The 47975-nt window shown below is 64.1% G+C and carries 40 protein-coding genes, 2 tRNA genes and 4 pseudogenes; 35 read left to right on the forward strand and 11 right to left on the reverse strand.

Annotated elements, in window-relative coordinates:
- Positions 1 to 11: 11 nt before the first annotated feature.
- Entirely contained in the window at positions 12 to 437 is a 426-nt protein-coding gene (locus tag GJ634_RS16825; protein ID WP_394350860.1) for a PGF-CTERM sorting domain-containing protein, read from the forward strand.
- On the opposite strand, the pseudogene GJ634_RS01245 reads toward GJ634_RS16825, so the two are convergent.
- A pseudogene (locus GJ634_RS01245) lies at positions 430 to 498 on the reverse strand (IS6 family transposase); the annotation flags it as partial. The gene GJ634_RS16825 and the pseudogene GJ634_RS01245 overlap by 8 nt on opposite strands.
- Positions 499 to 856: 358 nt before the next feature.
- Here GJ634_RS01245 and GJ634_RS01250 point away from each other — a divergent pair.
- The 7 genes and pseudogenes from GJ634_RS01250 to GJ634_RS01280 all read left to right on the forward strand — a co-directional run bounded on the left by GJ634_RS01250 (position 857) and on the right by GJ634_RS01280 (position 9734).
- A complete protein-coding gene (locus tag GJ634_RS01250) occupies positions 857 to 1804 on the forward strand; it encodes a hypothetical protein (protein WP_231736896.1) in 948 nt (315 codons plus the stop codon).
- Positions 1801 to 2466 (forward strand): ABC transporter ATP-binding protein, encoded by a 666-nt coding sequence (locus tag GJ634_RS01255; protein ID WP_157500088.1) that lies wholly within the window; start codon positions 1801 to 1803, stop codon positions 2464 to 2466. The genes GJ634_RS01250 and GJ634_RS01255 overlap by 4 nt, the downstream gene beginning before the upstream one ends.
- Positions 2467 to 2495: 29 nt before the next feature.
- Positions 2496 to 3608, forward strand: a complete 1113-nt coding sequence (locus tag GJ634_RS01260) for an ABC transporter permease (RefSeq protein WP_157500154.1) — start codon at positions 2496 to 2498, stop codon at positions 3606 to 3608.
- A gap of 789 nt (positions 3609 to 4397) precedes the next feature.
- Entirely contained in the window at positions 4398 to 5936 is a 1539-nt protein-coding gene (locus GJ634_RS01265) for a hypothetical protein (RefSeq protein WP_157500090.1), read from the forward strand.
- Positions 5937 to 6472: 536 nt separating this feature from the next.
- Positions 6473 to 7722 (forward strand): annotated as a pseudogene (locus tag GJ634_RS01270) (RNA-guided endonuclease InsQ/TnpB family protein).
- Positions 7723 to 8045: 323 nt separating this feature from the next.
- Positions 8046 to 8582, forward strand: coding sequence for a hypothetical protein (locus GJ634_RS01275; RefSeq protein WP_157500092.1), 537 nt, complete (start codon positions 8046 to 8048; stop codon positions 8580 to 8582).
- A 57-nt stretch (positions 8583 to 8639) separates the two neighbouring features.
- Positions 8640 to 9734: a tubulin/FtsZ family protein gene (locus GJ634_RS01280; RefSeq protein ID WP_157500094.1), complete on the forward strand. Its 1095-nt coding sequence runs from the start codon at positions 8640 to 8642 to the stop codon at positions 9732 to 9734.
- A 74-nt stretch (positions 9735 to 9808) separates the two neighbouring features.
- On the opposite strand, the gene GJ634_RS01285 is transcribed toward GJ634_RS01280, so the two are convergent.
- The gene (locus GJ634_RS01285) at positions 9809 to 10522 is read right to left on the reverse strand and encodes a hypothetical protein (protein ID WP_157500096.1); all 714 of its coding nucleotides are present in this window, start codon (positions 10520 to 10522) and stop codon (positions 9809 to 9811) included.
- Positions 10523 to 10962: 440 nt separating this feature from the next.
- Here GJ634_RS01285 and GJ634_RS01290 point away from each other — a divergent pair.
- Positions 10963 to 11598 (forward strand): annotated as a pseudogene (locus tag GJ634_RS01290) (IS6 family transposase).
- 873 nt (positions 11599 to 12471) lie between these two features.
- Entirely contained in the window at positions 12472 to 13233 is a 762-nt protein-coding gene (locus GJ634_RS01300; protein WP_157500098.1) for a TrmB family transcriptional regulator, read from the forward strand.
- 47 nt (positions 13234 to 13280) lie between these two features.
- Here the strand turns inward: GJ634_RS01300 and GJ634_RS16545 are convergent, their stop codons facing one another.
- Both GJ634_RS16545 and GJ634_RS01305 read right to left on the reverse strand, forming a co-directional pair.
- Positions 13281 to 13451, reverse strand: a complete 171-nt coding sequence (locus GJ634_RS16545) for an HVO_0758 family zinc finger protein (RefSeq protein WP_331713938.1) — start codon at positions 13449 to 13451, stop codon at positions 13281 to 13283.
- 111 nt (positions 13452 to 13562) lie between these two features.
- Positions 13563 to 14186, reverse strand: coding sequence for a TetR/AcrR family transcriptional regulator (locus tag GJ634_RS01305; protein WP_157500100.1), 624 nt, complete (start codon positions 14184 to 14186; stop codon positions 13563 to 13565).
- Positions 14187 to 14501: 315 nt separating this feature from the next.
- On the opposite strand from GJ634_RS01305, the gene GJ634_RS15800 reads away from it, so the two are divergent.
- The 5 genes from GJ634_RS15800 (at position 14502) to GJ634_RS01330 (ending at position 22739) form a co-directional block, all read left to right on the forward strand.
- Complete coding sequence (locus tag GJ634_RS15800) at positions 14502 to 16154, forward strand: COG1361 S-layer family protein (RefSeq protein ID WP_231736897.1); 1653 nt, start codon at positions 14502 to 14504, stop codon at positions 16152 to 16154.
- The gene (locus tag GJ634_RS01315; protein WP_157500102.1) at positions 16132 to 18600 is read left to right on the forward strand and encodes an RND family transporter; all 2469 of its coding nucleotides are present in this window, start codon (positions 16132 to 16134) and stop codon (positions 18598 to 18600) included. Before GJ634_RS15800 ends, GJ634_RS01315 begins: the two co-directional genes overlap by 23 nt.
- A 688-nt stretch (positions 18601 to 19288) precedes the next feature.
- Positions 19289 to 21247, forward strand: coding sequence for a BGTF surface domain-containing protein (locus tag GJ634_RS01320; RefSeq protein ID WP_157500104.1), 1959 nt, complete (start codon positions 19289 to 19291; stop codon positions 21245 to 21247).
- A 310-nt stretch (positions 21248 to 21557) separates the two neighbouring features.
- Complete coding sequence (artA, locus tag GJ634_RS01325; RefSeq protein ID WP_157500106.1) at positions 21558 to 22460, forward strand: archaeosortase A; 903 nt, start codon at positions 21558 to 21560, stop codon at positions 22458 to 22460.
- A 45-nt stretch (positions 22461 to 22505) separates the two neighbouring features.
- Entirely contained in the window at positions 22506 to 22739 is a 234-nt protein-coding gene (locus GJ634_RS01330; RefSeq protein ID WP_157500108.1) for a hypothetical protein, read from the forward strand.
- A 63-nt stretch (positions 22740 to 22802) separates the two neighbouring features.
- On the opposite strand, the gene GJ634_RS01335 is transcribed toward GJ634_RS01330, so the two are convergent.
- The gene (locus GJ634_RS01335; RefSeq protein ID WP_157500110.1) at positions 22803 to 23246 is read right to left on the reverse strand and encodes a group I intron-associated PD-(D/E)XK endonuclease; all 444 of its coding nucleotides are present in this window, start codon (positions 23244 to 23246) and stop codon (positions 22803 to 22805) included.
- A gap of 437 nt (positions 23247 to 23683) precedes the next feature.
- Positions 23684 to 23756: transfer RNA gene (locus GJ634_RS01340), tRNA-Asp, on the reverse strand.
- A gap of 178 nt (positions 23757 to 23934) precedes the next feature.
- Between GJ634_RS01340 and GJ634_RS01345 the strand changes: the two genes are divergently transcribed.
- The 9 genes from GJ634_RS01345 to GJ634_RS01385 all read left to right on the forward strand — a co-directional run bounded on the left by GJ634_RS01345 (position 23935) and on the right by GJ634_RS01385 (position 35073).
- A complete protein-coding gene (locus GJ634_RS01345; protein ID WP_157500112.1) occupies positions 23935 to 24162 on the forward strand; it encodes a DNA-directed RNA polymerase subunit H in 228 nt (75 codons plus the stop codon).
- Entirely contained in the window at positions 24163 to 25725 is a 1563-nt protein-coding gene (locus tag GJ634_RS01350; protein WP_157500114.1) for a DNA-directed RNA polymerase subunit B'', read from the forward strand.
- A gap of 1 nt (position 25726) precedes the next feature.
- The gene (gene rpoB, locus GJ634_RS01355; protein WP_157500116.1) at positions 25727 to 27553 is read left to right on the forward strand and encodes a DNA-directed RNA polymerase subunit B; all 1827 of its coding nucleotides are present in this window, start codon (positions 25727 to 25729) and stop codon (positions 27551 to 27553) included.
- A complete protein-coding gene (locus tag GJ634_RS01360) occupies positions 27550 to 30462 on the forward strand; it encodes a DNA-directed RNA polymerase subunit A' (RefSeq protein ID WP_157500118.1) in 2913 nt (970 codons plus the stop codon). Before rpoB ends, GJ634_RS01360 begins: the two co-directional genes overlap by 4 nt.
- Complete coding sequence (rpoA2, locus tag GJ634_RS01365) at positions 30455 to 31642, forward strand: DNA-directed RNA polymerase subunit A'' (protein ID WP_157500120.1); 1188 nt, start codon at positions 30455 to 30457, stop codon at positions 31640 to 31642. Before GJ634_RS01360 ends, rpoA2 begins: the two co-directional genes overlap by 8 nt.
- Positions 31642 to 32067 carry a NusA-like transcription termination signal-binding factor gene (locus GJ634_RS01370; protein WP_157500122.1) on the forward strand — a complete coding sequence of 142 codons (426 nt, stop codon included), beginning with the start codon at positions 31642 to 31644 and terminating at the stop codon, positions 32065 to 32067. The genes rpoA2 and GJ634_RS01370 overlap by 1 nt, the downstream gene beginning before the upstream one ends.
- 452 nt (positions 32068 to 32519) lie before the next feature.
- On the forward strand, positions 32520 to 32948 hold the full coding sequence (locus GJ634_RS01375) for a 30S ribosomal protein S12 (protein ID WP_157500124.1): 429 nt from the start codon (positions 32520 to 32522) through the stop codon (positions 32946 to 32948).
- 2 nt (positions 32949 to 32950) lie between these two features.
- Positions 32951 to 33565 carry a 30S ribosomal protein S7 gene (locus tag GJ634_RS01380; RefSeq protein ID WP_157500126.1) on the forward strand — a complete coding sequence of 205 codons (615 nt, stop codon included), beginning with the start codon at positions 32951 to 32953 and terminating at the stop codon, positions 33563 to 33565.
- Between the two features lie 95 nt (positions 33566 to 33660).
- Positions 33661 to 35073 (forward strand): sorbosone dehydrogenase family protein, encoded by a 1413-nt coding sequence (locus GJ634_RS01385; RefSeq protein ID WP_157500128.1) that lies wholly within the window; start codon positions 33661 to 33663, stop codon positions 35071 to 35073.
- Here the strand turns inward: GJ634_RS01385 and GJ634_RS01390 are convergent.
- Positions 35070 to 35834, reverse strand: coding sequence for a DUF5781 family protein (locus tag GJ634_RS01390; RefSeq protein ID WP_157500130.1), 765 nt, complete (start codon positions 35832 to 35834; stop codon positions 35070 to 35072). The genes GJ634_RS01385 and GJ634_RS01390 overlap by 4 nt on opposite strands.
- A gap of 165 nt (positions 35835 to 35999) precedes the next feature.
- On the opposite strand from GJ634_RS01390, the gene GJ634_RS01395 reads away from it, so the two are divergent.
- The 6 genes and pseudogenes from GJ634_RS01395 to GJ634_RS01420 all read left to right on the forward strand — a co-directional run bounded on the left by GJ634_RS01395 (position 36000) and on the right by GJ634_RS01420 (position 41857).
- The gene (locus tag GJ634_RS01395; RefSeq protein ID WP_157500132.1) at positions 36000 to 38189 is read left to right on the forward strand and encodes an elongation factor EF-2; all 2190 of its coding nucleotides are present in this window, start codon (positions 36000 to 36002) and stop codon (positions 38187 to 38189) included.
- A 290-nt stretch (positions 38190 to 38479) separates the two neighbouring features.
- On the forward strand, positions 38480 to 39001 hold the full coding sequence (locus tag GJ634_RS01400; protein WP_157500134.1) for an amino acid-binding protein: 522 nt from the start codon (positions 38480 to 38482) through the stop codon (positions 38999 to 39001).
- Positions 38998 to 39938, forward strand: a pseudogene (locus GJ634_RS01405) (homoserine dehydrogenase). Before GJ634_RS01400 ends, GJ634_RS01405 begins: the two are co-directional and overlap by 4 nt.
- A gap of 142 nt (positions 39939 to 40080) precedes the next feature.
- Positions 40081 to 41346 (forward strand): translation elongation factor EF-1 subunit alpha, encoded by a 1266-nt coding sequence (gene tuf, locus GJ634_RS01410; protein ID WP_157500136.1) that lies wholly within the window; start codon positions 40081 to 40083, stop codon positions 41344 to 41346.
- Between the two features lie 3 nt (positions 41347 to 41349).
- Positions 41350 to 41658 carry a 30S ribosomal protein S10 gene (rpsJ, locus tag GJ634_RS01415; RefSeq protein ID WP_059055443.1) on the forward strand — a complete coding sequence of 103 codons (309 nt, stop codon included), beginning with the start codon at positions 41350 to 41352 and terminating at the stop codon, positions 41656 to 41658.
- 127 nt (positions 41659 to 41785) lie between these two features.
- Positions 41786 to 41857, forward strand: a tRNA-Ala gene (locus GJ634_RS01420).
- Positions 41858 to 42268: 411 nt separating this feature from the next.
- Here the strand turns inward: GJ634_RS01420 and GJ634_RS01425 are convergent.
- The gene (locus GJ634_RS01425; protein ID WP_157500138.1) at positions 42269 to 42790 is read right to left on the reverse strand and encodes a hypothetical protein; all 522 of its coding nucleotides are present in this window, start codon (positions 42788 to 42790) and stop codon (positions 42269 to 42271) included.
- Positions 42791 to 42884: 94 nt separating this feature from the next.
- Entirely contained in the window at positions 42885 to 43025 is a 141-nt protein-coding gene (locus tag GJ634_RS15255; RefSeq protein ID WP_197425355.1) for a hypothetical protein, read from the reverse strand.
- 58 nt (positions 43026 to 43083) lie between these two features.
- Here GJ634_RS15255 and GJ634_RS01430 point away from each other — a divergent pair, with 58 nt between their 5' ends.
- Positions 43084 to 44367, forward strand: a complete 1284-nt coding sequence (locus GJ634_RS01430) for an RNA-guided endonuclease TnpB family protein (protein ID WP_157500140.1) — start codon at positions 43084 to 43086, stop codon at positions 44365 to 44367.
- 14 nt (positions 44368 to 44381) lie between these two features.
- Here GJ634_RS01430 and GJ634_RS01435 read toward each other — a convergent pair whose 3' ends face one another.
- Both GJ634_RS01435 and GJ634_RS01440 read right to left on the reverse strand, forming a co-directional pair.
- Positions 44382 to 45368 (reverse strand): hypothetical protein, encoded by a 987-nt coding sequence (locus tag GJ634_RS01435; RefSeq protein ID WP_157500142.1) that lies wholly within the window; start codon positions 45366 to 45368, stop codon positions 44382 to 44384.
- The gene (locus tag GJ634_RS01440; protein ID WP_157500144.1) at positions 45365 to 45658 is read right to left on the reverse strand and encodes a winged helix-turn-helix domain-containing protein; all 294 of its coding nucleotides are present in this window, start codon (positions 45656 to 45658) and stop codon (positions 45365 to 45367) included. The genes GJ634_RS01435 and GJ634_RS01440 overlap by 4 nt, the downstream gene beginning before the upstream one ends.
- A 116-nt stretch (positions 45659 to 45774) precedes the next feature.
- On the opposite strand from GJ634_RS01440, the gene GJ634_RS01445 reads away from it, so the two are divergent.
- The 4 genes from GJ634_RS01445 to GJ634_RS01460 all read left to right on the forward strand — a co-directional run.
- The gene (locus GJ634_RS01445; RefSeq protein WP_157500146.1) at positions 45775 to 45942 is read left to right on the forward strand and encodes a hypothetical protein; all 168 of its coding nucleotides are present in this window, start codon (positions 45775 to 45777) and stop codon (positions 45940 to 45942) included.
- A 4-nt stretch (positions 45943 to 45946) separates the two neighbouring features.
- Complete coding sequence (locus GJ634_RS16335; RefSeq protein WP_157500148.1) at positions 45947 to 46243, forward strand: DNA cytosine methyltransferase; 297 nt, start codon at positions 45947 to 45949, stop codon at positions 46241 to 46243.
- Positions 46195 to 47010 (forward strand): DNA cytosine methyltransferase, encoded by an 816-nt coding sequence (locus GJ634_RS01455; protein ID WP_157500150.1) that lies wholly within the window; start codon positions 46195 to 46197, stop codon positions 47008 to 47010. The genes GJ634_RS16335 and GJ634_RS01455 overlap by 49 nt, the downstream gene beginning before the upstream one ends.
- Before the next feature lie 59 nt (positions 47011 to 47069).
- On the forward strand, positions 47070 to 47975 hold a 906-nt coding region (locus GJ634_RS01460), incomplete at its 3' end, for a matrixin family metalloprotease (RefSeq protein ID WP_157500152.1).

Raw genomic sequence — 47975 nt, forward strand, 5'->3', positions numbered from 1 at the left:
CCGGTAGCGGCATCCCCGGCTTCGGCATGGGCATCGCGCTCATCGCCGTGCTCGGCGCCGCCCTGCTGGCACTCCGCCAGAACATAACGAATCACGACCTGACGCCCGTAACGCGGTCACTAACGACGTACGCGATTTCTTTCTTTTGCGCGCTACGCCCTGTAGCGACGGCTCTATCGACACGACCGCTGGGCCGTATTCGCCACGCATACCGACAGCTCCACAGTCCCGCTGTCTCGGCACCAACACGCCCAGTGTCGCCCATTCCGTCTCACCTCGTGACGTCCACTGTTCCGCACGTCGACCCCGCCCTGTCCACGGCGAGCGAGACGCTCGTAAACATATCACTCGAACTGGCGGCGAGCAACCGCCGGGAGCTGCCACGTGGATCCCGGACTACTCGACGACACCCTCCTTTCGGGGTAGTGTTTAGATAAGCTGATTCCATGCGAAGGCGAACGCTTGTAACCAATTTTCAGCGGCACTCGCTTCGACGTGCCTTTCGGGTGGCAAAAAGCTAACCCGTTACCACGCATATAGCCAGATACGACCGCCCAACTCATGTCCCACCACACCGCACCGTCGACGACCTGCAGCACCCACCCGGTTGCGCTCCACTCAACGGGACCCAAATGAGCGTAGTCACCCGCCTTGTAGCGACGATCGTGGCTGTGTTCGTCGTGCTCTCGCTGGTGACCACCGCACCCGTCGCCGCCCAAACGGCGGATGAGACTGCTCCGTCACCATCGGCGAAATCGACGTCGAGCCAGCCAACCCCACGACCGACTCCCGAACTATCCTCACGCCCACGATTACGAACTCCGAGACGGCGACCGGGAACGCGAAACTCACCGAGGTGAGCATTCGGAGCGGCGGCGTCCTCAACACCGCGGACAACCTCGGCCGGCTCGGCGCCGGAGATTCGGTCGACGTCCCGCTCGCTCATACCTTCGACACGCCCGGCGAGCGCCGCATCACCGTCTCCGCGCGTGGCACCAATCCCGACGGCAGCGTCTTCGTCGTCCAGAAAGCCGTCTATCTCACCGTCGACGACCGCTCGACGGACGTCGACCTCTCCGCGCGCGCCCAGTCCGTGAACGGCTCGACGGGCGTCGCCGCGACGCTCACGCAGTACGGCACTGTCCCCGTGGAATCCGGCGAAATTCAGCTTCGCTCACAGGGTGAAACCGTCGACCGCGCCCCCGTCTCGAACGTCGCCGGCAGCCAGTCCCAGACCGTCACCTTCGACGGTGACACCATCCCCGCAGGCGAACTCACCGTCCGCGCCCAGTACACGCTCACGGACGAATACCGCACGCGAACCACGACGACGACGCTCCAGTACAACCCCCAGCGGGCTGCCGACATGGCGCTGACCGCCATCGAAACTACCGCGCGAGGAACGACGTACACGATCAGCGGTGATGCGTCGAACCTCGGCGGCGCCGACGCCGACGCCGTGCTCATCGACGTCGCCACGGCCGACGGTCTCTCCGCGAACGGCGGCTACTTCGTCGGCACCGTCGAAACCAGCGAGTTCGCCACCTTCGACCTCACCGTCACCGCCGACAGCCCCGTCGAAACCATCCCGGTTCAGGTCAACTACTCGGCCGACGGCGAGCAGTTCTCCGAAACCGTCACCGTCGACGTAAGTGACACGAATGCGGGCGTACCTGTCGACCGCGACCCCCGCCCACAGTCCGGCGGCTCGCCATTCGGCGGCCTCCCGGTGACCGCGCTCGCAGTCGGGGTCCTCGTCCTCGTCGGCGTTGGAATCGTTGCCTACCGCTGGCGTCGCTCATGAGCATCATCGAACTCGACGACGTGGTGAAACGCTACGAGAGCGGTGCCGAAACCGTCGAAGCGCTAAAAGGCGTGGATTTCCACTCCGACCGCGGCGAGATGGTGACGATCGTCGGCCCCTCCGGCTCCGGCAAGAGCACCATGCTCAACATGATCGGCCTGCTCGACTCCCCTACCGAGGGGACCGTCTCTCTCGACGGCCGGAACGTGACCGACCTCACGGAGGACGAACGCACCGAAGAACGCCGCTCCAAGCTCGGCTTCGTCTTCCAGTCATTTCACCTCTTACCGATGCTTACGGCCGTCGAGAACGTCGAACTCCCGTCGATGTGGGACACCACGGTCGACCGCCACGACCGCGCCATCGACCTGCTGGAGCGGGTCGGCCTCGGTGACCGCCTCCAACACACCCCCAAACAGCTGTCGGGCGGCCAGCAACAGCGCGTCGCCATCGCTCGCGCACTCATCAACAAACCCGATATCCTGCTGGCAGACGAGCCAACCGGGAATCTCGACCAGGCGACTGGCGGCACGATCCTCGAGGAGATGCAGCGGCTCAAAGACGAGGAGAACATCGCCGTCGTCTCAATCACCCACGACCAACAGCTCGAACAGTTCTCCGACCGCGTCGTCCGCCTCGTCGACGGGGTGGTGCGCTCGTGAGCATCCTCGCCCGATTCCCTAGCGTGTTGATGGCGTGGCGGAACCTCGGCCGCAACCGCGTCCGCACGGCGCTGGCGGCGCTCGGCATCGTCATCGGCGTGATGTCGATCGCGTCGCTCGGCATGGCCGGCGTCGCAATCAACCAGCAGGCAACCGCACAGCTCGGCAGCATCGCCAACGAGGTGACGATTACGCCCGGCGAAGACAACCCCGACGACGGCGTCACACAGGAACAACTCGAGGAGATCGAGGCGCTCGTCACGGACGCAGCCGTCGTCGAACAGAAAACCAACAGTACGGACGTCTCCGCGCGCGGTGAAGACGTCCGCGTCAGCGTTACCGGCGTCACCGAAGCCAACGAGCTCTACACCGTCTCGGCCGGTGAGGCACCATCGCGACTGCAGTCGGGAGCATTACTCTCGAATTCGACGGCCCAGGAGCTCGGGCTTGAGCTCGGCGACCCGGTCGAGTACGACGGCCAACTCTACCGCATCCGGGGCTTACTCGAGTCCGAGAACAGCTTCGGGCCGAGCGGCGGTGGGGAGCTAGTGTTGCCGCTATCAGCGCTTTCGGAGCAAGACCACTACGATTCGGTGACTATCATCACCGCAGACGGCGACGACACGGCGGCAATCGCCGACCGGATCGACGCCGCGTTCAACAGCTACGGCCGCACCGAGGACGTTCAACTGAGCATCTTCACCAGCGCCGACATCCAGAGCGGCATCAGCGGATTCATGAACACGCTCGAGCTGGCGCTGCTCGGCATCGGGTCGATCTCGCTGGTCGTTGCCAGCGTCGCCATCCTGAACGTGATGCTGATGAGTACCATCGAGCGCCGCGGGGAGATCGGAGTGCTGCGGGCGGTCGGCATCCGTCGCGGCGAGGTGCTGCGCATGATTCTCACGGAGGCAGCGTTCCTCGGGACGCTTGGTGGGTTCGTCGGGGCGCTTGCCTCATTCGCGATCGGCTTTCTCATGTTTGGCGCGCTCACCGGCGACCCGACGGGTGTGCTGGCCTGGCCCAGCGCCCGCTATCTCGTCTACGGGTTTGCGTTTGCGGTCGGCGCGAGCGTCCTGAGCGGGCTGTACCCCGCGTGGAAGGCCGCAAACGAATCCCCCGTTGACGCCCTGCGTGGATGATTTCGCGGCCGTACGCCACGTCGGCCCCACGATGGGTTTGCACGCCGAAGGCGACACCATCGAACCTGGGGTCGTTTCGGCGACGATACCGCGTTCATCTGCTACTCTCGGGCTAGCGCCTGCCTGACGGAACCGTCGAACCCAAACACTTAGGACGCGAGCGCCGCTACGGTCTGTTGCCCCGCCACCCCGATGACGGACCGTGTGCACTCCGACTAGCCTGTCGCACTCACGCGGCCTCCGGGTTGGCGGTGGCTCCCGTCACCAGGCTGATGGGTGTTCGCCCTCCATCCCCAGCAGGCGCCGCCTGGTGTGCCCCCACGCTGCGGGCGACCACCCATCGCTACGCGCCGGGTTCGCCGTGGCCCTTCGAACCGGTGTCTGCTGACTGAGGCCACGGCTGTCGCTGGCCAGACCCGACGGTGCGTCCGAGTGCGTCTCGCAGACAACTCGACGTTTTCCGCTCCGTCCGGCCAGCGACCACCCGCTTCGCATACTCGGCAGCGACACGCTTCGCGACGTCGCCGACGAAGCCGATGCTGTCGCTGGTCGCATCGATGTATTGGCAGCCTGCGGACTGCCGCCACTGGCGAGCGGTACTCTCACGGCTAGCTCTGTGGTGATTGCTGCGTGCCTAGGGCCGTCACCAACAAAACATAGTTTCAAGATGCAGTATTCCCAACGACACCGCTAATGAACGGTCCGCGTCGCTTCGGCGTGCTCTTCGTCAGTCTGCTCTGCGTCGCTGCCGTCGCCGTCCCCGCCGTCAGCGCGGCCAGCTCGGAGCCGATGGCCGTCGCTGAACCCGCCACCGACGACACACACAACTACAGCCAGCAGACAGCCAGCCCGAACATCTCAGTCACGGTCGGGGGGACAGTCCTCCCTGCCGGCGAGACGATCACGACGACGAATGACCCGGCGCTGACCCTGACTATCACCGCTGACGAACCGATCGAGATTATCTCCGTCCGTGTCGACGGCGAAACCCGCCGTTCGTACGTCCCCAATTCGACCACGTTCGCCGAGACGACGACGCTCGACCTCGATGCCGGTACCCACGACCTCGCCATCGTCGTCCGCACGGCCGATAGAACGACCACGTATGCCGCGACAGTGACTGAGGATTCGGGGGCACCACTGATGACGTTCGAATCCCCGATTTCAGCCGGGTTCGTCGGGCCGAATGGGACCTACGAGCAGCTTAATGACACGTACACGCTGAACAAATCAACCGTCGAGCTCCGAGGGCGCATCCACGACCAGTCGAACGTCGAGCAGGTTATCATCGAACACGAGTACCGCTATCAGTACGGCACCGAACCCCGGGACACGGACACTCGAATCGAGATCACGGAGCCCAATCAGACGATCTCCCGCACGCTCCGCCTCGGCCCGACACAACCCGACGTCGGAAGCGGCGTGAACAGCCTCACTATCGAGCTCCGCGACGAGTTCGGCCACGTTCGCGAATACGAGACCACGCTCCGTGTTGAGGACACGGACCCCCCGAATATCAGCGTGCTTAAACAGTATCCTGTCGCGACGCGTTCGGCCGTCCGCATCGACGCAGAGGCGACTGACCGCGTCGGGCTGGCATCGGTCGGCCTCCGCATCGGCCCAGCTAACGGGTCGGGCCAGCAGTATCTCTACACCGAGCGCCAGCCGACCAAACAGGCAATCAGCAAAGTCATCACCCCGACGGTCGACGTCTTCGATGGGACGCGCAACATCACGCTTATTGCGACCGACCAGGCCGGCCGGACGACAACCCGAGAACTCTCGGTCAACTACACGGAGCTCGTCACACCCCAAATCCAGTTCAACCGCTCGCTGTCCGGTTCAGTCGACGACCGCACGGTCCAGGCCGCTGGCACGGTCTCTGAGGGCCAGATCACTCGTGTCCGGATTGAAACACTCACCCCGGACGGCGAGACGATCGATATTAACTCCGTCTACAGCGGTGGCGTCACTGAAAACCTCACCTTCAGAGAGCGCCTCGACGCCGGGAGCTATCCCGCCGCGGTCCGCGTCCGTGTGCTCGACGTGACGGGCACCGAACACACCCGGCGGCTCGCGCTGTCCCAATCTGAACCCGCTGACCCACTGACTCGTCCCACCGAACAGTCTGCCGACCGTGGCATAGATACGATGAGCGAGACCACTCTAGGGGCAGTCGAATCCAGTGATCCGCTCGAACCAAGCAGCTCGAACCAGTCTTCGCTGTTAGGCGGTCTGCTCTCGTTTATCAGTCGGCATGCGCTCGCCATCGGGGTGCTCACTGCAGCTGGCATCGGTGGCGCAGCCTTTCGACAACGCCGCGGCTAACTAACGCTCTCGCCGCCACTCTGGGTTACAGCGGTAGCGAAGCGAAAGCCCCCTCTTCAGGGGTGGGATGAAGCCGACAACTGGGGAGCAAACCACGGGTGCGCCCCGGCCGATATTCCCCCGTTTTAATACCATTCAGCCATACGTTACATTTGTGAGAGAAGTCCGGTGGGTTGAGGGGCTAAGCGTCACGTGTCGGTAGCTGGTGCGTCGGCGAAGATCTCGACGCGGGACATAGGTAGCCACCCACACATCCATCTCACAGCCTCGCTCACCCAAACACTTACTAACATCCACCACTCAACGCAAGGTTGTCGCCGGTCATAATCCCTCGACTGGGTGTGCCCGCGGTATCACAGTTGCGTGGACTCCCATCCGAATTCGGCCGGCGACACTTCCTCTCCCGTAGAGAATTGCAGGAGAACCCCCAAGCTTTAGCCGTGGGATGAATCCGTAAGCTCCGTTCCACAAACCACCGGACGTAGTCACTATGACTCCCCCCAATACTGATAGCCCACCAGCACCACAGCTAATCTATGGAAGTGCGCCGGACTGTCCCCGTCACGCTTGACGTGGAGAGTGACGACGACGCACTTCTCTGCGACACCGTTAACGAATTTCTGTTCGCGGCACAGTTCGTGGTTGACTACGCCCTCCAAGGCGAATACGTCACGACAAGCAAAGGCCAACTCCAAGACGAAACCTACAACGACGTATGCGAGCAGACGCCGCTAAACACAGGGTTGGTCCAAAACGCCCGTAACAAGGCCGATAAAGCCTGCAAGAGCGTGGTTGAACGCTGGAAACAAGGCAAGAAAGCCTCGAAACCGCGTATGACTTCGCCACACGTCGTCTATGACCACCGCACCGCCATATTCTACGACGACTACGTGTCTCTCGCCACTACGGACGGTCGAGTTGAAGCCGACTACGTGCTACCAGACGAAGACAGCGACACGCCCCATGCAGACTATTTGTTCTCCGACGAGTACGAGACGACCGGGGCAGAACTTCATCGAAAGCACGGCGAGTGGCAACTTCACATCTACTGCAAGAAGGAAGCGGAGTCTGACACGCCGGACCAGGCAACGACCACGCACGGAACGGTGCTTGGTGTTGACCTCGGCGTGAACACCCTTGCCGTCACCTCGACAGGGACGTTCTGGACGGGTGACGAGTTCGACCACTGGCGCAGAGAGTACGAGAAGCAGCGTGGCGACCTCCAAGCGTGCGGGACGCGCTGGGCGCACGAGAACGTTCAGGCAGTTGGTCGCAAAGAGGAAGGACGGTTCAAGCTGACATTACACCGGATAGCGAACGAGTTGGTGGCTGAAGCCCGTGACCACGACTGTTCGGTGATTGCCTTCGAGGACTTGACGGATATTCGTGAGCGTACCAGCGCGTCGTGGGAGCACAAATGGGCGTTCAATCGCCACCACGAATACGTCGAATACAACGCCGCCGAGTACGGCATCGCGGTGGCACAGGTGGACCCAAAGAACACGTCGCGTCGGTGTTCGACGTGTGGATTCACGCACCCGGATAACCGCGAGAGTGAATCGTTCGAATGTCAACAGTGTGGCTACGAGAACAACACCGAGTACAACGCTGCGAAAAATATTGGGGCACGGTATCTTCGTCGCAACCTGGGGGCGACGAAGGCGCACCCTTAGGCGTGCGCTTGAACAGCGGGGCGCTGAACGTGAACGGTGAGTATGCATTACCTGCCGAAATCTCGGCCAGAACGGGCGTCCACACTGGGCCCCACCGCTTCAGCGGCGGGTAGCTCAATAATGGTCTAAATAGCGCCGATAGAACTAACCGCCGATGCTCAAGCAAATCACGCTCCATGGCCGGCCGTATGAGTCACGCCAGCGGATCTGTTGTATCCAAGAGGCCCACCAACACGTTGTCGAGGAATGCCAGTTACTACGCACGGAGGCAGCCGCATTCAGCGAGTTCTGTACCCGTGTTGACGCGATTGACTGTGACCCTCGCCCGCAGGTCGGCTCGCCGAACGTAGCGACACACGACACAGTTACGTCCCATGGAAATTCCGCGTCTCGACAGAGAGAGACACCGATTCGAGATGCGTACGTCGAGACGATAATGGCGACGCCACACTACGAAAGCGAATACGGGGATTCATACTGGGAGAGCGTTGCCGCGGAGTTCGGCAACGAGTTCGTGATGCTACTCAAACAGGCGGCAGCGATTCCACCCTCGTTACAACAGCAAGTACTGACGGCAGCACAGCAGGCGAAGACGCAACGCAAACAGCTGCTCGCGAGGCTCAAACAGGAAGCGGCCGCATTAGAAACAGCGAACGCGGAGCTACAGACCGTCGCAGAGGAGTTGACCGCTCTCCGAACACGGCCGTTGTACGACTGCACGCCAGCGGAACTTTGCCATCTTTGCGAGGATATCGACGACCTCCACGCGCAGTGCGAAGACGTCGCGGTTCGCCGCCAATCCGGCGATTTGACGGTGCAACCATTAGGGGCCAGCCTCGACGGTAACCGTCAACTCACCGGTTATTTTTACGAAGAACTGCCGACGACACACCCAGTCCTCTACGCGGTTGCAACTATCAGTCAGGAACTCACCTCGATGCAGGATACAATAACGACCATTCGTGACCAGTAAGTGCGGTCTGTCACACCGGGGAGTCAACTGTTTACGCGCTCGCGTGAAACACCACATATGCGCGTCGCAGCCATCGGTGTCGGCGGTGCGGGCGGACGCATCGTCGACGCCCTCCTCGAAGATGACGGGTCGCGGGACGTGTCGTATCTCGACGGTGCATGCGTTCTAGACACCGACCGCGCGGCTCTCGCCGACCTCAATACGGTCCCCGAGGCCGCACGGCAGCTGTTCGGGCAAGCCAAAACTAGTGGGACCGGAGCGGACGGTGATCCAGAGCGCGCGACAGCGGCATTCGAGGCCGACCGCATCGAAAGTCGGCGCGCCGCTGAAGACATCGTCACGGCCGAGGCCGCCGCAACCGTACTCATCGCCTCACTTGGCGGTGGCACCGGCGCTGGCGTCACCGCCAAACTCGCGGGTGCACTTCAGGAGCTGTACGACCACCCCATCTATGCAGTCACCGTCCTCCCTGCGGCCCACGAGGAGATTCCCGAGAGGAACCCGGCACGGGCGCTCCAAGCAGTGGATAGCGCGGTGGACGCACAGATCGTCTTCGACAACGACGTGTGGCTCGATCCGGACGACGACATCACAGCTGTCGCTGGAGAGCTAAATCAAGTGCTTGTGGAGCGGCTCGGCGCGCTCTTCAGCGCTGGTGAAGTTGCAGCCGCTGATACGGTGGGTCAGCGCGTCGTCGATGCCAGCGAGATCATCGCCACGCTGAACGAAGGCGGGTTAGCGACAATCGGGTACGCCGAGCAGCGCCTGCAAAGCGAGCAACAGTCCGGGCTAGAAGCAGTTCTCGACCGCATTCGTGGCCTCGTCGGGTCAGCTGACGGGGCTGTCGACGAAATCGCGGCGATCAAGACGGTCGAGACGACGCTTCGGCGGGCGACGCGGGGACGCTTAACTTTCGACTGTCCCCTAGATGGAGCAGCAAGCGGGCTGCTAGTCGTCGCCGGTCCACCGTCATGGCTACATCAGTCAGCGATCTCGGACGGGCAGAGCTGGCTCGCCGAGGAGATCGGGTCAGTGCAGCTCCGCACCGGCGACAATCCACTGCCGAACAGCGATAGTCTAAGCGTCCTCGTGGTATTCGCAGGAATCCGAGATGCACCACGGATCGACGCCCTGCGAACCACGGATCGGTAACGCAACTTGGGCAACGCCAGCTCCGTATCGAGCAGAAACAACCGCTCCAGCAGACACTGCAGTAGTATTGAGGGTTAGTTCGATATCCAGCCAGGCTCTTCGACGTCGGTGTCGTTGAGCTGGCTAACGGTCGCGGTGAGCGTCGTGGTTATCGTCTGGTCGCCCTGCGTGTACTCGAATTCGCCAGTAAACTGGCGAATCCGGCCACGATCGTCAACGGCGACTGTCCCCGAAAAGTCCGTCACCGTGGTGTTTGCACCCGTCGAGTTACGGAACGACTGCCGAAGCGCGTCGGTGCCCGCGGTCTCATACGCCATCACCTCATCGCCGTCAAACGTGTGGGTTCCGTTGCGTTCGAACGTGGCATTTGGCGATACGTACGTGGCGATCGGCTCAACGCCGCGTCGCGCAGATGTCACGTTGACAGCTTGGTCAGACTGTGAGACGCGTGTTTGGTTGCCGTACTGGAACCGCTGCTGGGTCCAATTCCCAGCCGTATAGACCGTCGTATTGGCGAACGAGTTCATCGAATGCTGGAGATACCGCTGGGCGGCGGGGTCGATCTGATATTCGATGCGAGAGGAAGTGTCGCCGGCCTGTGTAATCGCAAGGACGGTGGTGAAACTCGTGTCGTTTAACGCAGCCGCGTGGCGGTCGATCCGCTCGTCTGTAATCGACACGGTTTCCGGATAATCAGATGTTGTTGCGGGTGAGCTACCTATGCCGGCGCAACCGGCGAGCAGCAGCAGGCCGAGTACGGCGACCGTAAGAAATGGACGACGATGCATACGTTCAATCGGACCGCCGGGGAGAAAAGGGCTTGTACTTTCGGCGGGGTGGCAATCAGTAAGCCACCAGCCACTTGGCCCCTCTACTGTAGAGTTGGACTCGTAATTACGTAGATAGAGGGTCTCGTTCGAGAAGCGTCCGTGTCACGCGCAGTAGCTGTTGCTGTAGTAGTCTGTATCAAGTCGGGGACTGGTGGGTGTGGCTCCGCGTGGATGACAGCCTGACACCACTCCCAAGTCACCGACAGTCGAAAATAGACAGTGCAGCATATTAATTGTTGTGGTGAGACAGGGTGCAGTGTTCAGGTGCGGAGTCAATAGACGAGTAAGGTAATTAGTAGTTGGTAGTTTGTGGGCTCGGGTGTCGGCTTCCTCCCCGCCCACTGTGGGACGGGGAATCCGCCTCGCTACCTAGTTTGAATGGTGTGGTAGAGCCTTTCCTGCGTGTCTGTGCCCGAAACACTCGCCTCAACGGGAGTATCATCCAGATTGACTTAGAGTTTGTTGAACGAGAAACGATACCGCAGCTGCTGATGAAGGTCCGTATTCAACACGATCTTGCTGACCGCTGGCTTTCGAATACTGTCCCTATTCTTTAGATATTTGGTGCGAACGAATACGCTCCATCGTTCACAACTGGGTGCAAGGCCGAGTTACACCCCGAGCCTAGACGGAGCCCGGGCCCCGTCGCGGTAGACGAAACAGTGGTCCGACTCAATAACGAACAGTACTGGCTGTACGCTGCTGTCGTTCCCGAAACGAACGAATCACTCCATACAAATAAGAAACCAACGCTACGAACGTGATTCGCTCGTTTTCGCCGATTTCCGAGAGAAACACGGCGTCGATAATGCCGTGTTTCTCGTTGATGACGTACCCACACTGAAAGACGCTTGTCAGCGATACGGGCTTCGATTCCAGTAGGAAAACAGGGGGATCGGGATGGTACTGAGCAGATCTTTCGAGCGGTAAAACGACGAACAGCCTCGTTCTCAAACTGTTGCAGTATCGCCGCAGCAGATACCGCCGATGATTGGCTCAGTTCGTTCACCTTCACATGGAATCAGCTAATCTGAACACCACCGCATCACCGTTCAATCCCCAGTCATCGCTACTGGGGCATTCGGCAGTCCCGTCCGTGGACATATCCATCCTACCCTCCATCTGCGTAGCTCTTCGAGACACCCCCTTTTGTACGCCAACTAACAAAGTCCCTTGTGTGGTCAGTTCTTTCCTAAAGCGACTGGACTCCACGTTCAATTTAGCCTTACCCTTAGCCGTTGTCGCCCAGGCCGACTTCCGAAGAGCTGGAAGAAGGTCGATTTCTCTAAAATGGTAGTTCTCGGATTATGCGTCGTCTTCTCTCCGACGGCGGAGAGCGATAGCAGCGATAGCAACGATTGCGATTCCAGCGATCAGTTTGGGTCGAGACATACAGTTGGATGTACGTGTCTATGACACAAAAGGGTGGGCGGTCCGCAGTAGCGTGGACAGCCGGGGTTTCTTTGGAAGCATGAGAAGTATCCGATAACTTCCGCAGTTCTTCAACTCTCGAAGCGGAGAACGCAGTAATCACCCATCCATCCTACCACTCGCCGGTAGATAATAACTAGGGGCGTTTCCCAGATGACTCCGGCGGATGTCCCACCAAACACGGCAATCACTCTCCAGAGTGATAGACGGTCGGCGGCGAAACGGACCAGCACAGTCGCACTATCGACAGCGTGTCGGCTATGACCACGCAACTCGCAGCCGCCGGCGGTCAGACAACACAACAGGTCCTGCTCGTCGACGGTATCGCTGGCGGTTTCTCCGGTCCACTCGTCGGGCTCGTCCTCGTTAGTGCCTGCGTTAGCTGGGCCGGCTATCGGCGCTTCCGGACCACCGACTGATTGCACGCTGCGAGTTATGAGCCACGATTTTTAGCAGTGTGGTTCTTAGCGGGAGTTATGGACGATACCGCCCTGACAGAGACGCTCAAGGAGTTGGGATTATCGACGTACGCCGCAGAGACTTTCCTCGGGTTACAGCGGGTTGGCACTGCAACAGCCAGCGACATCGCCGCCGTTACTGACGTCCCGCGTTCGCAGGTGTACGGGGCAGCTGATGAGCTAGCACAGCTTGGCTTGGTAAACGTTCAATCAGCGAACCCCAAAGAGTTCCGGGCTGTCGCTCCGGATACAGCCGGTGAACTGCTACAGTCACGAATTGCTCGACAGACGACGGAGATGGTGAACCAACTGGAAGCGATTCGGGAGGCGGACGCTCGGCCCGGACAGGAGGAATCGAATTCAATCTGGCGGGTGCAAGGACTGCAAAACACCAACCAGAAGGCAATCGACCTCCTTGAATCCGCGGACCGCCGAGTTCAGTACTACGTTACTGCTGCTGCGTTTCTTCCGAGCACCGCGGTTGACGCTCTCAAGGCGACCGCCGTCGACGACTGCACGGTCTCAGTATTTGCACCGGCTGATACTACAGTTGCTGAGCGTCAACCAGAACTAACCACGGAAACAATCGGTGTCGAGTATATTGACCCTCCGACCGCGTTTGCGGACAACTGCACCCGGCTTCTGGTCGTCGATGACAGCGCAGTCCTGGTCGGCGTCACAACGCCACGGGCCCCCCACGAGGAGCTATGCTTCTGGAGTGCCAGTGAACGAATCGCCCCGCCACTCGCAGTGGCTTTTCGCGCGGTGCTGCGCCAGTAGTGTCCCCATCGCACACGTGGGCTGACGGGCGTTGACTGCGGGACCCATCAAGGGAGCTGCCGCCATTCCGTCCCGCACTCCGGGCAGGCCCGAACCGTACCGACCTCATCGGGATCGTTCTTCGTGACCAACTGTTCCTCGCAGTCCGCACACTCCAAGCGCTCGTACACATCTTTCGAAATTGCACCCTCGCGAAGGGCACGTCGAACGGAATCCATACATCCGGCTCCGCGCTCCCGGCAGAAAAACTCTGCTGGTCATAGAGCCTGATACGTAGCGAGCGGAAGTTCTCTCCTTCATCGACAGGAGGATATCTATCTGTCGACGACTCAGTCCGCGAGAACCGTCTCCAAATAAGCGTGAATCGCTTCGCGGACTGGCTCTACGTCCGCATTCGTCGTGACTCGGCGGGAGAAGACGCCGATCAAAAGCGTTGAAACGACCGACGCCACGCATTCCGCATCGACGTCAGCAAACTGGCCACTGTCGATCCCCGCTTGAATGACATCCCTAATGTGGTCCTGCTGGAGACGCGTAATCTCCGTAATCTTCTCTCGGTAGGCGTCATCGTGGGTTGCCTGTGCCCGAATCTGTATGAATACTCGAAGCGTCTCCTCCGACGGTGGCGAGAACCCCGTTGGCTCCCCGTTTATCTGTCGTCCAAAGACGATCTGATCGATGAAGCACCGGAGCTGCTGAAGGGGGTCGGCATCCTCCCGCTGAACCGTCCGGTATTTCATCTCCTCGATGACGTAATCAACGAGCGCGAGCAGGAGGCTGTCCTTGTCCGAGTAATAGTGATACACCGATGCCTTCTCGATGCCGGCCTCCTCTGCGATGCGGCTCATCGTGAGCCCACTGTAGCCATACCGCTCCAAAACGATAAACGAGGCCCGGAGAATTCCCTCACGAGTGTCCTCTGGAGGGCCTGCAAAGGGGCTCTCTATATCCATAGTTGTACTTCTCGGGGTGGTTTTTTTCAAGTTGCTGTTTGACAAAGTACTGTTGTAAGTATAAAGGTTGATTACCTCCCAAACGTTCGGTAGGCACACAGTCGGGCAGCTGACAGCAACCGACACTCGCTCTCGAGCCGACTACTGCACCGTACGAGCACCCCCAATCACGATGACAGGACCGCCCACACTCCACTCCGCTGGACTATACACGCAGATGAACGCCCAAACCAAACTTCCACGGTATCACTCAGCACTATCTCCCGCGACACGGCTGTCGCCGGTGAACCACAACACCGCTAACGAACGCACGTAATGAACACGTCACGAATCCCGACGATCATCGTCGTTGCGGTCGTCGTAGCTTCGGTCGCCATCGCAGGCGTTCCTGGCGCAGTCAGCGCCCAAGAATCCGGGGAAGTAATCGGCCAACCGGACATTTCCTTCGCCACGTCAACCGGCGAAGTCTCAGCCGGGACCAGCGACGAACTCAGCATCGCGATCACGAACCGCGGATCCATCGATAAGGGTGGCCCGTCCCAATACGAAAACCGAGTGACGACCGCCCGAGGGATGACGATGAGCCTGGATGACGGCAACGTGCCGATTGACGTTCAAGCCGGTGAACTCTCCATCGGGAACGTCCCAACTGGCTCCAGCCAAGTGGCAGTCCCGATCGAAATCGCTGAAGATGCTGCATCGGGCACGTACAAGATTCCGGTCGAGTACGAGTACCAGTTCTCACGAGTCGTTGACTACGACGCGTACGGAACCGATTACAGTGACTTCACACGCACGCGTACCGGGTCTATCACGGTGGTGGTAGCTGACGACGCCCGCTTCGAAGTGGTTGACATCTCTGGCACGGCCCAGATCGGCGATGACAGTGACGTCTCGATGACACTTCGAAATACGGGCGCGGAAATCGCTCGTGGAGCCACCGTCGGTATAACCTCCCGCAGCAACGCATTAACCTTTGATTCCGGTGGCCCGAGCGCAACGTCGTACGTGGGTGACTGGGAGTCCGGGGAGACCCGGAACGTGTCGTATGGCGTCTCTCTCGCACCCGATGCGACACAGCGTGGGTACACGCTCGATCTAACGGTTGACTACGAGGATGCGAACGGCATCAGCCAGTCATCCGAGCCGATGACAGCCGGCGTTGAGGCCATCGATGAACAAGCGTTCGCGTTCAGTGATGTAGACACGTCACTTCGCGTGGGTGAGGACGGCGAAATCACGGGGACCGTCACAAACCAGGGCCCACAGCCTGCAAGGAGTGTCGTCGTTCGCTACGCCGATGAGTCCACGACGATGGTGCCGATCGAAGAATCTGTCGCCGTCGGCTCGCTCGACGCGGGCGAATCCGCATCGTTCCGACTGCCGATCGAAGTTACGAGTAGCGCCGAGGCGAGTCCGAACCTAATCGACTTCGCAGTTGACTACCGGAACGCCGATGGTGACCGGCGGGCGTACGATAAGCTCGACGTCCGCGCTGCTGTCGCTCCCGAACGCGATCAGTTTACTGTTGAGCTCGCCGAACGGACAATCGAGACGGGCGGCTCACGCACGATCGCTGTCGACGTGACGAACAATCTGAACGAAACCGTCACGGACATCGAAGCACGGCTGTTCGCTGACGACCCCCTCGATACGGGTGATGCAGACACCGGCTACGTCGAGTCTATGGAGCCAGGGGAAACCGTCACGGTGTCCTTCGAGTTGACGGCAGCGTCGTCGGCAACGCCGGATAAGACGTACCCGATTTCGTTCGACTTCCGGTACGACGACCAGCGGGGGAACAGCCAGTTGACGGACACCATGCGCGTCCCGATCAACGTCGTGGAGAGTAGTGGTGGCGGCCTCCCGATGCCGCTAATCATCGGCGCAGTCGTCCTCATCGGGGGGGGCTGCAGCAGTGCTCTGGTATCGGAGGCAGTAACTGATGGGAATCGGAGACCGGATTGAGGCGGCGACAAGACGACTCAACGACACGATCGTCTCCCGTCCGCGTGCGGTCGTGTTGGCGTTTCTCGTCGTCACAGCCATGTTCGTCGGTGGCTTCGGGCTGATCTCGACCGAAACCGATTCGACCGAATCATTCACCGATGGTCTTGAAGCACAGCAGGCGCTCGATTCGGTCAACGCGGAGTTCGAGGACCCATTCCAGCCGGAGATGGAGTCCACGCAGCTCATCCATACCGGCGGCAACGTCCTCACGAAGGAAGCGCTCGTCCGGAATATCCGCCTCATCGAACAGATCGAAAGCCGCGACGACCTCCGAATGGCGTCGGCGACCGGGCCGGCAGCGATTGTCGCCCAAGCGATCGATCCATCAGCGACAACGGTTACTGAACAGCGTCGCGTGCTCGAAGCTGCGTCGGCAACTGAAATCCGGCAAACAATCCGCAGCCTCGCTGACGACCCCCGGTTTACGGGCGTTATCTCGGAGGACTTCAATCCAACGTCCGTTTCTGCAACGGCGTCAATCACATCCGTCTCTCACGATGTCCCCCAAGGGTTCACGGATAGTGACCTGACCGCGGTCCAGACGTCCATTCAGTCGCTTGCGAGTAGTGAACCCGGCGATATCCGTGCGTTCGGTGCTGGGATCACGAACGCGGAGATGAGCAACGTTATCAGTGACTCACTAATCATCGTGATGCCGGTCGTCGTCATTCTCTTGTTGGTCTTCCTGGTGGTCGCATACCGGGACCCGATCGACCTGCTGTTGGGGTTGTTCGCCCTATTGATGACAATCATCTGGACGTTTGGGTTCCTCGGCTACTCGGGGATTCCCTTCAACCAACAGATGATCTCCGTCCCCGTATTGCTGCTGGCAGTCGGGGTTGACTTCGGGATTCACATCATCAACCGCTATCGGGAGGAAACAGTCCAAGGCTTCGAACCGGTCGAGGCGATGCGGACAGCGAACAACCAGTTGATGATCGCGTTCGTGATCGTCACTGTGACGACCGTATTCGGGTTCGGGGCGAACGTCATCTCGGACCTCACCCCGATCCGGAACATGGGTATCGCGTCGAGTGCAGGAATTATCTTCACGTTCCTCATCTTCGGCCTGTTTCTCCCGGCAGCAAAGCTTGAAGTAGATAAACTCCGGGACCGATTGGGTGTTCCTGAGTTCAACTCGGAGCCGATTGCGTCCGAAGACTCTGCACTCGGTCGTGCACTATCGCTACCCGCCGTTGTAAGCCGGTATGCGCCCACCGTTTTCGTGCTCGTCTTACTGCTTACGGGCGGTGTCGCCGCCGCCTACGGTTCTGGAGTTGACACGTCCTTCGAGACGGAGGACTTCCTCCCACCCGAACAACAACCAGGGTACGTGACAGGACTGCCGGAGCCGTTTGCGCCCAGTGACTACACTGTCACGGAGACGACGAACTTACTCGAAGACAAATTCGCAACGAACCAAGATCAATCAGTGACAATATATTTCGAGGGGTCGTTCGAGGAAGACCACGCGCTCGAAGCGCTTGCCAGCCCGAATGATGATCCACCTGAGGAGCTCGCAGTCGGTGCCGGTGGTGGGGCGCAGGCTCAAAGTATCCTCACGGTTATCCGATCGCACGCCCAGCAGAACCCCGAATTCGCGGAACTTGTCGCGCGAAACGACCGAAATGACAACGGTATTCCCGATCGAAACCTCGACCGCATCTACGATGTGCTGTTTGCGTCCAGCGCAAGCGACCAAGCATCACAGTATCTGACGGAAGACCGGCAGGCAGCCCAGGTCGTCTATTCGATAGACTCGGATGCCTCACAGTCAGCGGCTGCCGACGCAACCCGACAGTTCACCGAAGACTTCCGGTACACCGCAACGGCAACAGGCCAGGTCGTGGTGTTTGACGCCGTTACGGGGATTATCTTCACGTCCGCGATTGAGGGACTGGTGCTTGCCATCGGCTTGACCGCGCTCTTCCTCGTGATCGCCTACGGGGTGTTGGAGCGGAAACCGATGCTCGGCATGGTGAACGTGTTCCCCATCCTCATCTCGATTGCGTACTTAATCGGGACGATGCGATATCTTGGGATGGCATTAAACGCCTTGACAGCAACTATCCTCTCAATCTCGATCGGACTCGGAATCGCCTACTCCGTTCACACAACGCATCGCTTTATCGACGAGTTCAACGAGAGCAGCGATGCACACAAGGCGATGGTGCGCACGCTCTCAGGAACTGGTGGGGCGCTGTTAGGCAGCATGCTAACCACCTCTCTCGGGACGGGTGCACTTGCACTCGCCATCACCCCCGTTCTTGGTGACTTCGGGCTGTTGATGGCGATTAGTGTGGTGTACTCGTTCATCTTCTCCATCGTCGCATTACCACCCGCAGTATTGCTGTGGTCACGGTACCGTAACAGCGAACCCCTCGCGATACTGCGTTCCCGCTGACATCCGCCCACGGCTAAAGCTGTGGGAGCTCCCCCACTGGATTGAACCCACGGACACGGAGAGGTTCGCAGGTTCGTCGTCGATCGTAACGACGAACCTGTGATTCGGGCCGTGCCAGTACAACCCCCGTCTCGGACAGCGGCTCTCGTTGCCTAACAGTTGTTGCAAATACGATTTCTTTATTCGTCGTGGACGGCATCACATGCCGTTCCACGCCTACGTACTCGGCAATCACTGAATAGAAGATCGCGTGTTTTCAACTACTGCTAAGGCTCGTTTCCCAACATTCAGCGCCGCGCTCTTGTCTGCATCGTCGTCCAACCCGGATTCAGGCTGTAGAACACCGTGCTCCCCTCTTAATTCAACGCCGGTGAGACACGCGTCGGCCGCATTCCACTCGTTTATAGGCTGCACAGGCGCAATACCACAGTCTTCAGGCCGTGGTATTTCACCTGTGCAGCCTATAAACCAGCTGAAAGCCACTCCCGTCTCACTTTTGGCTAAACACGGTCCCATCGTTGCCCAAAGTATTTATCCAGACAATCACTTCGTCCAGACAACGAACTATCGCCCGGGGGAATGTCGGAGGACGTATGACGGCGAATCCACTACCACCACTACCACCGGTCTCTCATCGGGGACCAGCCCCGAAACCCCGGTTGAGACGCTACCAGTCGCTTCACATATGATGCGTGCTCTCTCCCCACGAACGATACTCTGTCCGTTGCTCGTCGTGATAGTGCTCACAGCAGCGGTCTGCACACCGGTCGTCGGAGCGGCGACAGCTACCGCTGAATCGGCATCGCTTTCTCACGACCCTGCCACCACCTCGGGCTCGAGCGTTTCACCGGTTATGGACGCCCCACCGCGGTCAACGCAGTCGGCTGCTGGAAACAGTTCCTCCGACGGCTGGAGCCAGACGCGTTATGAGCAGCCAGCCGGCGACATCGTCACGGTCTCACTCAATCTGTCCGCGACAACAACGACCGACGGCGACACCGCCGAACGCGCGCCAGCACGCGACCACGCCTACATTCAAATCGGGGATGTTTCGGCCGGCTTTATTGACGTCCTTCGTGTTGAAGACACCGACGATGATGGGGCGGTCACGTTTTCGATCAATACGCGGACGCTCGGGACGAGCGACAGCATCAGCGCCACCGATAGTGACCTCGTGTACCATAGCGAGGGCGACGTCGTCCGGAGCAGCGTTCACGGCCGCCTTTCAGCCACCGACGACGGCCCGACCTTCTTCGGACCCGACGGCTCTGAACTGTCCGGCTTTGATGACTATCTCGCTACACTCGGTCTCATCGACTCGGCGGCAGCCGACCGTGGTATTGACCAGCTTCGGCGGCCGTTGCAGCCAGGTGACTACCCTCTTCTAGCCAGTACGGAAGGTGAATTCTGCGCCAACGTGACACCCCCCGCCGGCCGCTCATCCAGTAGCTCCGCTACGTACACGTCCGAGTCGACATCGTCCACTATTGGGACAACCACGATCGAGCTGACGAAGCCAGGCCTCGATGGCCTCTCCATCCAGGCTGCGCCGGCGGGTCCAGCGAATGCTGCCCCTAATCAGACGGCGTTGTCGGCCTCAGCGACTGAGAGCCGGTCGGTCACGTCGACCGACCGTATCGTAATCACCGCCGAGGCGACCGGCATTTATGGCCATCTCGTTGCGATTGAGGGTGGGTTTGAAGGTCTCTCAACTGGGTTCGGTCCCGGAACACTATCGCAGTTAGAAACCAGAACCGGGGAGGGCGTTGAGTTCGCGGTTGAGTCGACTGACGGGCCGGTTCTACGCGGTCCCGGCCCCTCGGAAGGGCTTGAATCTCCACTTGAGGTTTTGGACTTGTCCTCGCTTGACGCAACCGCTGTCGCCGTGTATGCGAACAACACCGCGGGGAAGCTCTACATCGTCATCGATCCACGTGCAACAGACGCTTTCACGTTGACTGACAACGCAAGCCGGAACTTCTCGGCTTCCCTCGGGTACCACAGTAACTCGACGCAGCCATTCCTCTTCGACCGTGAGGACCGGAACATCCAGTCGTACTATCGTGGTTTGGTGGGTGGTGCTGGGGGCGATGTCAATACGCCCGCTTTCCCATACTTCGAACCTGGTGAGAAGGCTACCGCGACGGCGCAGTTCTCACTCGTCGAACCACACATTCAATTTAAGAGCACGGGTGGATGGGTGGAGTCGGACGCACCGGTTGTCGTCGACCGAACGTCACCCACTCGAATCCAAGGGAAAACGAACGTAGCCCCTGGAACGGAAGCAATTCTCCAAGTAACGTCTCAGTCGGAAAACAGCTCATTCACGTCCCTGCAGCAGTCGACCGTCTCTATCGCCCCTAACGGCACGTTCTCCGGCACATTTTCCCTCCCTACGACAGCGATCGGTGAAACGTCTACCCTCTCGGTTCTCATTAGGGGGACGGAGATTGCTCACACAGAGTTGGTGACTGTCGCGCCGGAAGCTCAGCAGACAACGAGCCAATCTACACAAGCGACCGTAGCTTCCGCTGAGTCGCAAACGGCTACAGGAGAATCAGGTGGAGCTACGCCCGGACTCACCCCCCTTGTCGCCCTCCTTGCTGTGGCTGCCGCTTTCGCTTGGCTGTTCATCTTCCGACGGTGACACCGCCCGACGGTGAACGGCGAGCTGTTCTCCTACCTGACAACCTCTACGGTCAACCGAGTATGTCCTCTCCCTTGATCAATTCAGAGTCGTCCCGAGGAGCGGCAGGCCGACAGCGAGTGCGACTATAGTTGGGCGACTACTCATATCCGCAGAACGGAGTTAACCAACACACCTACTCGTTTATGGACAGCTGCTTCGACAACTGGCCACTGACTATGACTGCACAGCGACAGTTCCCCAACGAATTGGATCGCCGGCGTAGCCCTTACCAACACGCCTATACTCGGGACGCCCGACACATCGTATAATGGTATCTGCGTTGACCGACACGCTCGCGTGGGTCGTCATCGCGGCGTTCGGTACGAGCGCCGTCCTCCAGGCAGACTACCGCCGGTACAGCCGGTACGCGGCGGTCGCGGCGTGGACGCTGTTCGCGGCGTTCTGGGGGCTGCTCGCGCCGTACTACTTCTTCGAGCACTTGAGCGTCATCGAGGGCGCGCTGAGCGCGGTCGCCGTCCCCGCCTGCCTCTACACCGCGTACCTCGTCGGCACGGGCAAGCGCCAGCTCGAGACGCTGACGCGCTCGATCGCCATCATGGGGCTGCTGTTCCTCCCGTTCCAGACCATCGAGCCGACGCGGCAGTTCGCCATCGAGACGGTCGCCCAGCAAGCGGAGTGGCTGATGGCGCAGTTCGGCTACTACCCGCCCGTCGTGGAGGGCGACCACGGCTACATGGCGAAGTTCGTGTTCACGGGCGAGTCCGTGAACGGGACCCCCGGCCACAAGTACACGACCACGGTCCTGATGGCGTGTACGGGCATCGGGAGCATGTCCATCGTCGGCGGGCTCGCGCTCGCGGTGAAGGCGCCGCTGCAGCGCCGGCTGCAGGCGATGGCGGTCGCGCTCCCCGTCATCTACGGGCTGAACGTGATTCGCGTCGCGTTCATCGCCGTCGCGCACGGCGAGCAGTGGTTCCGCGGCGGCGTCTACAAGACGCTCGCGTTCGCACTCTTCCCGACGAACGACGGCAACATGGTGTCGTACCTGTTCGCCGACCGCATGCTCGCCCAATCCCTGTCCGTCGTCGCGCTCGTCGCCCTGACGTTCGCGCTGCTGCGCATCGTCCCCGAGCTCGGCGGCGTCGTCGAGGACGTCGCCTACATCGCGACCGGCAACGAGTACGACATCACCGAGCGGTTCGCGCAGTAGGCCGTCAGAATCCTTTTACGCCAGTTCGACGTCTTCGCGGGTGTGATGGCGAGCGCATCCCGAGACCCAGACGACGATGGCGTCCACTTCGTCCACGAGGACGACGGCAGTGTCACCGCCGTCGACGAGGAGACGGGGCTGGCTCGACGTTGGGAGACGAAGTCGGATGCTCTCTCCCAGCTCGCGGAGGCGCTCGCGCTCCACGAGGATCGCGGCGATCCCATCGAAGATCCCGACGCGGTTCTCCGCGACGAACTCGATATCGAGCCCACCGAGTAGGCATGGATGCAGCGTCCCAGAATACGAACGAAAAGCGACGGACGAGAGCGGTCGCGAGCGGGACTACTGCAGTTCAGGCGGGGTCGATGCTGACGGGATGTCACCGTCGAATTCGTAGTCGCTCGCCCAGTTGATCGAGGGGTGGTCGATTTCGGCTGAGAAACGCAGTTCCATCTTCTGGTCGGTCGCTTCCGAGACGTCAATCCAATACAGGTCGTCCGTGTCGGGGTAGCGGACGATGAAAGCGTCGACCGCGTCGTGGTAGGTGCTTTCGTGGTACTCGCCGTCTCGGGTCGTCTGGGAATGCGTGTTGAATCGAATCGTCCCTGTTTCGGTCTCCCAGGCTGTTTTGCACTGGATGCGGAGGAGACGGCCATCGTCGTCGACGATGAGGTCGTATTTGTCGTTGTCCCCGAAGGGGACGGCGACGCTGTGGCCGTTCGAGATGAGCGTGTGGAGGATCTTGGATTCGGTTTCGTCACCGACGGCTTTCGAATTCCGACTCATGGGACCGTATACGTCGTTTCGTCGCTTTGTCGGATGAACGTCAGGCCCGGACAGGTGGCAATCAGACAACCCGCTGTTAGTGCGACGGGATGCAAGAGCGGTGACAGCTGGACGAATCGAGTGCTGTGTGGAGACGAGCGACGTACCTAGAGCGGGAGGTACGCGAGCAAAACGAGGCCCTAGCAGGTTCACAACCGCGAGCAGTCGTTTCGGGATAGCGCCGTCTCTCTGCGGATTGCGTCGAAGAGAAAGCGCCCGGAGCGGGAGTCACGCGAGCCGCGCGAGCGTGACGCCGGCAGACGGAGTCTGCCGGGATGTGAACCAGAGGAAGACGCTCTTCGGTCGTCTTCCAGGGTTCAAATCCCTGCCGTATTCACTGAACTCGGTGCTCACGACACAGCAAGCTGGTCGCTCGCGGTTCGAGTTCAGTAGAAGTACGCCCGGAGCGGGATTTGAACCCGCGTCACGGCCGTGACAGGGCCGTATGATGGGCCACTACACCATCCGGGCTTGCTGCACTCATTCGTAGCCGGCTTGCATTCTTAAGGCTTTCCAAACGCAGGGGTGTGTGCGTCGTGGTGGCGTAACCCGCGACGGGAATCGTAGTTGACAAGACCTAAGTGCGCCGCTAGCGAATTGGCCTGTAGTATCTCGTGAGAGGTAGTTCTCCCCCCATCCAGGCACACCCATGGTAGACGTAAGCCAACACGAACTCGTCCCCGAGCACACAGTCCTCGACGAGGAGGACGTCGAGGACGTGCTCGTGGACTACGACATCGACCGGACGGACCTGCCGAAGATCAAACGGAAGGACCCTGCCCTACCGGACGACGCCGAGGTCGGCGACGTCGTCAAAATCGTGCGGGACTCGCGGACCACGGACAAAGCCATCGTGTACCGACTGGTGATCGAATAAATGCAAATGGAAGACCGACGCGAACTGTCGCGGGCGTATTTCTCGAAAGAACGACTGGCCGAACACCACTTCAGGTCGTTCAACTCCTTCCTGAAGCGGGGTATGCAGGACGTCGTCACCGAGAAGGAGCGCATCGAGACGGACATCGGTGACAAGGAAGACGAGGAGCCGGTGTGGGTCGAGCTCGGCGACGTCCGCATCACGACGCCGCGCGTGCGTGAGGCGGACGGCTCCGAGGAGCTGCTGTACCCACAGGAGGCGCGGCTGCGGAACATCACGTACTCGGCGCCGGTGTTCATGGAGATGAGCATCGTGCGCGGCGGCGAAGAGGAAGAGGAGCGCGTGCTGGACACGACGGAGACGAAGGTCGGCCGGATGCCGATCATGGTCGGCTCCGACAAGTGCAACATCGCGGGCTTCTCCGAGGACGAGCTCATCGAGATCGGCGAAGACCCCGCCGACCCCGGCGGCTACTTCATCGTGAACGGCAGCGAGCGCGTCCTCATGACGAGCGAGGACCTCGCGCCGAACAAGATTCTCGCGGAGTACGACTCGAAGTACGGCGACGAGATCCAGGTCGCGAAGACGTTCAGCCAGCGCCGCGGCTATCGCGCGCTGGTGCTCGTCGAGCGCAACCGCGAGGGGCTGCTCGAAGTGTCGTTCCCCTCCGTCTCGGGGTCGATCAACTTCGTGACGCTGGTGCGGGCGCTCGGCCTCGAGTCCGACGAGGAGATCGTCCACCGCGTCAGCGAGGACCCCGAGATCGTGAAGTTCATGCTGGAGAACCTGGAGGAAGCCGACGTCCAGACCCAGGAGGAGGCCATCGAGGAGCTCGGGAAGCGGGTCGCCTCCGGCCAGGGGAAGAACTACCAGCTGAAGCGCGCGAACTACGTCATCGACCGCTACCTGCTGCCGCACCTCCACGAGGAGGGCATCGAGGACGAGGAGACCCGCATCAACAAGTCCTACTACCTCTGTCGGATGGCCGAAGCGTGTTTCGAGCTGGCGCTCGACCGCCGCGAGGCCGACGACAAGGACCACTACGCGAACAAGCGTCTGAAGGTCTCCGGCGACCTGATGAAGGACCTGTTCCGGACGGCGCTGAACAAGCTGGCGCGGGACGTGAAGTACCAGCTCGAGCGCGCGAACATGCGCAACCGCGAACTCACCGTCAACACGGTGGTCCGCTCGGACGTCCTGACCGAGCGGCTCGAACACCCCATCGCGACCGGGAACTGGGTGGGCGGCCGCTCGGGCGTCAGCCAGCTCGTCGACCGGACGGACTTCATGGGCGTGCTCAGCCACCTGCGCCGACTGCGCAGCCCGCTGAGCCGCTCGCAGCCCCACTTCGAGGCGCGGGACCTGCACGCGACTCAGTGGGGGCGCATCTGTCCCTCCGAGACCCCGGAGGGCCCGAACTGTGGGCTCGTGAAGAACTTCGCGCAGGCGATGGAGCTCTCCCAGACCGTCGACGACGAACGCGAGCTGAAACGCGAGCTCTCGTCGATGGGCGTCGAGGGCATCCCCGGGATCAGCACGGAAGCGACACCAGCGGACGACTAACATGAGTACGGAACGAGAAGCGAAAGTCTACGTCAACGGCAGTCTCGTCGGGACCCACGAGGACCCCGAGGAGCTGGCAGCACAGATTCGGGAGGCGCGCCGCCGGGGAGAGGTCTCCGAGATGGTGAACGTCTCCGTGAAGGACCGCACGAACGAGGTCATCGTGAACGCGGACGCGGGCCGGGCCCGGCGTCCGCTGCTCGTCGTCGAGGACGGCGAGCCGCTCGTCACCGACGAGGAGCTCGACGCCATCGAGAACGGCGACATCGAGTTCGAGGACCTCGTGCAGGCGGGGAAGGTGGAGTTCATCGACGCCGAGGAAGAGGAGGACATCCTCGTCGGCGTCGACCGCGACGAGCTCACCGAGAAGCACACCCACCTCGAGATCGACCCGCAGCTCATCTTCGGCATCGGCGCGGGGATGATCCCGTACCCCGAGCACAACGCCAGCCCCCGCATTACGATGGGCGCGGGGATGATGAAGCAGAGCCTGGGCCTGCCGGCGGCGAACTACCGCATCCGGCCGGACACCCGCCAGCACCTCCTGCACTACCCGCAGAAGGCGATGGTGAACACCCAGACGACCGAGCAGATCGGCTACGACGACCGGCCGGCCGGCCAGAACTTCGTCGTCGCCGTGATGTCCTACGAGGGGTTCAACATCGAGGACGCGCTCGTCATGAACCAGGGCTCGGTGGACCGCGCGCTCTCCCGCTCGCACTTCTTCCGCACGTACGAGGGCGAGGAGCGCCGCTACCCCGGCGGCCAGGAGGACCGCTTCGAGATTCCCTCCGACGACGTGCGTGGCGGCCGCGGCGAGGACGCGTACACGCACCTCGACGACGACGGCCTCGTCAACCCCGAGACGCAGGTCGACGACTCCTCGGTGCTGCTCGGCAAGACGAGCCCGCCGCGGTTCCTCGAGGAGCCCGAGGACATGGGCGGCCTCAGCCCGCAGAAGCGCCGCGAGACGTCGGTGACGATGCGCTCCGGCGAGGACGGCGTCGTCGACACCGTGACGCTGATGGAGGGCGAGGACGGCTCGAAGCTCGCGAAGGTCTCCGTGCGGGACGAACGCATCCCCGAGCTCGGGGACAAGTTCGCGTCCCGCCACGGCCAGAAGGGCGTCGTCGGCCACCTTGCGCCCCACGAGGACATGCCGTTCACGCAGGAGGGCGTCGTGCCCGACCTCGTGCTGAACCCGCACGCGCTGCCGTCCCGGATGACGGTCGGCCACGTGCTGGAGATGCTCGGCGGGAAGGCCGGGTCTCTCGACGGGCGCTCCGTCGACGGCACGGCGTTCACCGGCGAGAACGAGGAGGAACTGCGCTCGACGCTCGAGGAGCGCGGGTTCAAGTCCTCCGGGAAGGAAGTGCTGTACTCCGGGGTCTCCGGGGAGAAGATCGAGGCCGAGATCTTCGTCGGCACCATCTTCTACCACAAGCTCTACCACATGGTGTCGAACAAGCTCCACGCCCGCTCGAAGGGGCCGGTCCAGGTCCTCACGCGGCAGCCGACGGAGGGGCGCGCCCGCGAGGGCGGCCTCCGCGTCGGGGAGATGGAGCGGGACACCGTCATCGGCCACGGCGCCGCGATGGTGCTCAAAGAGCGGCTGCTGGACTCCTCGGACCGCGAGGAGATCCACGTCTGCGGGAACTGCGGCATGACCGCCGTGGAGAACTACGAGCAGCGCCGCGTCTACTGTCCGAACTGTGAGGAAGAGACGGACGTGCACAGCCTCGAGATGAGCTACGCGTTCAAGCTCCTGCTCGACGAGATGAAAGCGCTCGGCATCGCGCCGCGACTCGAACTGGAGGACGCAGTATGAGCACAGGACAATCACCCAAGGAGATCGGGGAAATCAGCTTCGGGCTGATGGACCCGGAGGAGTACCGGGACATGTCCGCGACGAAGGTCATCACCGCGGACACGTACGACGACGACGGCTTCCCCATCGACATGGGCCTGATGGACCCCCGGCTGGGGGTCATCGACCCCGGGCTGGAGTGCAAGACCTGCGGCCAGCGCTCCGGGAGCTGTAACGGCCACTTCGGCCACATCGAGCTCGCCGCGCCCGTCATCCACGTCGGGTTCGCGAAGCTCATCCGGCGGCTGCTCCGCGGGACGTGCCGGGACTGCGCGCGGCTCCTGCTCACCGAGGAGGAGAAAGAGGAGTACCGCGACGACCTCGACCGCACGCGCAGCCTCCGCGAGGACGTATCCGACGTCACGAAGGACGCCATCCGGGAGGCCCGCAAGAAGGACCACTGCCCGCACTGCGGGGAGGTCCAGTACGACGTCAAACACGAGAAGCCGACGACGTACTACGAGGTCCAGCAGGTGCTCGCCAGCGACTACAGCGAGCGCATCGCCGCCGCGATGCAGCCCGACCCCGACGAGGACGACGCCGGGGTCAGCCCGCAGGAGCTCGCCGAGCAGACGGACATCGACATCAGCCGCATCAACGACATCCTCTCCGGGGAGTTCCGGCCGCGCCGCGAGGACCGCGAGGCCATCGAGGCCGCCATCGGCGCGGACCTCACCACCGAGGACATGAACAAGCTGATGCCCTCGGACATCCGCGACTGGTTCGAGGACATCCCCGGCGAGGACCTCGCCGTGCTCGGCATCGACCCCGAGAAGAGCCGGCCGGAGTGGATGATTCTGACCGTCCTCCCCGTGCCGCCGGTGACCGCGCGTCCCTCCATCACGCTGGACAACGGCCAGCGCAGCGAGGACGACCTGACGCACAAGCTCGTGGACATCATCCGCATCAACCAGCGGTTCATGGAGAACCGTGAGGCGGGTGCGCCACAGCTCATCATCGAGGACCTCTGGGAGCTGCTGCAGTACCACGTCACGACGTTCATGGACAACGAGATCTCGGGGACGCCGCCCGCCCGTCACCGCTCCGGCCGCCCGCTGAAGACGCTCAGCCAGCGGCTGAAGGGCAAGGAGGGGCGGTTCCGCGGCTCGCTGTCCGGGAAGCGCGTGAACTTCTCCGCGCGGACCGTCATCAGCCCGGACCCGACGCTGTCGCTGAACGAGGTCGGGGTGCCCGACCGCGTGGCGACCGAGATGACCCAGACGATGGTCGTCAACGAGCAGAACGTCGAGCGCGCCCGCAAGTACGTCCGGAACGGGCCGGAGGGCCACCCGGGCGCGAACTACGTCACGCGCCCCGACGGCCGCCGCGTCCGCGTCACCGAGAAGGTCTGCGAGGAGCTCGCCGAGCGCGTCGAGCCCGGCTGGGAGGTCCAGCGCCACCTCATCGACGGCGACATCATCATCTTCAACCGGCAGCCGTCGCTGCACCGGATGTCCATCATGGCCCACGAGGTCGTGGTGATGCCGTACAAGACCTTCCGCCTGAACACCGTCGTCTGTCCGCCGTACAACGCCGACTTCGACGGCGACGAGATGAACATGCACGCCCTCCAGAACGAGGAGGCCCGTGCCGAGGCGCGCGTCCTGATGCGCGTCCAGGAGCAGATTCTCAGCCCGCGGTTCGGCGAGAACATCATCGGCGCGATTCAGGACCACATCTCCGGGACGTACCTGCTCACGCACGACAACCCCCGGTTCAACGAGACGCAGGCCTCTGACCTCCTGCGCCAGACGAGCATCGACGAGCTCCCCGAGCCCGCCGGCACCGAGGACGGCGAGCCGTACTGGGAGGGGCGCCAGATCTTCTCCGAGCTGCTGCCCGACGACCTCAACCTCGAGTTCACGGGGACGGTCGGCGAGCCCGTCGTCATCGAGAACGGCCAGCTGCTCGAGGGCACCATCGCCGAGGACGAGATCGGCGGCTTCGGCGGCGAGATCGTCGACACCATCGCGAAGGTCCACGGGAAGACCCGCGCCCGCGTGTTCATCAACGAGGTCGCGGCGCTCGCGATGCGCTCGATCATGCACTTCGGGTTCTCCATCGGCATCGACGACGAGACCGTCTCCACGGAGGCCCGCGAGCGCATCGACGAGGCCATCCAGTCCGCGTACGACCGCGTCCAGGAGCTCATCGAGACCTACGAGAACGGCGACCTCGAGAGCCTGCCCGGCCGTACGGTCGACGAGACCCTCGAGATGAAGATCATGCAGACGCTCGGGAAGGCCCGCGACTCCGCCGGCGACGTCGCCGCGGAGAACTTCGACGCGGACAACCCCGCGGTCGTGATGGCCGACTCCGGCGCGCGTGGGTCGATGCTGAACCTCACGCAGATGGCCGGCTGCGTCGGCCAGCAGGCGGTTCGCGGCGAGCGCATCAACCGCGGCTACGAGGACCGCACGCTCAGCCACTTCGAGCCGAACGACCTCTCCAGCGAGGCCCACGGCTTCGTGGAGAACTCCTACACGAGCGGGCTCACCCCCAAGGAGTTCTTCTTCCACGCGATGGGCGGCCGCGAGGGGCTCGTGGACACGGCGGTCCGCACCTCGAAGTCCGGCTACCTGCAGCGCCGGCTCATCAACGCGCTCTCCGAGCTGGAGACCCAGTACGACGGCACCGTCCGGGACACCAGCGACACCATCGTGCAGTTCGAGTTCGGCGAGGACGGCACCTCGCCCGTCGAGGTGTCCTCCAGCGAGGACGTCGACGTCGACGTCGAACAGATCGCCGACCGCATCGTCGAGTCGGAGTTCGACAGCGAGGCCGAGAAAGAGGAGTTCCTCGGCGTCCAGGAGCCGCCGACGAACCTCTCCGAGCACGGCGCGTCCTGGGAGGTGGAATCCGATGACTGAGATCACTGACGGGATTCGGAACGCCGTCGAGGACACGGAGCTCCCGCGGCGCCTGAAGGACCGCGTGCTCGACACCATCGAGGACCGCGGGGGCGTCACCGTCCAGCAGGCCGAGGAGATCGCGACCGCCGTCGAGTCCCAGTACCTCGACACGCGCGTCGACCCCCTCGAGCCGGTCGGCACGGTGTCCGCGCAGTCCATCGGCGAACCGGGGACGCAGATGACGATGAACACGTTCCACTACGCGGGCGTCGCGGAGATGGACGTCACGCAGGGCCTGCCGCGGCTCATCGAGCTCGTGGACGCCCGGAAGACCCCGGACACGCCGATCATGACGGTGTACCTCGAGGACGAGTACGCCGAGGAGCGCGAGCGCGCCCACGAGGTCGTCTGGAACATCGAGGCGACGAAGATTCTCGCGCTCGGCGACATCTCCACGAACGTCGCCGACATGGTCGTCCAGATCGACCTCAACGAGGACACCCTCCAGGAGCGGTGGCCGCTCGTCGACTCCACGACCGAGATCGCGGGCGAGATCGCCGAGACCATCGAAGGGAGCCTCGGCGTGCAGGTCACCCAGCAGGGGACCGTCCTCGAGTTCGGCCCGAGCGAGCCGTCGTACCGCGAGCTGCTCCAGCTCGTCGAACAGCTCCGCGACATCGTGTTCAAGGGCATCGAGGACGTCTCCCGCGTCGTCATCCGGCGCGAGGAGACCGACGAGGGCGAGGAGTTCGTCCTCTACACGGAGGGGTCGGCGTTCAAGAAGGCGCTCAGCATCGAGGGCGTCGACGCCTCCCGCACCTCGTGTAACAACATCCACGAGGTCCACAAGACCCTCGGCATCGAGGCCGCCCGCGAGGCCATCATCGAGGAGACGATGACCACCCTCGAGGAGCAGGGCCTCGACGACGTGAACATCCGCCACCTGATGCTCGTCGCGGACATCATGACCAACGACGGCACCATCCAGTCCATCGGCCGGCACGGCATCTCCGGGAACAAGGACTCCGTGCTCGCCCGCGCCGCCTTCGAGGTCACCGTCAGCCACCTGCTCGACGCCGCCATCTACGGCGAAGCCGACGACCTCGACGGCGTCATCGAGAACGTCATCGTCGGGAAGCCCGTCCAGCTCGGCACCGGCGACGTCGACCTCCGGATGGGCGCCAGCAAGTCCGACTGATGACAGTCAGGCTCTCCGACGAGGCGCGCCGCCTCATCGCCGCGTTCGAGGACGAGACCGACGCCAGCGCCGTCGACTGCGTCGTCGACGACGAAGAGGACCGCGTCATCTTCGTCGTCGCCGCCGGCGAGATGGGGTCGGCCATCGGCCCCGGCGGCAGCCGCGTCGAAGAGCTCGAGGCGAAACTCGGCCGCGACGTCATGCTCGTCGAGGACGCCCCCACGCCCGAGGGGTTCGTCGCGAACGCCCTCTCCCCCGCGGCCGTCTACAACGTCACCATCAGCGAGAACGACACCACGGTCGCGTACGCCGAAGTCGCCCACGAGGACAAGGGCGTCGCCATCGGCACCGGCGGGAAGAACATCCAAGCCGCCAAACGCCTCGCCGACCGGCACTTCGACATCGACGACATTCAGCTCACGTAGCCACTTTTTGCTGCGCTCACTCGCTCCGCTCGTTCGCTGGCAAAAACTTGGGGCAAAAGCCAGCGTCACCCCCTACCGGGGGTTCCTCGGCCCGCTCGCTCCGCTCGCGGTGAACGGCTTCGCTCAGGTTCTCCGAACCGTTCACTCGCCGATGCTTGCCAGTCACGTCGTCAAACGGCTGTCGGGCATCCGGCGACCGAGTGGTCCGTCAGGACCCGGAAGGTCGCCGGTTCGCCGCGTCGTCAGGCGCGGGCGCGAGGACCCCCGGTAGGGGGTCCGACGGCGCTTTTGGCCGAGCTTTTGCCGAGCCGAGCGAGACCGCCGGTCTCGCTGGCCGTGCGAACGGGCGGCGATGCCGCCCGTGAGCAGAGAGCGGCCCTTGGCCGCGAGCGCAGCGCAAAAGGTCGGAGCGAAAGGCCGAGTTTAAGTGCTTCCGCTGGGTAAACGACTGTATGTCGAACGGCAAGTACGCCGCTCGGAAACTGAAGAAGGACCGCCAGAAGCACCGGTGGTCCGACTCGGAGTACGCGCGGCGAGAACGGGGGCTCGGCAAAGAGTCCGACCCCCTCGAGGGTGCGCCGCAGGGGCGCGGCATCGTCCTCGAGAAGGTAGGTATCGAAGCGAAACAGCCGAACTCCGCGATCCGGAAGTGCGTTCGGGTCCAGCTCATCAAGAACGGGAAGCAGGTCACCGCGTTCTGTCCCGGTGACGGCGCCATCTCGTTCATCGACGAGCACGACGAGGTCACCATCGCCGGCATCGGCGGTGCGAAGGGCCGTGCGATGGGCGACCTCTCGGGCGTGAACTACAAGGTCGAGAAGGTCAACGGCGTGAGCCTCATCGAACTGGTCCGCGGGAACGCTGAGAAGCCGGTGCGATAATCATGAGCGAGGAAGAAGCCCCCGAACCCGAGGCGCCCGCCGGTAGCGACGAGGAGGACGTGAACGCGAAGCTGTTCGGCAAGTGGGAGGTCTCGGACATCCAGTACCGGGACCCGAGCACGCGGCGCTACCTCTCCGTGACGCCCATCGCGCACACGATGGGGCGGCACGCCTCCAAGCAGTTCAAGAAGAGCGAGATTAGCGTCGTCGAGCGGCTCGCCAACCGGCTGATGAAGACCGGTGCGAACGCCGGCAAGAAACAGCAGGCGCTCCGCATCGTCCGTGACGCCTTCGACATCGTCCACGAGCGCACCGACGAGAACCCGATTCAGGTGCTCGTCCGCGCCGTGGAGAACTCCGCGCCCCGCGAGGAGACCGTCCGCCTGAAGTACGGCGGCATCTCCGTCCCGAAGGCCGTCGACGTGGCGCCCCAGCGCCGCGTCGACCAGGCGCTGAAGTTCATCGCCGACGGCGCGCACTCGTCGTCGTTCAAGACGCCCGTCGACGCCGCCGAGGCGCTGGCCAACCAGCTCGTCGGCGCCGCCGACTACGACGTCCAGACGTACGCGGTCGGCCAGAAGGAAGAGAAGGAACGCGTCGCGGCCGCGGCCCGCTAACGCGGGAGACGGTTCTGCGGTTTTTCTCTCGTTTCGAGCGACGGCGCCGCGGGGATACCTGAAAGCAGTTAACGCTGGACGCCGGACCACCGGGTATGCGATGTAACCGCCGTTCGTTCCTCGCTGCCGCGGGGCTGGCCGGCGTCGCCGGGCTCGCGGGCTGTACGTCGCCGGACGAGCCGCGCGACGCGACGACCGCCCCCGACGCACCGCCCGTGACGACGGTCGACGACCCCGACTACGACCTCGGCGTCGGGCACGACATCGAGACGTGGGGTGAGTACGACCCCGACTGGTCCCACCCCGTGGAGGCGCCGAACCTCGACGTGACGACCGAGACCGTCATCGAGGGGCTGGAGATTCCGTGGGACCTCTCCTTCGCGCCGAACGGCGACCTGTTCATCAGCGAGCGCGTCGGCCGGATCGCCCGGTACGACTCCGACGAGCTGGAGACCGTCGCGACCCCGGAGGTCATCGACCACGCCGAGGCGATCGCGCCCGGCGAGGAGGGCGGCTGGTGGGCGGCGGGCAGCGAGGGCGGCCTGATGGGCATCGCGGCCCACCCGAACTACCCGGACGTCCCGCTCGTGTACGCCATCTACACGCGGGAGGACGAGCCGGCCGTCCCCGGCGGCGACCCGTACGTCAACCGGCTCTCGTACTTCGACGTCTCCGCGGACGACACCGCCGCCAGCGAGACGGTCGTCGTCGACGACATCCCCGGCAACGAGATCATCCACAACGGCGCCCGCATCACGTTCGGCCCGGAGAACTACCTCTGGGTGACGACGGGCGACGCGGCGTCGGTCAACCCCGACCTCGGGACGAACCAGCCGCTCCCGCAGGACCCCGCGTCGCTCGCGGGGAAGGTGCTCCGCATGGAGCCGGACGGGAGCGCGCCCGAGAGCAACCCGGAGATCGCGGGCGGCGACCCGCGGGTGTTCACGATGGGGCACCGGAACCCGCAGGGCATCACGTTCATGCCGGACGGGACGCCCGTGGAAACCGAGCACGGGCCGTCCGCGCACGACGAGGTGAACGTGCTGAACGCGGGGGAGAACTACGGCTGGGGGCCGGAGGGCGAGCGCGCGCGCACGGCGGAGACGTACCGCGGCACGGACTACGCGCGCCCGGTCGTGAACACCGACGAGACGTGGGCGCCGCCGGGCGCGGTGTTCTACACGGCGGACGCGGTGCCGTCGTGGCAGAACCGCCTCGTCGTCGGCGGCCTGCGCTCCCAGCGCATCAACCTCGTCACCATCTACCCGACGGACGGCGAGCCGGCGTCGGCCGCCAACGGCGGGACGCGCTTCGACGCCGACTGGATGAACCCGAACTACAGCGCCGTCCACCACACGACCCTCGAGGACGAGCTCGGGCGCATCCGGCACGTCGAACAGGGGCCGGACGGCACGCTGTACGCGATCACGTCGAACCGCGACGGCCGCGCGCAGGGCGACTTCCCGCGGGAGGGCGACGACCGGCTCGTCCGCATCAAACCGGCTTAGTCGGCCGCGGGCCCGGTCGTGGTCTCCTGGGCGTCGACGTACGTGCGGATGGTGTCGACGAGGCCGCGTCGCAGTCGCTCTCGTCGGGGTCGGCGGCGAGTTCGGCGAACCGCTCGCGGAACGCCTCGACGTCGATCTCGGGGGGCGTCCTCGGCGGCCGCGTGCGCGAGGTCGTAGATGCGGTGGTCGTCGGGGACGGCGTCGTGGCGTTCGAGCAGGGCGAGCGCGAACGCGGCGTTGACGGCGGTCATCGAGGGGTCGGCGCCCGCGGTGAGCCGCTGGCCGACCGACGGCCCGGCGGCGGGCTGGTCGGCGAGCGCGGCCGCGAGCTCGGACTCGAGGAACGCGACGAGCTTGTCGGTCGGGCCGACCGAGAGCGTGATGTCGTCGGCGTAGATGTCCTTGACGTGGTTGGCGATCTGGTAGCAGTGCGTGAGCACGCGGCGCTCGACGCTGCGGCCCGTCAGCGCGAGAAAGAGCACTTCGTCCATCGAGAGGACGTGGCTCGGGTGGTCGTGCTCGTGGCGGTGCATATGCGCGAACTCGTGGAGCGCGAGCTCGCGGGCCATCGCGGACGTGGCGGCCTGCTGGGAGATGTTGAGGACGTGGTGGTCGTCGTAGTGGCCCGCCCACGTTCGCTCGTCGGGGTTCTCGCGGACGCGCACCTCGACCGGTTGTTCGAGGTCGTGTTCGGTCTGGAAGACGTCGCGGGCGCCGAGAAACGGCTCGGCGGGCCCTCCGCCGGTCACGCGCAACTGCATGATAGTTGTTCACACGGCCGTAGCGGCAAAGACTCTTTCGCCCACGGCAGCCACCGCGCCCGGGGAGACGAACCAGACGAGTTGGCGGCTCCGCGCCGTGTTCCGCCGTGCCGTGGTCTCGGCAAAACACTATCCTTTTGAACCCGCTGGCAGTATGAATGCCTAATGGGCCGACGCAAGAAGATTGTCGAGAAGTGCGAACGGCTGATGGACGAGCCGGAGCAGATCCGGAACATCGCCATCGCCGCGCACGTCGACCACGGGAAGACCACCCTGACGGACAACCTGCTGGCCGGCGCCGGCATGATCTCCGAGGACACCGCGGGCGAACAGCTCGCGATGGACACCGAGGAGGACGAGCAGGAACGCGGCATCACCATCGACGCCGCGAACGTCTCGATGACCCACGAGTACGAGGGCGAAGACCACCTCATCAACCTCATCGACACCCCTGGCCACGTCGACTTCGGCGGCGACGTCACGCGGGCGATGCGCGCGGTCGACGGCGCGCTCGTCGTCGTGGACGCCGTCGAGGGCGCGATGCCCCAGACGGAGACGGTGCTCCGGCAGGCGCTCCGCGAGGGCGTCAAGCCGACGCTGTTCATCAACAAGGTCGACCGCCTCATCTCCGAGCTCCAGGAGGGGCCCGAGGAGATGCAGGAGCGGCTCCTGAGCGTCATCCACGAGGTCAACGAGCTCATCCGCGGGATGACCGAGGAGATGGACGACATCGACGAGGACTGGACGGTCTCCGTCGAGGGCGGCACCGTCGGGTTCGGCTCCGCGCTCTACAAGTGGGGCGTCTCGATGCCGTCGATGCAGCGCACCGGCATGGACTTCGGCGACATCATGGAGCTCGAGCGCGCCGACAAGCGCCAGGAGCTCCACGAGCGGACGCCCCTCTCGGACGTCGTCCTCGACATGGTCTGTGAGCACTTCCCGGACCCCATCGAGGCCCAGCCCCACCGCATCCCGCGCATCTGGCGGGGCGACCCCGAGTCCGAGATCGCGGACACGATGCGGATGGTCAACGAGGACGGCGAGGTCGTCCTGATGGTCACCGACATCGGCATCGACCCGCACGCCGGCGAGATCGCCGCGGGCCGCGTCTTCTCCGGCACCCTCGAGAAGGGCCAGGAGCTGTACGTCTCCGGGACCGCGGGCAAGAACCGCATCCAGAGCGTCGGCATCTACATGGGCGGCGAGCGCGAGGAAGTCGAGGAAGTCCCCGCGGGGAACATCGCCGCCGTCACCGGCCTCAAGGACGCCATCGCCGGCTCGACCGTCTCCAGCGTCGAGATGACGCCGTTCGAGTCCATCGAGCACATCTCGGAGCCGGTCATCACGAAGTCCGTCGAGGCCCAGAACATGGACGACCTGCCGAAGCTCATCGAGACGCTCCAGCAGGTCGCCAAGGAGGACCCGACCATCCAGATCGAGATCAACGAGGACACCGGCGAACACCTCATCTCCGGGCAGGGCGAGCTCCACCTCGAGGTCATCACCCAGCGCATCGAGCGCAACCAGGGCATCCCCGTCAACACCGGCGAACCCATCGTCGTCTTCCGGGAGTCCCCGACCAGCGACTCCCGCGAGGTCGAGGGCGTCTCCCCGAACCGCCACAACAAGTTCTACATCACCATCGAGCAGCTCGACGACGACGTCCTCGAGCAGCTCCGCCTCGGCAACGTCACGATGGACATGCCCGAGCAGGAGCGCCGCGAAACGCTCCAGGACGCCGGCATGGACAAGGACACCTCGCAGAACGTCGAGAACATCATCGGGAAGAACATCTTCATCGACGACACGAAGGGGATCCAGCACCTCAACGAGACGATGGAGCTCGTCGTCGAAGGCCTCGAGGAGGCCCTCGAGGACGGCCCGCTCGCCGCCGAGCCCGTCGAAGGCGCGCTCATCCGCCTCCACGACGCCCGCCTCCACGAGGACGCCATCCACCGCGGCCCCGCGCAGGTCATCCCGGCCGTCCGCGACGCCGTCCACCGCGGCCTCATGGACGCCGAGATTCGCCTGCTCGAGCCGATTCAGGACGTCCGCATCGACGTCCCCTCCGAGCACATGGGCGCCGCGTCCGGCGAGATTCAGGGACGCCGCGGCCGCGTCGACGACATGTACCAGGAGGGCGGCATGATGGTCGTCGAGGGCATCGCGCCCGTCGAAGAGATGATCGGCTTCTCCAGTGACATCCGCTCGGCCACCGAGGGCCGCGCCTCCTGGAACACGGAGAACGCCGGCTTCCGCGTCATGGCCGACAACCTCCAGCCCGAGATCATCAAGCAGATTCGAGAGCGCAAGGGCATGAAGACCGAGCTGCCCGAGCAGATCGACTACTTCTAAGGTACCTTTTTACGCGGTTCGCGCGGCGAACCGCGTAAAAATCTACGCTAAAAAACCGCAACCGGCTGCGGACTCTCGCGGTTCTCGCTGCGAAGGCACTCGACGACCAGCACTGCCGCTATCCATCGGTAGGATTTGTGCGGGCCGAAGGCTTATAGCGCGAACGCCCCCGAGTGAGAGTGTATGCACGCAGGCAGACGCGCCCGGCGTGGTATCGGCACGGAGCGACGGCACTCGCGCTCGCAGCCGACAACAACAGCCGGGGCGTCGCCGAGGACGGAGGGGAGACGATGAGCGAGGTCGACGACCGCGCGCACACGCTCCGGCTGGAGCTCGTCGACGAGCCCGGGGAGCTGCTGCGCGCGCTCTCCCCCATCGCGGAGAACGGCGGCAACCTCCTGTCGATTTTCCACGAGCGCGGGTCGCTGACGCCGCGCGGCCACATCCCCGTGGAGGTCGACCTGGAGTGTTCGCCCGAGCGCTTCGACGACATCGTGGAGGCGCTCCGTGACGCCGGGGTCACCATCATCCAGGCGGACTCCGAGCGGTACGGCGAAGCGCTCAGCGTCCTGCTGGTCGGCGACCTCGTCGACACCGACCTCTCGGACACGCTCGCGGAGCTGGAGGGCTGCGGGAGCGCGACGGTCGCGGACTTCTCGCTGACCACCGAGAAGGGGACCGAGGGCGTCTCCAGCGCCCGCGTCCGGCTCGCCATCGAGTCCGGGAGCACGGACCGCGCGCTCGAACAGGTCCGCGACGTGGCGGCGCAGAAAGACCTCTCGGTCGTCGAACCGCTCGTGGGGGAACTATGAGACTGGCAGTGATGGGCGCCGGCGACGTCGGCCGCTCGGTCGCGGACCTCGCCGGCGAGTACGGCCACACGGTGACGGCGTTCGCGGACTCCACGGGCGCCGTCGTCGACCCGGACGGCGTCGACGTCGACGCCGCGCTCGACCACAAGGAACGCGTCGGCAGCGTCGGCGAGGACGACCCCGCGGACGCGCTCGCCGCGGAGTACGACGCGCTCGTGGAGGCGACGCCGACGACGCTCGGCGACGCCCACCCGGGCTTCGAGCACGTGCGGGCGGCCCTCGAGAACGACCGCCACGTCGTCCTCGCGAACAAGGGGCCGGTGGCGGAGCGCTACGACGACCTGCGCGCGCTGGAAGCCGACAGCGCGGGCGAGATCCGCTTCGAGGCGACGGTCGCGGGCGCATCCCCGCGCTGTCGACCATCGACGGCGTCGGCGCCGAGCGCGTGACCGCGGCCCGCGGCGTGCTCAACGGCACGGCGAACTTCATCCTCACGCGGATGGCGACCGACGGCCTCGACTACGAGCACGTGCTCGCGGAGGCACAGGACCTCGGCGTCGCGGAAGCCGACCCGACGTTCGACGTGGAGGGGACCGACGCCGCGCTGAAGTGCGCGATTCTCGCGAACGTCATCCACGGCGGCGGCTACGCGCTCGAGGACGTCGACGTCGAGGGCATCACGGACGTCCCGCCGTCGGCGCTCGAACTCGCCGCCGAAGACGGCCGGACGGTCCGGCTCATCGGCGAAGTCACCGAGGACGGCGCCCGCGTCGGCCCGCGGCTCGTCCCCGAGAACCACACGCTGGCGGTCTCCGGGACGATGAACATCGTCCAGCTGGAGACCGAGCACGCCGGCCGCCTGAACCTCTCCGGGCGGGGGGCCGGCGGCCCCGAGACGGCGACCGCGGTGCTGGGCGACGTGAACCGGCTGGAGTAGGCGGCCGCCCGCGCCGTTCGTGTGCCGTGTTCGCACAAACCCCGAGAAGGCGTCGGGGTCGCGCTGAGTGCGTACCGAAATGGTTTTAGTGCGAACTGCCGAATGATTCCCACAGAGCGCGCCTTTCGCGCGATACCAGACAATGAGCGACGAACGACACCAGAACCTGGCCGTCATCGGCCACGTCGACCACGGCAAGAGCACGATGGTCGGGCGCCTCCTCTACGAAACGGGGAGCGTTCCCGAGCACGTCATCGAACAGCACAAAGAAGAAGCAGAGGAGAAGGGCAAGGGCGGCTTCGAGTTCGCCTACGTCATGGACAACCTCGCCGAGGAGCGCGAGCGCGGGGTCACCATCGACATCGCCCACCAGGAGTTCTCCACGGACGAGTACGACTTCACCATCGTCGACTGTCCCGGCCACCGGGACTTCGTGAAGAACATGATTACGGGCGCCTCGCAGGCGGACAACGCCGTCCTCGTCGTTGCGGCTGACGACGGCGTCGCGCCCCAGACCCGCGAGCACGTGTTCCTCTCGCGGACGCTCGGCATCGACGAACTCATCGTCGCTGTCAACAAGATGGACATCGTCGACTACGACGAGTCCAAGTACAACGCGGTCGTCTCCGACGTCAAGGACCTGTTCGGTCAGGTCGGCTTCGACACGGAGGACGCCTCGTTCATCGCGACGTCCGCCTTCGAGGGCGACAACGTCGCCGAGCACTCCGACAACACCCCCTGGTACGACGGCCCGACGCTGCTGGAGGCCCTCAACGACCTCCCCGAGCCGTCCCCGCCGACGGACACCGACCTCCGTCTCCCCATCCAGGACGTCTACACCATCTCCGGCATCGGTACCGTCCCCGTCGGACGTATCGAGACCGGCGTGATGAACACGGGCGACAACGTCAGCTTCCAGCCCTCGGACGTCGGTGGCGAGGTCAAGACCATCGAGATGCACCACGAAGAGGTGCCGAAGGCCGAGCCCGGTGACAACGTCGGGTTCAACGTCCGCGGCATCGGCAAGGACGACATCCGCCGCGGCGACGTCTGTGGCCCGGCCGACGACCCGCCGACGGTCGCCGAGACGTTCACCGCGCAGGTCGTCGTCATGCAGCACCCGTCCGTGATCACGGCGGGCTACACGCCGGTCTTCCACGCGCACACCGCGCAGGTCGCGTGTACCATCGAGTCCATCGACAAGAAGATGGACCCCTCCTCGGGCGAGACCCAGGAGGAGAACCCGGACTTCATCCAGTCCGGCGACGCTGCGGTCGTCACCGTGCGCCCGCAGAAGCCCCTCAGCATCGAGCCGTCCTCCGAGATTCCGGAGCTCGGCTCCTTCGCCGTCCGCGACATGGGGCAGACCATCGCAGCCGGCAAGGTCCTGGACGTCAACGAAGCCTAATCCATGCAGCAGGCACGCGTTCGTCTCGCCGGCGTCAATCCCGACGACCTCGACGACATCTGCGACGACGTCAGGGAGATCGCGGACAAGACCGGCGTGAAGCTCAGTGGGCCGGTCCCGCTCCCGACGAAGACTCTCGAAGTCCCCTCGCGGAAGTCCCCCGACGGCGAAGGGACGGCCACGTGGGAGCATTGGGAGATGCGCGTCCACAAGCGTCTCATCGACATCGACGCGGACGAACGCGCGCTCCGCCAGCTGATGCGGATTCAGGTGCCGAACGAAGTCAGCATCGAGATCGTTCTCGAAGACTGACGCGGGCTGTCACACGCCCCCTTCCCCACTTATTCGCGCTCCGTAGCCGTGGCTCCGGTCGAGCGCGACTCCCCGAGGGCTCGCGAAACAGAAGTCTGAAATACGTCGGTCGACTTCGATTGGGTGCGGGCTCGTAGATCAGTGGTAGATCGCTTCCTTCGCAAGGAAGAGGCCCTGGGTTCAAATCCCAGCGAGTCCATTCCTTCGCTCACTTCGTTCGCTACGTCCGCGTGAGCGGAGCGAACGCGGACTCGAAAGAACGAGTTCTTTCAACGCTCGCGAGAATCCCAGCGAGTCCACTTCTCTAACACTCGACCGCGGAGCGACTGCTGTGTCACTCCGCGTCAAGGCAGTGTAGTTGACGAGTCGGGATTTGAAGCCCTGGAAGTCGCAACCGCGAGCGTAGCGAGCGGTCCGTCTTCCTCTGGGTTCAAATCCCGGCGCGACTCCGTCGCGCCGACCCTCGCGAACGCGTAGCGGTCGCTCAGTCCCGGCGAGTCCCCCTCTCACAACGTCACCCGCGACCGACTGCTGTGTCGCTCGCCCGTCGACATCTCCAACACGCGACCACGAACCCACGAATCCCACCGCGAGAGAGCGACGGACGCAGTCAGCCCGAGAGCGCGTGGAATCGTTCTCGGGCGCGCTCGGGGACGTCGCGGCCGACCGTGACAGTGGCGTCGCCGTCCTCGAACGTGAGCTGGACGAACGCGGGGAGTCCCGACTGGGGGTCGCCGGGGTACGCGAGCACGGGGACGAGCGCGTCGCCGCTGCGGACCGCACTCGGGGCCGGCGCGTCGTCGCGGGCGAACAGCGAGCGGCCGGCCATCGCGTCCGCGAGCGACGCGCGCCACGCGGGGTCCCCGCAGAGCCGTTCGAGCTTCTCGACGTCCATGCCGGTCTTGGCGGCGCTGTCCTTGCACTCGACGAGCGCGAGCGCGCCGTCCCGGCAGTACACGAGGTCGTTGATGACGGCGTTGGCGTTCTTCGTGAGGCTCTGCGTGCCGCCGGGCTCTTTCACCTCGAGCCGCGGGACGTCCGTCCCCCGGGGCGGGTCGCTGGCGAGAATCGTCCAGTCCCGCGAGCGGAACAGCCGCTTCGTCCAGAGGTACACCTCCGCTTCGGACGTCATCTTTGCGGTAGCGAGGAAACCCCGCCTCTTGCGGCGGAGAGGAATCGCGTGCGTTTAGCTGGGCATTCGCACGTGTTTCGCCCGGCTGTCTGTCCTACTCGGCCGTCTCGTCGGTGTTGAGTGCTTCGACCCCTTCGAGCATGAGGCCTTTCCATGTGTATCCTCGCTTGTCTTTGATTGCTTTCAGTCGCTCGTACTGTTCTTCGTCTACTTCGAACCTGATCTCTACACCCATGCATTAGTGTACTACCCATGTAATTTATGTGGGTTACGGTCGTGCCTTGTACTGTCGGATGGCTGCCGAAACCACCGCCACGAAAACGCTCGAAGCCACGCTCGCGCCACCAACGGCGCACAAAGAGCAACGGCTTCAGCGGACCGTGGCGACGTACCGCCGCGCTCTTGACGACGCGTTCGAGAGTGGCGCGGATACGCAGACGGCGGTCAACGATGTCGTTACCGGCTACAATCTCACGTCCTACGCGAAGGACGCGCTCAAGAACTACGTCCCGCAACTCCGCCGGACGTACAACGCCTCGGAACTCGAAGACGACCACCCAGTCCGATTCACGAACCGAGGGTTCCGAATCGACCACTCCGAGGAACGCGAACACGAGTTCTGCTGGCGCGTTCCCCAAGCCGGACGTGGCAACGCCTTCTGGATTCCGCTCCGTATCAATCCCGCTCAGCGGGAGTTGTGGGAGGACTTGTTCACCGACGACGCGACGGTAGGCGAGTTCCGTCTGCAAGAACACCGGAAGAACTGGGTTCTTCACGTTACTGTCGAGTACGATGTCGCGGAACCCGAGGAGCCGGACGACCCAACACCGATTGGATTCGATATCGGCGAATCCAAACTCCTGACGGGCTGTGCCTGTCGGGACGATACTCCCACCCAACCGATGATGTTTGACGGCGGACGTGCTCGTCACCTCCGCAAGGAGATGTTCACGACTCTCCGACGATTGCAAGAACGTGACGCTGACTGGCGCATTAACGAGCGATTCGACCACTACCAGAACGCGCTCACGGATATTGTCGAGAAGGCGTCTCGACAGGCTGTCGAGTACGCTCGTTCCTTCGAGAGTCCGGTTATCGTCCTTGAAGACCTCTCTGAGATCCGCGAACATCTGGATTACGGCAAGTGGATGAACCGTCGTCTCCACAACTGGGCGTTCGCCCGTCTCACCGGGCGCATCGAGGACAAAGCCCTCGACGCCGGTATTCCCGTCCGATTTGTGAATCCATCGTATACGTCCCAAACGTGCCATGCGTGCGGGAATCTCGGACGGCGTTCGGCACAGGCCGAGTTCCGGTGTACGAACAGCGAGTGTTGGGTGACGGAGTATCAAGCGGATATCAACGCGGCGGCCAATATCGCTGGTCGCCTCAACCCGTGGGGTGAGAGCGTTCGTTGGAAACCGGAACGCGATGACACGCCACAGGATGGGAGCACTTGTGACAGTGCCTTGGGACACCGGGAGATGAGTCGGAACTCCCGACAGACGACTCTCTCGGAGTATGGTTCCGGAACCCCCGACGATGAGGCTTCCCTTGTAGGAAGCCCCGCCCTTTAGGGCGGGCGAGGATGTCACCGGTACTGGTCGATGCGGCCCCGGTCGCCCTGGCGGAACTGCGCGAAGTCCGTGAGCACGTCGTCCGAGAGGACGAGCGCGTCCGCGCAGGCGTACCAGAGCGCGGTCTTGTTGCCGGGCTTGTAGGGGTGGTAGTCGAACCACGTCTCCCGGTCGAGTTCCGGCATGTCGAGGACGAGGTTGCGGTCGCGGTCGGCGACCGACGGCCCGGTGCGGCAGTAGAGGTAGTCGTAGGCGAACTGCGCGCCGACGTACGGGTCGGTGCGCCGCGTCCGGAAGCCGAACTCGCAGACGACCGTCTCGTCGCGGTCGGTGCGGAACGACCCGCTGCCGGGGAGGCCGTCGTGCTGGGCGACGACGTCCTCGGTGGGCCGGATGGCGACGGAGTTCGGCGGCCGCTCGTAGGGCGCGTACTCCGAGAGGATGCGCTCGGCGCCGCGCTCGGACTGCTCGCGAATCTCGTCGGCCGCGGGGACGTCGGGGTCGCAGCCGTTGCGGAGGAACTGCGTCACGAACCGGCCGACGAGCTCGTCCTCGGAGCCGTCGTGGACGAGTTCGTAGTCGTCGTCGGTCGGCCACGGCGGAATCAGCATCGGCGTGTCGTTGACGGCTTCGATGCGGCGCAGCGCCTGAATCGCGCGGTAGTTGAGGTTCGTCTTGGAGGCGTTCTCGCCGTGTTTCTTCGCGGCGTACGGCACGAAGAAGACGCCGGGGACGCCGAGTTCGGCGGCCTTCACGAGCCGCGCGACCCGCTGGAGGGGGTTCTTCCCGGTGGGGACGTGGCCGGTCTTCTCGACGACGAGCACGGGGTCGTCGTCGGCGAGCAGGATGACGTCGGGGCGGTCGTAGCTCGCGATCTCGAGGACGGCCTCGGGGGCGTCGTCGTCCAGCCGGGAGATGGTCGCGCCCGCGAGGTCGTCGGCGAGCCGCTGGAACCAGTCGGCCTCCTGGATCGCGTCGTGGACGATGGTGTACTCGGTCACCGCGAGGCCACCTCCGCGGAGACGGTCTCGCCGAGCGGCGTCAGCCGGTAGACGCGGCCGCGCTTGCGCTCGGGGTTCACGCACGTCACGACGTCCTCGTCGGCGAGTTCCGACAACACGTTGCTCACGTGGTTCAGTCGGATGTCCGTCCGTTCGGATAGCTGCTTCGGTGTCCGCGGGTTCTCCCGCAGGGCGGTGACGACGGCGACGCGGCGCTCGCTGGCGGAGACGTAGCCGTAGCGGTCTAGCTCCTCGTCGGACAGGCCGTCGCTGTCGGCCTCGTCGGGCATCGTGTGTCCGAACGGATACACACGAGGTAGATAAGCGTTAGCGTCGGGATACACACGAGACAGGGACGGAGTACCTCACAAAAGCTAATAACCGTGGCGCACAACGACGAGCCAAGATGGCCGAGAAGCGCGACTCTGACGAGGTGGTGTCGAGCTATCCGTTCGCCAGCGACGACGCCGACGCCGGGGAGTCGTTCGTCTGCGAGGACTGCGAGCGGGAGTTCGACTCCCGGCGGGGGCTGAACATCCACCGCGGCCAGCAGCACGAGCAGGGTGGGGAGTGAGCGGATGGCGGTCCTGGACCTCTTCTGTGGCGCGGGCGGCCTCTCCGCGGGGTTCGAGCAGGCGGGCTACGACGTGGTCGGCGGCGTCGACCACGAGGGGGCGTTCGCGGCGACGTTCGAGCACAACCACGACGCGGCGTTCGTCGAGGCCGACCTGAGCGAGGTCACCGGCGGGGACGTGCTGGACCGGCTGGGCTACGACCCCGGGGACCTCGACGCGTCGTCGGCGGGCCGCCGTGTCAGGGGTTCAGTCTGGCGGGCGCGAAGACGACGCCGGGCGACGAGCGGAACTTCCTCGTGACGAACTTCGTGAAGTCCGTCTACGAGGTCGACCCGGACTGGTTCGTGATGGAGAACGTCCCCCGCATCACGTCGATGGAGGACGGGAAGGTCCTGGAGTACCTGCTCGACCAGTTCGCGGAGATCGGCTACGAGACGGAGTGGGCGGTGCTGAACGCGGCCGACTACGGGGTGCCACAGCGCCGGCGGCGGGCGTTCTTCGTCGGCCGGAAGAGCGGCGAGGGCTTCGAGTTCCCCGAGGGGTCGTTCCGGGAGTCCAAGGACCAGCAGACGCTGTTCGCGGACCGCGAGCCGCCGCGGACGGTCCGGGACGCGTTCGGCGACCTGCCGTCGCTGGAACCCGGCGAGGAGAAGACCGCGTACGCGGCCGACCCGGACGGCGAGTACCAGACGGCGATGCGGGCCGGCGGCGCGGGGCTGCGGAACCACCGCGCGCCGAACCACGGGGAGACGGTGACCGAGCGCATCGAGCGGACGGCGCCCGGGGAGAAGATCCCCTACGACAGCTGGTCCCAGAAGCGCCGCCTCGAGTTCGGGGAGCCGGCGCCGACGCTGCTGGCGGGGCCGCGGCCGACCTACCACTTCGCGCACCCGACCGACGACCGGGGGCTGAGCGTCCGCGAGCGGGCGCGCCTCCAGTCGTTCCCCGACGACTACGAGTTCCGGGGCCCGATCGCGAAGCAGCGCCAGATGACGGGGAACGCGGTGCCGCCGCTGCTCGCGCGCGCTGTCGCCGACGCCATCGCCGAGCAGACCGTCCCCGCGTAGCCTGCGCGGCCGCACGGCGAGCGGTACGTTAATGCCGGCTACGCGACACGTCGCCGAGTATGGGCCGCGTGCTGGTGGCGCTCGCGGTGCTCGCGCTCGTCGCCAGCGCCGGCTGTCTCGCCGCGGAGCCGACCGTCGTCGACACGGACACGGCCACGGACCGACCGTCGGCGCCGTTCACGGTGACCGACCGGCCCGCCGACCGCGCAGTGAACCCGTGGGGGCCGGGGCCGATTACGGTCGCCGTCGAGGACCACGCGGGCACCAGCCGGGCGCTGCGGCCGGCGGTCCGGGAGACGGTGGCGTTCTGGGAGAACGAGACGTACGCGGACGACCGCTATCGGCCGTCGTTCGAGGTGGTCGCGAGCGACGAGTCAGCGGACGTCCGCGTGGAGGCCGTCGCGGCGGTCGACCGGTGTCCCGTCGACGAGGCCGACGTGGCGCTGGGGTGTGCGCCGGTCGTGCCGCCGAGAGCGACGGTGACCGAGGACGTGACGATACGGGTGCGCGCCGGCCACACCCGGGCGACGATGCGCGCCGTCCTGAAACACGAGTTCGGCCACGTGCTCGGGTTCCGGCACGGCGAGGGGCCGGACGGCGTGATGACGCAGAGCCTCTCCTCGCGCGTGGACGGCGACGTCGCGGACGCGCGGCGCGGGCGTACTCGTGGGACTCGGACACGCTACAGGTCGCCGTCACGGCGGAGACGGGGACGACGGACGCGGCGCGGGAGCGCGTGCGGGAAGCCGTCGGCTACTACGAGCGCGGCGCGGACGGCACCGTCGCGAACCCGCCGGCGTTCGAACTCGTCGACGACCCCGACGACGCGGCAGTCGTGGTGGCGCTCCGGGAGTCCGTCGACTGCGACGCGATCGGCGTGTCGTCGTCGTGTGCGCACTGGGACGGCCCGGACGTCGACGGCGACGGCACCCCCGAGTACTACACGGACGTCCGCGTCGTCGTCG

It is taken from the genome of Halobacterium sp. CBA1126 (assembly GCF_009741975.1).
Taxonomy (GTDB): domain Archaea; phylum Halobacteriota; class Halobacteria; order Halobacteriales; family Halobacteriaceae; genus Halobacterium.

Coding starts and splice junctions, on each gene's coding strand:
- GJ634_RS01255 (WP_157500088.1), top strand. CDS start 1,801: ATGAGCATCATCGAACTCGACGACGTGGTGAAACGCTACGAGAGCGGT.
- GJ634_RS01260 (WP_157500154.1), top strand. CDS start 2,496: ATGGCGTGGCGGAACCTCGGCCGCAACCGCGTCCGCACGGCGCTGGCG.
- GJ634_RS01265 (WP_157500090.1), top strand. CDS start 4,398: ATGGCCGTCGCTGAACCCGCCACCGACGACACACACAACTACAGCCAG.
- GJ634_RS01275 (WP_157500092.1), top strand. CDS start 8,046: ATGGCGACGCCACACTACGAAAGCGAATACGGGGATTCATACTGGGAG.
- GJ634_RS01280 (WP_157500094.1), top strand. CDS start 8,640: ATGCGCGTCGCAGCCATCGGTGTCGGCGGTGCGGGCGGACGCATCGTC.
- GJ634_RS01285 (WP_157500096.1), bottom strand. CDS start 10,522: ATGCATCGTCGTCCATTTCTTACGGTCGCCGTACTCGGCCTGCTGCTG.
- GJ634_RS01300 (WP_157500098.1), top strand. CDS start 12,472: ATGGACGATACCGCCCTGACAGAGACGCTCAAGGAGTTGGGATTATCG.
- GJ634_RS16545 (WP_331713938.1), bottom strand. CDS start 13,451: ATGGATTCCGTTCGACGTGCCCTTCGCGAGGGTGCAATTTCGAAAGAT.
- GJ634_RS01305 (WP_157500100.1), bottom strand. CDS start 14,186: ATGGATATAGAGAGCCCCTTTGCAGGCCCTCCAGAGGACACTCGTGAG.
- GJ634_RS15800 (WP_231736897.1), top strand. CDS start 14,502: ATGAACACGTCACGAATCCCGACGATCATCGTCGTTGCGGTCGTCGTA.
- GJ634_RS01315 (WP_157500102.1), top strand. CDS start 16,132: ATGGGAATCGGAGACCGGATTGAGGCGGCGACAAGACGACTCAACGAC.
- GJ634_RS01320 (WP_157500104.1), top strand. CDS start 19,289: ATGCGTGCTCTCTCCCCACGAACGATACTCTGTCCGTTGCTCGTCGTG.
- artA (WP_157500106.1), top strand. CDS start 21,558: ATGGTATCTGCGTTGACCGACACGCTCGCGTGGGTCGTCATCGCGGCG.
- GJ634_RS01330 (WP_157500108.1), top strand. CDS start 22,506: ATGGCGAGCGCATCCCGAGACCCAGACGACGATGGCGTCCACTTCGTC.
- GJ634_RS01335 (WP_157500110.1), bottom strand. CDS start 23,246: ATGAGTCGGAATTCGAAAGCCGTCGGTGACGAAACCGAATCCAAGATC.
- GJ634_RS01345 (WP_157500112.1), top strand. CDS start 23,935: ATGGTAGACGTAAGCCAACACGAACTCGTCCCCGAGCACACAGTCCTC.
- GJ634_RS01350 (WP_157500114.1), top strand. CDS start 24,163: ATGCAAATGGAAGACCGACGCGAACTGTCGCGGGCGTATTTCTCGAAA.
- rpoB (WP_157500116.1), top strand. CDS start 25,727: ATGAGTACGGAACGAGAAGCGAAAGTCTACGTCAACGGCAGTCTCGTC.
- GJ634_RS01360 (WP_157500118.1), top strand. CDS start 27,550: ATGAGCACAGGACAATCACCCAAGGAGATCGGGGAAATCAGCTTCGGG.
- rpoA2 (WP_157500120.1), top strand. CDS start 30,455: ATGACTGAGATCACTGACGGGATTCGGAACGCCGTCGAGGACACGGAG.
- GJ634_RS01370 (WP_157500122.1), top strand. CDS start 31,642: ATGACAGTCAGGCTCTCCGACGAGGCGCGCCGCCTCATCGCCGCGTTC.
- GJ634_RS01375 (WP_157500124.1), top strand. CDS start 32,520: ATGTCGAACGGCAAGTACGCCGCTCGGAAACTGAAGAAGGACCGCCAG.
- GJ634_RS01380 (WP_157500126.1), top strand. CDS start 32,951: ATGAGCGAGGAAGAAGCCCCCGAACCCGAGGCGCCCGCCGGTAGCGAC.
- GJ634_RS01385 (WP_157500128.1), top strand. CDS start 33,661: ATGCGATGTAACCGCCGTTCGTTCCTCGCTGCCGCGGGGCTGGCCGGC.
- GJ634_RS01390 (WP_157500130.1), bottom strand. CDS start 35,834: ATGCAGTTGCGCGTGACCGGCGGAGGGCCCGCCGAGCCGTTTCTCGGC.
- GJ634_RS01395 (WP_157500132.1), top strand. CDS start 36,000: ATGGGCCGACGCAAGAAGATTGTCGAGAAGTGCGAACGGCTGATGGAC.
- GJ634_RS01400 (WP_157500134.1), top strand. CDS start 38,480: ATGAGCGAGGTCGACGACCGCGCGCACACGCTCCGGCTGGAGCTCGTC.
- tuf (WP_157500136.1), top strand. CDS start 40,081: ATGAGCGACGAACGACACCAGAACCTGGCCGTCATCGGCCACGTCGAC.
- rpsJ (WP_059055443.1), top strand. CDS start 41,350: ATGCAGCAGGCACGCGTTCGTCTCGCCGGCGTCAATCCCGACGACCTC.
- GJ634_RS01425 (WP_157500138.1), bottom strand. CDS start 42,790: ATGACGTCCGAAGCGGAGGTGTACCTCTGGACGAAGCGGCTGTTCCGC.
- GJ634_RS15255 (WP_197425355.1), bottom strand. CDS start 43,025: ATGGGTGTAGAGATCAGGTTCGAAGTAGACGAAGAACAGTACGAGCGA.
- GJ634_RS01430 (WP_157500140.1), top strand. CDS start 43,084: ATGGCTGCCGAAACCACCGCCACGAAAACGCTCGAAGCCACGCTCGCG.
- GJ634_RS01440 (WP_157500144.1), bottom strand. CDS start 45,658: ATGCCCGACGAGGCCGACAGCGACGGCCTGTCCGACGAGGAGCTAGAC.
- GJ634_RS01445 (WP_157500146.1), top strand. CDS start 45,775: ATGGCCGAGAAGCGCGACTCTGACGAGGTGGTGTCGAGCTATCCGTTC.
- GJ634_RS16335 (WP_157500148.1), top strand. CDS start 45,947: ATGGCGGTCCTGGACCTCTTCTGTGGCGCGGGCGGCCTCTCCGCGGGG.